Genomic DNA, 57671 nt, shown 5'->3' on the forward strand with positions numbered 1-57671 from the left:
GGAACAACGACGCTTCACACCTTGCTCGCTGCAGATCCCAGATTTGTGCTGCCAGCTTGCAAAGAAGTTCATTACTTCGATCTGCGCCACCACGAATCGATCGATTGGTACGCCGCCCATTTCGCGCATGCAAGGGACGACGAGATGTGCGGGGAAATCTCCCCTTACTACCTGTTTCACCCTGATGTCCCAAGCCGCATTCACGCGCTGCTTCCAACGGTCAAATTGATCGTCTTACTGAGAGATCCCGTGGAGCGTGCGCTGTCTCAGGTGTTTCACGCTAAGAGACGCGGCTTCGAATCCCTTGATGTTGCCGATGCTCTCGATGCTGAACAGGCCAGGCTCGCCACGGGGGACCCTTACAGCCTTCAAAAACACAGTTATGTCAGCAGAAGTCGTTACATCGAACAGCTCGACCGCTACCTCGCGTTATTCCCAAAAAAGCAGCTGCTTGTGCTTCGCAGCGAAGATTTGTTTGATCAACCCAACGTCGTTTGGGAGCAACTGTTGGACTTCCTGGGCCTTGCTGTGATGCAACTACCCTCAGCACTACCCAGAGCCAATGCCGGCGTGGGAGAAGCGTCAACCATTAATCCGGCCATCCGGGCTCGCCTGAGGGAAGAATTGGAGCCGACGGCGAGGGCCGTCAAGCAGCGTTATGGATTTGGGTGGTCATGGATGGACTGACGCTCTAGATCAGTCACTGTCTGAGACAGGTCCTTGCGATCGCTAATAACGCCAACCCGAGGCATCCAGGGACCATCTGCTCAAGCCGTTCCTGGCGCCGACGCTGAAGAATCGGCTGCAACCAACTGCCGCTCGAAGCATCCATCAGCATCTCCAGCAGAGCCGACAGTTGGGCAGGAGTCTCAGTGTCAAAGCGCATGACGGCACCGGCGCCAGCCTCACGCAATCCTCTGGAATCCCCGGACAACACTGTGGCGCGACACTGCAGGGCCTCCAAGACGGGAAGTCCGTACCCCTCAATCCGACTCGGCATCACCACGGCCAGAGCCCCCCGATACAACAGGCGAAGCTGTGCATCACTGCAACCGATGGCCTGCCAGCGTCCCTTCAGATGGGGGAAACGTTGTTCCAACTCCTCCCCATGCCGCTGGGCATCCAACCCCGTGATCACAAGCTGTAGGGGAAGCAAGGCTGCAGATCGCAAGGCTCGCGCCACCAGCTCAGGGTTTTTGTAGGAGCCAACCCTGCTGGTCCCAGGGAGCAGCACATACGGTTTGTTCACAGGCAGCACCAACGCATCCTCAGCAACACCGAGGTCCGATCCCGGATGACACCAAGGCACCGGAGCGGGAATCCAGCGACGCAATCCCTCAAGATCCCGGGCGGTGTCGGCCGATACGGCGAGGCATCGCATCGCCCTCAGCAACCAGGAACGGCGCAGCTGCTGTTGCGCTGGATCCATACGGGAGCGCTCGGGCATGCAGTCATGCACCAAGGCCAACTCCGGCCAAGCCGCTTGGTCGTTGATGTCCCCGCAAAGCGAGGTCCATGACGACAGAAACATATCCGCCCGCCACGAACTCGCAAAGCAGGCATTCTCACCGCCAAGACGCATCACAGCGCCATGGTCGAGCGGATCAACCGACAGGCCTGGGAGGCTGAAATGACCATCCGCCGCCGCAATTTCGTCGCCTCGCCGGATGAGGGCCACAGGGGCCGCAGGGGTGATCAGACCCGGAAGCTGCCAAACCCGAAGGATCTGTTCCCAGACCCGGGTCACCCCCCCAAACGGACGTGTCCACCAGAGGCCATCCACCAACAGCCGCGGCCCGGGTACTCCCTCCAAGCGGAGTCGCACTTCCTCGATCAGCGGCCCACGCTTGGGAAGAGAGGCAAGCTCGTGGCGCACCACCTGAGGCCCCTCTGCCCTCCAGCGCGCCAGGAGTTGACCGACCAGTTTGAGGTCTGCGGAGCTGGCCAGATCGGCGGAGCAAACCCGGGGCTTAACCACCGGAATGCCACTGCCACTGGCCGCGCTGGCCGAGCACCGGCAGCAATGCAGCCGGTAAATCAGCAAAAACCTGCTTGAAGCGGTCAATGCCAACACCAGACGCCAGACAGGCCTCATATCGCTCCAGGCAATTGGCCGCCAGGGCCTGCTCCCGACCTTCCAAGCGCAGCGGCACCCCACCGGCCCGGTCGAGCTCAGGATCAATCCGGTCCGCCAGCACGTCGGAATCCAGGGGAACCACACTTAAGCCGTGCTGCTTCAAAAATGCCGCTAAGCAACCCTGCAGAACATCTCCAGCGGCCTTGAGATCGCGGAAACTCAGCACGAGGTCGTCTGGCTGGAGGGACGCCGCCAAGTGATGGTTGTACAAAAACCAGAGCATCAACCCCTGCTCCAGGGGCATGCCGTTGCGGCGAAACAGCGACACCGCCACCGCCTGGGGTTCACGCAGCACCGCCAGCATCGGCACACGCCGCAGCAGCAGGTGCTCCATCGCGCCCGCCGTGATGCAGAGGCGCGGGTTCTTCTCCACCCAGTCGCGCTTCAAGGCCAATGAAGCAAAGCGGTCCCGCGCGTCAAAGAGCTCCTGAAAAAAAGGCGCCGACGACCAATCAGGTGGCAGTAAAGGCGGGCGATCCCAACGACAACCCGCCAGCTCCAACAAGCGGTTGTTGAGCTGATTCAGCGGTTTGGATTCCTGAAAACCACGGGGATTGTCGAGGGCAGGCGGGAGCTCCTCGCCGGCGGGGGCATCACGATCCAGCAGCCCTCGCACCAAAGAAGCCAAAAGGGATGTGCCGGAGCGATGGCAACCGGTGACGAACATGGCGTTGAGCCAGACCCAAGCAGTCTTGCTCAGCTGGGATGCGACTCAGCAAACAGCCCTCCGGCCAGAAGAGCTTCTAAACAACGCCCCTGGGCCGCTGGGGAACAGTGGCGGCGCACGGTTCGCAGGGCGCGGCGGGCAAGGCGGCGGCGCGCTCTCGCATCACTGATCAGCCAATCCAAGGAAGCAATCCAATCCTGCTGGGATGAGGCCAAGCAGCCGTTGCGGCGGTGACGGACCAATGATGCGAACGGAACCGTCGCCGACACGATGCTGGGGACGCCTACGGCGGCTGCCTCAAAAAATTTCAAGGCACTTTTGGCCTGGCAGAAACGACTGTTGATCTGCAGGGGAGCGACATTGATCGTGAAACGACGAAGCTCAGACGGCAACTGCGGATAGGGCACCACAGGCCGCTCCTCAAGACGCCCCGCCCAGGATTGCAATGCTGGGTAGGACCCCAGATCCAGGGCACCCACCACACACAGGCGCGTTTGGGGATGGCGCTCCAACACCACGGCCAGGGCCGGTGCGATCTCGGCGAAATCCGCCGCATGGGTGGGTGTACCGGAGGCGTAACCAATCCGAATCAGCGCCTTGTCGTCGTCGCCCTCGGACTGACGCGCCGCACGCGCCGTTTCCCAACTCAGCTGACCAAACCCATTGGGCCAGACCCATGCCCGCTGCCCTCGGGCACGCACCGCGTCGGCGAGGGGTTCGGTGCTCACAATCGCCCCATCGGCCTGCAGCAGCGCCCGATCTTGATCCACAAAGCGCTGATGCCAGTGGCGTTGGCCTGCTTCGGAAAGGCTCTGCCAGTAAGGCCACTCGCCCCGCTCCAGCAACTCCGCATCAAAGGTGAGATCGTCCAGATCCAGCAACAACGGCACACCACGCCGTTGGGTGCCCAGGCGCCACTCCTGGAAGTCGGCATCGTGAGTGGGCCGAAAAACCACCACAGCCCTGATCCGTGGCAATGCTTCAATCGCGGCGTTCGCCCCAGGCGGTGGTAGCACATGCACCGCAAACCCTTGCTCCCGCAAGCGTTCCACGTGATTGGTGACCCGATAAATATGCCCAACGGATCCGGGCTGGGCCGAGATGAACAAAACCGTAGGAGCGGGCATGGCCTTCACGCTCAACCCCCCGGCAGAAAACGCCGGGCCTGGGGGCTCAGACGGCCGAGGTAGAGGGGATCGAAGTGGGGCTCGGCGTAGTCCATGCCGCGGATGGCGCGGTATTCCGCCTGAAAGGTTTGCCAAGGATGGTCCTGCAACGGCACATTCGTCGCTACACCGCCATGGAACTGATGGAAGCTGCCTTCTCCGAGCAGCAGCACGGGCCGCAACTCTGGAGCGGCCAAGGCGAGGCGAAAGAAATCCAGATTCACCAAGCCGCCGCCTCGACTCACAAAGCGGGGGTCAAAGCCCCCCAAACGATGAAACACACGTTTCGGCAACGCAAAGCAATTGCTCTCCGCAATCGAGGAGAACCAACCCTGCCGGCAGGAGAGGGCCAGACAGGAGTGATCAAACAGGCGATAACCGTTTGTTTGCCAATCAAATGAAGCAAGCAGGCGATCCTCCAAGGCCTGGTTGTACCCCTTGGTCATCGCGGTGTTCTGGGGCTCCTCACCGAGGTGCCAGCCCAGGGTGGTGACGAAGGCCTGAGGTTCGAGCCGAAAAGCCCGCTGCATCCAGCCCAGCAAACCAGGCGAAACCATGCGCGCTCCATCCACCATCACAGCCACCCAACGCCCCCGCGCCATCGCCACCCCCTGATTCACGGCAGGGACTGGTGAGACGCCATCAGGTTCGCGCCGCAACACGCGCAGCCGTCCCGCAAATGAACGCTTCAACGCTGAGGCGTCGAGAGCAATGGTGGAGCCGTTGTCGACAAGGATCACCTCCAGCTGATCGATGTCGCACTCTTTCTGATAGTTCGCGCCCAGGGTGTGGAGCGTCCGCTGGATCTCGCGCTGCATGTTGTAAGCGATCACCACGACCGACAACTGCGGGGTTGATCTCCAGCGCCCGATCACCGATGCCGCTCTGCCATTGCACTTGCGCCGACCCTAGGCGTCTCCTAAAGCCTTGCCCCGGTGGCGAATCAATAACGGCACCGTCAGCGTGGCGGGATGGCTGATGCCATGCTCCCAAAGGCCTTCTTCGCCCCAGCAATCTCCGTGATCGGCGCAGACCAGCACGGTGGCTTGGGCGAAGCGGTCGAGCCATGGCGCAAGCTGCCCATCCACCCACTCCAGGCAACGGCGCTGACGGCGTCTGCTGGCACGGCGCGAGCAGGCCTCTCCCCCAAAGGGCACACAGGGGGAGGGCTGCCGCGGCCAATCAGCCCCTTCATGCCAGTAAGGAACATGGGTCTCGCCCACATTGAGGAACAGAAACAGGGGCTGACCGGCCTTGCGATGCTGCGCCAGGGTGGCCTCGATCCATGCCAATTGACGCTGCAGACTCCAGACGTTTCCTGAATACCAGAAATGCTCAAACGGTTCGCCCAGCAAGCGGCCCGTGGGCGTGGCGGGGTTGAACCAGGCAACAGCACCACTACCAACTGTGAGGTAGCCGCGCTGTCGAAATCCTTCGACAATGCTGGATCCTTGCAACGTGAAACCATCACACCCTCCGGAAAAACCGCCTTGGGCCAGCCGGAACAACTTGCCTCGCTTGGGGTTGAGCCAAGGCTGATCGCTCTCGGCCACACCCGGGGTGAAGCCAACCCAGATCGCAGCATGCGAGGCGTACGTGAAGTAGCTAGGGGCCTGGGCCTTGTGAAGGGGCGCGAGGCGATCGAAGGCGGGGGTATCGGCGCGACGAAAGCTGTCGTAGCGACAAGAATCCAGCGTGATCAGGAGGACGTCATCTGGGCTCTGCATCTCTCCAATCAGCCAATCAGCCATGCAAGGACATGATCACTCACCGTTTCTGTTGAACGAAGCTGCACGTTGGAACGATCAAGGTCTGAAGTCACTTGAACAAGGAAACCTTCTGCAGGCGCGCAACCAGATAAGAGCCGCTCATTTGCTCGCCCCCCAAGACGGCAGGGTGCTTGTGAACTTGGGCTTCTCCTTTCATGCAAGGAATCAACTTCAGGCGGCCGAACGATGTTGTCGTCTGGCTTTAAACAGTGGCGATTCCGGCACTATTCGATCGGCAACCAAAAACCTCGCCTTTCTTCGTCTTGAGCAGAAAGACCTCTGTGACGGATGGTTTTGGTACCAACAGCAGCTCCAAGATCAGAACCTAATTCAGCATCAATGGCGTGGTCTGGACGACTCCGACAGCCATCTCCTTCTGATCTGGAATGACATGGGTCAGGGTGATGCGATTCAGTTCTGCCGCTATGTGCCCCAACTCATCGCAACCGGCTATCGGATACGCCTCGCGGTCCAGCCAGAACTCATCACACTCATGAGGCATTGGCTGCACGTCGTCGCTCCAGAGCACCTGGAAGTCGTGAATTCTGATGCGGACGCTTGGAATGGGATCGAACGCTTCATCACAGTTCTGAACCTGTGTCGGCTTCTGGACCCCACACTCGACCAAGCGGTGAATTGCAGCCACCCGTATCTCAGGCTTCAACAGGATCGGCTCAACAATCCGCTCCCACCACTGCCTCCAGGGCGACGCATTGGGATGTGTTGGGCCAGTAACCCTGGCGATCCAAGCCTGTATCAGCGCAAGAGCATCCCCCTGGCCTCTTTGCTGGATGGACTAACGCGCTTAGAACACGATCAGCTGATCAGCCTGCAACGAGGAGAGCACACCAGCCGCCACCAACACCGATCCGCCTTCGCCGCAGAACTCCCCGACTCTGCGGATTGGTGCACCACGGCTCAATGGATCTTGGGCTGCGATGTGGTGATCAGTGTGGACACTGCTGTCGCCCATTTGGCGGGGGCGCTCGGTGTCCCTGTGATCGTGTTGCTGCCATGGGTGAAGGACTGGCGGTGGCATTACGGACGCCAGGGGCAACGCTGGTATCCGCGTTGCACCACCATCCAAAAAACCGCCTTGAACGACTGGAGCAGCGTCTTCAAGGAGCTGAACGCAATTCTTGAAAGGGAGAACGCCATACGCTGAGCACCTATCGCGGAGCTGCAGCGTGCGTGTGCTGCTCACCATGCCCCATGTGTTCGCACCCCGGGACGGATCGCTCTACTCGTCTCAGACGGCTGAAAAACGCCCCCGCAAACTGGCAGCTCTGCGTGAGGCCACCATTGGCAATTTGCTGCGGCTTGGCCAACGCCACTGGATTCACGCCTCCCTCGGGCTGAAGCAATCTGTGGTGACTCGAGCCCAAGAGTGCAGCCTCGGCTTGGATCTCACCATTCACGTCATAACCCCTGCCGGCCAAACCCTGGTCAACGATCTTGGCGAACTACCTGAACAGATCAAACGGATCGATCCAGAGGTGGCAGATCCGATGCAAGTTCCCATGGCCGCATCCAAACGGCTTCTCGAACAATCCGCCGATTACGACATGGTTGCTTACAGCGAAGACGACCTGGCCATTGAGGATCCCGAGCTATTTCACAAGATCAACCACCTTGTTGAACTCAGTGGTGGTGACTATGTGTTTTTACCGCACCGGTGTGAACAGATTCCCGGCAAGGGTGATGTGATTCTTTCGGGTGATCCGGATGGCGGTCGGCCGGATCTGTTCTGGGATACCGGGGAACGGGCCGAAGTGAATTGGCCCCTGGGGGTCAGAAGTTTTTATCGAGCCACCAACCCGCACTCAGGTTTTTATGCCCTAACGCAACACCAGGCACAACGTGCTCTTGCCTACTGGCAGGAACGGCAGTGGACACCGGACTTTGTGCTGAGTGGTCCGCTGGAACAAGCGGGATCAGGACTGCTTCTTCCACTCTTCAAACTGATGAAACCGATTCCTGAGCACTACCGATTTTTAATGGTCCGCCATCAAGACGAACTCTGGAAACGCCACCGATTTGAACAAGCAAGGGCTCCCATTTATGAGACCCGCTCAACATCTGCATGATCACCATCTTGGTGACCATCAATGCGATTTAGACAGTATGGTGCTTAACCAATCAATTACTGATTGCGCTGAGACGCCCTGCATGCAGGGATGGCCTTCAACAAGGCAATCGTCATTACCAAATCGGTGCTCAGCACAGACGCTGCAGTGGTGGTTCGACACGGTGCGTTCGACATTGGAGCATCGGGGCTGCCACAGCCTGATCGGACTGGCCCCCACGCCATCCACGTCGTTACCAACCACCGCCAACGTGGGTGTTCCCACCGCAGCGGCGATGTGGAGGGGCCCAGCATCCACACTGATCACGGCCCGCGCTTGACGACACGCTCCGGCGAGTTCGATCAGGGTTGTTTTCCCCCTTAAATCAATTAAATCTGTCGAACGCAACAACGACTCTTCGCCCCCCCGGCGTTATAGATATCGCGTTGAGCCGCCGGTGGGCTGCCCAACAAACCGATGCTGCAGCCCATCGCGGATGCAGACACGATCACCTCACGCCAGGCCTCAAACGACCAAACCTTGGCGGACCTGGCCGTGGTGCAATGAATCAAGAGATCCGGTACGGAAAAAGCAGGTGCACGGGCGGGAAGCGTGATTGCCGTTGGATCCACATGTTCCTGTACGAAGGTGAGATGGCAAAACAATTCAGCGATGTAATTGCTGCTGAACAACCCGGAATAGCGTTTCAAAAACTCCGGGCTATCCCAATCGGAATCCTCTAAGAACCGCTGCTGGGGCCTCTCGCCCCAGGGCAAGCGCCGTCGCAAATCAGCCGTGAGTGAGCCACCGGCGACGTAACGGGGCTCCAAACGGGGAACCAAAGCGGTGGTGACGGGATTGAAGCCATCAAAGTTGACGGCCAAGGCGACATCACCGTGCTGCTGACGGCGCTCAGCAATCTCCTGCAACAACTCCAATCCTGCAAGGGTCCCCGGACGATCCCAACTGCACCGCCAGTCAATGCTGGAGAGCGCCTGCTCAAAGTCGGCAGTCAGCTCACTGCCGACAAAACCAATCACCGCATCCGGGAAGCGATGACGCAATCCTTGCAAGGCTGGTGTGGTGACAACAAAATTTCCGATCTTGCATGACCCCAACACCACCACATGGGGTTTGGCTCCAAGAGGCTCTCCCGCGTAGCGGATCAGCTCGGGCATCAGGACAGCATGGAAGGAAGCGCAACACCCATGATTAATCGCCGCGCAACAGCCTTCACTCAGCTCACCATGCTGCCAAGCTGGGCTGCAAGACTCTTCATCTAACCCATGGATGCGCCTTCGGTGCGGTTGGGTTGTTGATCAATCTGTAGAGCCTTGAAGATTCTTCTGGTGAACCATGGCACCGCAAGCGACTGGGGCGGTGGCGACGGCGTTCAAATCCGGGAGACCGGCAAACGGTTGCAACAAAGGGGCCATGAGGTGGACATGGTCAACAGCGATGCACCGCAAACGGTGGGTTATGACCTTGTGCATCTCTTCAACTGCCGCACCTTGGCCTCACTGGAGAGCCAGATGCAGGCTTGCGAAGCCAGCCGTGTTCCCGTTGTTTTATCGCCAATCTGGATCGATCTGCGACGGGCCCTCTGGGGAAGCCGAGGCACGTTTGGCGCGATTCATCAAGCCGTTCACTCAGGAGCGACATCTGACACAAGCCAGTTGCTGGCGTTGAGAGAACGGCGACTGGCCGTTCAACTCCAGGAAGGCTTCATCCAAGCCAGTGGAGAACTCGAACACAAAGATGACAGTTACCAAAACATTTCCAGCCTGCTCAATCGAACCGATGGCCTTCTGCCAAACAGCTGGCTCGAATTACAAGCGGTGCGCAGCGACCTTCACTGGACGGGTGATTGTTTCGAAATCGCCCACTACGGCGTGGATCCGAAGTTGTTTCTTGATGCCAACCCAGAACCTTTCCGCCAACACAGTGGGATTCAAGGCCCCTTTGTGATGCAGGCAGGGCGGATTGAGCCAGCGAAGAATCAGGCGATGCTTTGCTGGGCTTTGAAAGACACGTCTCTGCCGATTGTGCTGATCGGCAGCACGAAAAACTGGCCCGGCTGCGCTGAACTGTGCCGAACAATTGGAGGTGACAAGGTGCACGTCATCGATCATCTGCCACAAGAGCTGCTTGCATCCGCCTACGCCGCCGCTGCCGTGCATGTGTTGCCCACCTGGATGGAAACTTGCGGCCTCGTGACCTTAGAAGCAGCGCTCAGCGGAACTCCAGTGGTGGGAAGCACCTTCGGCCATGAGCTGGAATACCTTCAAAATGATGCGTGGTATTGCGACCCCGCCAATCCTGAGAGCGTGCACAAAGCCGTGATTGATGCCTGGCAGGCGGGACGGATGAGTAGCAAAGCCCTGAATTTGAAACGTCGCGTTTTGAGTGATTACAACTGGGAAAACACTGTGGATGCAACCGTACGGCTCTACGAAAGAGTTCTCGCTCAGCGGAAGCGCTGAACTCCTTCAAACTGTTTCGTAAACAAGTCTGTGACGACGGTGATCGCAGGCCTGGAGCGCAATTTAATCAATGCAGTGACAGACATCCCGCTTTGAAGATTGAGTTGTTCATCACCAGACTCCACAGTTTGTTCATCAAGGGTGACGGTTGCGGGGAAACGAAACGTATTTTGCTCTCGATCGGGTTTCAACACATCGGATCCCAAAGCCGACAAGGTGCCGCTGATGTATCCGTATTCCCCAGAGGGGAATGAATTCACCGACACATTCACAGGCATGCCAACTTTGATGAATCCAATGTCTGAATCACTGATGCTCACACGCGCCTCGAGGCGACGGGCCGGAACCAATTTAAGAACTTCTTGATCTGCATTCACAACAGACATGGGACTGACCTTGGCATCAAATACCCGTCCATTAATTGGAGCGCGCACGGTGCGATAAGCCAAATCTTCCTTGAGAGCAACGAGCTGAGCTTTGAGTTGAATGGTTTGCTTATTAATGGCATCCAATTGTGTTGCTGCTTCACCCAATTTGCGCGTTTGTTCTTCTTCCAACGTCGCAACATCCGCTTTTATCTCCTGGACGCGGTTGAGCTCAAGCAGGTATTGATTACGGGCCATGGCACCGGATTCATAGAGCGGCTTGAGGTCGTCGGCAATCAGTTGATTTAATTTCATCGTTTCACGACGACTGGCCAAGCGCGTGGCGAGCTGCTCTAAAGAGGAGCGCAATTGCTCAACTTGCTGACGCGCTGTGATCAGTTGCGCTTTGAGCGCTTGATCTTTCACGTCAGGCAGGGGCGGCAGCGGTTGAAAACGTGCAGGATCGCCATCACTGGAGAGAATCGACTGAATCGAACCGGCCTGCAATTCCAACAATCGGAGTGTGTCGGTAATGGCTTGCCTGCGACTGGCCAAACCTTTGGCCTCAACGGAGAACAACGGATCGCCCTGGTTGACATCCTTGCCATCAAAAACAAACACTTCGCTGACGACACCAGCGCTGGGGGACTCCACGGCGCGAACACTGCCAGCCGGGCGCAACCGCCCAGCGGCGGTGACGGTTTGATCGAGCTTGGCGGTGAAGGCCCAGATCAGCGTGCAACCAAAGAGAGCCGAAAACGTCCAAATCAAGGCCGACGACCAATGACGACCTTGACGGACATAGGCCGAGCTGCCTTCCCAAACTTTGAGATTGGCGGGTTGCTCGGACGCTTGGGGCTTGGTGGTCTTCGGTTCAGCCATCGACATCGGCCTCTTGTTGGGAATGAAGGGCGTAATAACGACCTTGTTGATCAATCAGTTGTTGATGGGTGCCCTGCTCAACCAGGGAACCGGAATCCATCATCAGGATCAAATCAGCCGACTGAATCGTGCTGAGGCGGTGGGTGATAAAAAAGACAGTGGAACCCTCAAAGGCCTTTTTCAGATTGAGACACACCTGACGTTCCGTGAGGTAATCAAGGGCGCTCGTTGCTTCATCGAGAATGAGCAAGCTGGGACGCTGCAAGACAGCGCGGGCAATCGCGATGCGCTGGCGTTGGCCTCCTGAGAGGGAACTGCCCCGTTCACCCACCCTTGATGCGTACCCGTTCTGGAGTTCCATAATGAATTCATGGGCGCAAGCCACCCGCGCTGCGGCCTCAATCTCTTCACTGGTGGCATCAGGCGCAACAAGAGAAATGTTGTCGCGCACTGTGCCATCAAAAAGAAGACTGTCTTGCGGAACAATGCCAATCTGGCGCCGCACGGATGGCAACTGAAGCTTGGCGATGTCGTAGCCGTCGATCAAAATTCGACCCTTTTTCGGCTCATATAAGCGAGGGAGCAGTTTCATGATCGTGCTTTTGCCAGAACCACTACGGCCCACAATTCCGATAAAGGCCCCCGCTGGAACCTTGAAGCTCACATTGCAAACCACCAACGGTGCCGATTCATTAAAGGCAAAATCGACATTTTGAAACGCCACCTCGCCGGCCACCTGGGGCAGGGGCAGTTGATCCAAATCCTCTTCACCCCCTTCAGCAGTGGCATCGACAACGTCACTCAAACGTTCAATCGACAGGGCCACCCCCTGGAAGGTTTGCCAGCTGGTGGCCAGGTTGATCAAGGGGCCCACGACATATCCACTGATGATGCGAAAGGCAATCAGCTGACCGATGGTGAGGTCGCCTTCAATGACCAGATAGGCACCGATCCACAAAGTAAGCAACCCACTCAATTGACTCAGGAACGTGCCAGCGGTTCCCGTCGACACCCCAATTAACAGAGTGCGGAATTGTTCACTCATGTAATTGGAATAGCGCTGCTGCCACCTCCAGCGCACCGCATTCTCCGCATTTTGCGCCTTAATGGTTTGAACACCATTGAGTGATTCAACCAGAAGTGATTGGGTGGACGCGTTCTTCTCGGCAGCCTTCCGCAATTGTCCACGAATCGCTGGAGATGCCACAAAAATAAGGCCAAGATACAAAGGAATCACCGCAAGGCTGACAACCGTAAGAACCCCGCTGTAAATGACCATCACGGCGATGTAAATCACCGAAAAAAGAGTGTCGAGAACGAGTGTCAAAACGCTGCCAGTGAGGAAACCTCGGATGTTGCCAAGCTCAGCAAATCGAGTCTGCAATTCGCCCACCGGTCGACGATCAAAATAACGCAATGGCAAGCGGAAGAGATGCTGAATCACCTCGGCACCCAAAGCAATATCAATGCGATTGGTTGTATCCGCAAACAAATATGTACGGACTGCCGTCAACACGCCCTGGAACAAACTGACGCCCAGCAGAACCATACCAAGGGTGAAGAGGGTATCGAGATTTTGCTGGCCAATCACCTTGTCGAAAATCTGCTGCATCACCAAGGGCTGTGCCAAGTTCAGCAACTGCAACACCAACGAGGCGACGAACACCTCAACCAAACTGCGGCGATATTTCTTGATCTGCGGGAAAAACCAAGAAAGGCCAAGTTTGCGGCGTTGTGTATCACGACCAGGCTGAAGAATTAACACCTGAGCTCCACCTTGGTCGCCACAGAGCTCTGGGAGAGGTAATTGCAGCGGACCATATTCCGGGGCCACCATGCGAACCACACCTTCACTGATGTCATGAATCACCACCGGCTGATTCAGATGAATGACAAAACAGGGGAAGGCGCAGCGTCCCAACTGAGACTCCGGCAACCCGGTCAAGGTCCCGGTGAAGCCCATCATCGTGGCAAGGTTGCCCAGTTGCTCCAGCGATGCTGGGCGTTCCTTCAGCATGTTGTTGGCCGCGCGCTCGAGCACGTCTCGCCGGAATGGGGCGTTGTACCACTGCGCCAGCATTTCCAAGCAAGCCATGGCTTGGCCGACGGGGCCTGTTCCCGTGATCACAGGGATTTTTTTACCCCGATGGACTAAATCAGGGCTGGACTGGGTGGCGTCGTCCTGAAGCCGTTGGCCCGCCGGTGGGGGAAGCATCAAATCGGCATAGCGATCCTCATCCCACAGCTCACTCGCCGCCGGCAACAAAGCTTCATCCGGCGCCGTTTCCGAATGCGACATCGCCGTTTCAAAGGGCTCGGCTTGGATGCGCAGCAAACGCAAGGGTTCACCAGCAGGGATGCTTGCCAAGCGCTCCGTTTGCACCAATGAGCCAATGTCGACTGAAGCACCACTCAACGGCTGAGAGTTCCACAGCCAGACGGCGCCGTCGTTGGGAAGCTTGCGAATTTGAGAGGCCGCCACGGTGGACATCGATGGCAACAACCGGCGCAACACCTCCCGTTCCTGGGGCTCAGCATGGGGACGGGAGCGCAAGGCTGGCGTTAAGGCATCGATCAATTCCGAGGGGGAACTGCTCTGATCAAGCCAACGCCGAAAGGGTTCGGAGTCGCGCTCTAGCGCATAAAAATCATTACGCGTGAAGCCAATCAACTTCAATGGCGTGGCTGCCGTGACCCATTCGCAAGGACTGCGCCTCAGCAGGCCAACCCAACCAATGAGATCACCGGGTTGGGCGAGGGCGAGGGTCACGGGCCGTCGCAGCCCAGGATCCTTGTGAAGCAAACGGCCGCGGCCGTCAATCACGCAAAAGCAATATTCCGGCATGCGATCCGCTACCAGCAGATCCTGACCCACCGTGCAATGGAACGGACGGGCACGGCCGGATAACCATGTCAACTGATCAGGTTCCAGGCCCTGAAATGCAGGAATCCGGGCGAGAAGGGTTTGAAACGTGGAGGTGTCGCTCGCCGTCATCCGTCCACGTGGAAATGCAATGGCTCAAGATCTTCGCCCATTAAGCGACGATTCACACGATCGGTGAGGAAGGCGTCAAGCTGTTCCTGGAGCAGTACCGAACGGGTTCCCTGATCAAAGCGTGCGGGCGTGAGTTGCTCGAGGCGAAGCAACAGATGCCATTCACCCAGCTGGGTCGGCGCCGAAATGTCGCCGGGCGCCATAGCACGAAGGAACTGGGCCAGTTCAGGCGGTTGCAGTGAACCGACGGGCAAGGGGCCCATCACACCCTTTCGGGCCGCCTCAGACCCCTGGCTGTATTGGGACGCGGCCTCTGCAAAGGAGGTCTCCCCCTCCTCCAAACGAATCCAAAGCTCCCGGGTGAGGGCGGCATCACGGGTGCGCACAATTGAGTACACGATCTGGTCCATCGCCCCCTGCTTGGCTAAAAAACGATCCTCCAAACCAGGACCAAAGCGCTGACGGGCAAATTGCTGAAGCGCCCCGGGCCGATGCAAGTGCAGCCAAAGGTCGTCCTCCGTCCACTGAACCGCTTGCAGCGCAGACTCCAAGGCACGGTCTTGCAACCAATGCTGCCGTGCAGCCTCCAAAGACTTCCGATCTTGAGGGACCAAGTGGGCGATCTCCTCCTCCAGTTGCATCCGCACCAAGTGGCGAACATGGTCGGGATGACGAATCAATAAGGACTCCAGCTCTTGTGAGTGAATCGTCCAAGCCGAACAAGTAATGGTCGTCATCAAGACCTCTGCATCGAATCGAGATCGAGGAGCACCAATTCAGCCAATGCTTGCCTCACTTGTTGCGCAACTCCTGGCCAATCATTCACTTGAGACTGCCGGAACAATCGCATGGAGGGATACCACGGGCAATCATCGCGATCCCGCAACCAGCGAAAATCAGCATTGGCAGGCAGCAACAGCCAGGTGGGCCGGTTCAAGGCCCCGGCGAGGTGAGCCACAGCCGTATCCACTGTGATCACCAGATCTAACTGGCGAAGAATGTGGGTGGTCTCGTTGAAATCAGTGAGCCGATCTTTCCAATCGGTGATGCGGTCGTGACATTCCCAAGGTTGCAATTGGGCTGCATCATCCCCAAATTGCAAGCTATGGAGATTGATCAAATCCAGATCCAACAATTGCGTGAGCGTTGGCATCAACACTCCTAATGGAATGCTTTTGGCCCGGTACATCGCTTTGTTATCTGGATTCGATGCCCAGACGAGACCCACCGCGAGACCACCTGGAGGAGAGTCCAACTGCAAGTGCGCCGGTATTGGTTGATTGCAGAATAAATAGGGAACACTGCAGGGAATGGTGTGCATCTCCGTGCCCAACACCATCGGCAAACTCATCAACGACACATGGGGGCGCTGATCCGACGCCGGCTCTGTGGTGCGCTCGCGAACGATCCGATCGGCAAAAGGTGTCCAATGTTGAAATAGAGTGATCAATTGTGGGCGGCAGTGAAATTCAAAGGGGACACCCATCACATTCAACAAATATAAATAGCGACCAAATTGAACGGAATCACCCATCCCTTGTTCTGCCCAAACAACGAGAGGAGCATCGCCCAATGCCGGCAATTGCTCCACAGTCTTCACCTGCAATCCCGTGGTGGGGATATGTGCTTTTTCAAAAGCCTTGGTTTGATAGCGCGACTCATAGAAATGCCATCCCTCCTTAAAACGACCCAACAGGAGGTAGGCCAAACTAAGGTTCCAAAGTGAATTTGCAGAACTACTTTCTAATTCCGCACCACGCTCCAAATATTTCAACGCTTCATCGGGCTCCAATTTGCTAATCAGCACATTGCCAATGTTGATGTGCGTTGCTCCGTGGTTTGAATCAAGGGCTATCGCCTCATGGAAACATGCCAGTGCCTGCTGAAATCGCTCAAGCCCCATCAAGGCCAAGCCCAAATTGCACCAGGAATCAGCATGCTTTGGGTTTAAAATGATCGATTGCCGTAATAAGGGAATCGCCTCTGTAAAGCGATTGGCAAACGACAACATGCGGCCTAGGTTATGCCAAGCCAGTTGTTGGCCAGAATCCAACTGCAGACTGCGCTGGTACATCCCTTCCGCAGCCTGAATGTTGTCTTGATCAACAAGAATGTTGGCTAAGCAGTAGTGAGCATCGCCCCGATGCGGAGCCAGGCGGATCGCCTCTCGGTAGGCCTGCATGGCGATGGAATCGCCGGCGCGGTCTGGCAACTGACGCGCCACGACACCGCGCAACATCTGAAAATCAGCATTATCTCGGCAAACAGCTTCCGCTTGATCCAAAGCGAGCATCGCTTCACCGATTCGATCGAGCTGCCAAAGGCAAAAGGCCATGGGCATCCCCCACATCTCGTCGCCGCTGACCGTGCGTTGCTGATGAGCGATTTCCAGCAGGTGGGTGTGGTTTGCACCTTGAGCTGCAGCCTTGGCCAACAAATCATGGGGAGACCCTTGATGCGTTTGGATGACAGTCACCACAGGAGCGAGAGAGGAATCAATGTGAGGGCTGACGAACAGATGAATCTGGCCTTAAGAGCCCATGCCAGCGGCGATCTCGAATCGGCCGTTGCGGGTTATCGGCAAGTTTTACAGATCAGCAACGACATCCAGGCGGCGGTGAATCTTGGTGCAGCGTTGCGGAGCCTGAACCGACTGCCCGAAGCAGTGGATCACTATCGCTTCTGGCAACAACACGGAACAAACAATGTTCAGTTTGTTCTGAATGGTGCTAACGCCTTGCTTGCCATACAGGAATGGGAGGAGGCCATTGCTTGGGTTGACCCTCTCGTTCGAGGACAACCCAATCTGGTTGCGGTGAAAATTAAATGCAAAGCGTTAATTAATCGAGGCAACGCCGATGCAGCGGCCGTCTTACTTCAGCAGGTTCTAGAGCTTGATCCCAAGGATCATGACGCTGCCTATGACCTAACCCTGGCCGACCTGAAACGGGGTGCATGGCAAAAGGCTCTGGACCGCATTGACCACTTTCTTGAACACACTCCCAACCATCAGGAGTTCCAAGTTCTGAGTGTCCGAACACGGCGCCAACTTGGCGATCTCAACGGGGCGCGAGAGCGTCTCAGCAGGTTGAAGGCCATACAAACCAACGCAGTAGTGATTTATCGCCTCGAAGCGGAGCAATGCTCCGCCGAGGGGCAAACTGCTGTAGCAAGCCAACTCTGGGAATCCCTCTGCCAGCACGACCCAAGCGACGCTCAACACTGGCTGGGATGGGCAGCCTCGGTGTTTGGCCAGAAACAACCCACGCGCGCCAGCAGGATCCTGAAGCAGGGGATGCTCTGGCACCCACAGAACAAAGGCATCGAACGGGCCTTGTTGCAGGCCTTGATCAATCGCGGCTACTGGAGTGAGGCAACCCAACGGCAATGGAAGAGAACGCATGAGGGCCTGAAACACTGGGCCCAAGACCAATTGTTCAGCTTTCAATTTCTGGGCAGTGGATTTGGTTTAGCCGACGATGAAGCGTTGAAATCCGCGGCCAAGACCTGGGAAAAGCAACAGACAGATCTGATCCAAACGCCTCTTTGGCCGGATCGCATCGCCCAACCTCTGACGGGCCGTCGTTTACGGCTTGGCTATTTATCTGCAGATTGGCGCCAACATCCTGTGGCCCAATTCATACTGCCAGTTTTGCAGCAACATCAACGTAAACACGTGGAGGTGTTTGGGCTAAATGCAACCCCTCATGCCGATGCAATCACATCGCAGATTGAACGCAGCTGCGAGCACTGGCTGAACCTGCCGCGGCATCATCGCCATGGCGCCGCGAGGATGATTGCCGATCTGCAGCTGGATGTTCTCGTTGAATTGGGAGGATTCACAGAAGGCAGCGCCTTGGATCTGCTTCTTTATCGTCCGGCACCGATCCAACTGAGCTATTTGGGCTATTTCAGCTCGACCCATTTGAATGCTGTGGATGGATGGATCGGCGACAAAACATTGTTCAACTCGGAGAGAAACGATCAAAATAAGCACATCATTTTAAAAGGAGGATCCTTCTCGATTGATCTTGCGCAACTACCACACCTCAAAGAAATTGCAAATGGAGCAAAACGTCGATATCGTTTTGGATGCTTTAACCACAGCCGCAAATTAACGCATCAAACCCTGCAGCTTTTTGCCCGTTGCCTCGCACGATCCCCGGCGGCTGAATTGTGGCTGAAAAGCCCAACATTCCGAGATCCGCTCGAACGAGCCGCAATCCAACGCCGCGCTCAAAAAGCAGGAATTAATAGCGACCAGTTGGTGCTCATGGATTGGATGCACAGCCGGGAGGACCACCTTCACGCTTATCAACAGATTGACGTTGCCCTAGACCCAGCGCCCTATGGCGGTGCGACCACCAGTGTTGAAGCGTTGGCGATGGGCACGCCGGTGGTGACACTCAAGGGTGCGGGCATGGTGGGGTGCCTTACAAGCAGCCTGCTCGAGCATGGCGATTGCTCAGCATGGATTGCGGAAAATGCTGACGAGTATGTGAGAATTGCAGTGGGTTTATCGAAGCAAGGTGTGCGCACCAAGGGCATGCGCACGCAACTGCGCAACCTGATCAAATCTTCACCACTCGGCAATCCGAGGCGATTGGCAAGCGACTTGGAAGATGCCTATGTGACCCAATGGCAACGGATCAAGCCGCTTTGAGCACCATCGCCTCAAACGCCTCTTCTAAGGCCGCCATCAACCCGGCGGCATCACCCAAGGGAGACTGCTTCAGCCGTTGCCGCCACTGGGGTCGCTTCACACGCAACTGCTCAAGCCGATCGACCTGCTGAAGCGCCAAGGACACATAGGCGCTTTCATCATTGGCGACCCAATCGGCCAAGCCAGCACCATGAAGCACAGCCGTGCTCATGCGGCTGGCGTAGCCCCTGCCCGCTAAGGTAATAACAGGCACTCCCATCCAAAGCGCCTCACAGGTGGTGGTACAGCCGCCGTTTGGGGTGCAATCCAAGGCAACATCGATTTGACAGTACTGCTGCAGATGCTCCTCAGTCGTGCCGGTCAGCGGTAACCAGATGATCCGATCAGCGGGCAAACCAGCGCGATGCATCCTCCGCAACAGCAAAGCATGAGTAGCTGGGTCACCAGCAGCATGCGCCTTTAGAACAATTTGGGAAGTAGGAGCTTGACTCAGGATTTGCCCCCAAAGCCGCAAGGTTTGATCTGAAAACTTACGGCTGTTGTTAAACGTGCCAAACCGAATTGGACCAGATGGTGCTGAAGATATGAAGGCGCGCGCTTCAGGTAGATGTTGGCTGGGTTGCCAAGCGATGAAACAGCGGGGTAGACGGCACAGTTGCTCGCTATGCCACTCCTGGATTGGATCGGGGAACAGCTGCGCATCCCCCACCCAATAGCCAATTTCCGAGACGCCGCTGGTGGCGTGATATCCGAGGTAATTCACTTGAACTGGAGCCAAACGGGCGATCAGCTCCGGCATCACATGCCCTGACGTCCAACCGTTGAGATCAACGATAAGATCGGCCTTAATCTTCCGGATCGCAGCAACGCGGTTGGGGCCGCTGAATGATGAAACATCCACAACGCGAACGTTGTTGATGTCTTTTAAGTAGTTTTGAAAGTGATCATTGAACCGATTGCGGTGACTGATGATGACGTGATTGTGGCGCATACGGCCCGCAGAAGCCTCAAAAAAGCTCAAAATAAAACGCCCCACCGGGTGATGGCCAAAGTCACTGGTGAGCCAACCAATCGTGAGTGGTCGGCTGGAGTTTGAAGGAGCAGGTAATGGTGTTGACGCCGATACCAGGACTTGCTGGTGCGTGCTGGCACGCAAACTCGACACGAACTCCTTGAGCTGCTGCTCAACCTGCTGCGATCCGAGGCTCGAAAGCTGCATCGCTAAATTGGACTGAAGGTTAAGCTGCGATGGATCCAAAGGTTGATCAGCACGGCAACGCAGCGATGGATGGATATGTTCGATCCAAGGGGTTAATCCCATTCCCTCAATACTCGAGAGATGATTGTCTTTGTGATTATCAATATGTTGAACGGTACCCCAACAACGTTGCAACAATGAACTGCGACGGGCCAATCCAGGTTGACGCTTGAGAAGGTTGGCTGACGTGGCAAAACCAAGAATCAATGGATGCTCACCATGGTGCTTCAAAGCAGCATGCAAGGTGGGCATCACCCGATTGCTCATTTCTCCCTGCATGGCAATGTTAAGGGCTAAGATATGTGGGTCTAACCAATGTGGAAACCGTTCTAAAACAGGTATGAGATGAACAAATGCTTGCTCGAGTTGACCGCACAACCTTGAATTGCGGGCTTGAATCAAAGCGACCTCTGGACTATCAATTGGCCTTAGGACTTCATTTAAGTGAGTGAATCGATTGAGATCCTGCGTATCCATGGCTACATGAGCACTGGCCAGGGCTAGTAACAATCCCCAAGCATTGTTGGGATCAATGGATTCGTTGAAGGGATCCAAATAAACAGCATCACGTGCACCAAGCTGAGCAGCAAGGGAACGCACAACCAAGGAGCCAGAATTCAGTTCCTTTAAACGCTCCCAGGCACGCATTGCTACCGTGCTCCGCTTGCACTGCAGTTGCACATAAACAAGGCCAGCCAACAATGCTGGATCCTCAGGCTGCCTGGACAAAGAGGTGAGCAGCTGCTGCTCTGCAACTTGGTATCCGCCTCGCCTTAAAACGGTCGGCCACGAGGAGGACGGTTGACCCTCTAGTTGATCGGGCCACTTCAGGCAGGGTTGTAAAGACAAAAAAAGGGGGCCCTATGGCCCCCTCAATGTACCTAACTCTGTGGATCAATATCAGCCAAGGCTAGTGATCTTAGAATCGTCAAATGTAATTACATTAAAGCCCAAGCCTGCAGCATCATTGGGCGCAATACCAGTATTACTGATGTTGTCGATAAACAACTTGTTGGAGCCCCAAGTAAACGTAGCATCACCTGCACCGGTTGTTCCACTAGTTGCCATGGTCATCACAGAGGTACTAGTGCTTGCAGCACCACCCAATGCAATGGTCATAAACTGATTTCCGACACTCGTTACCTGAGATTGGAAAGCAATTGTGTCTGAACCATGGCCAGAACCCCAGAAGTAGGTTGATCCACCAACTGCAGTAGCACCAGCATTTGTAGCATCATTCGCATGTGCGAAGTAGATCGAATCAGATCCAGACCCTCCTGTAATGCTGGCATTTGTAGTAACCCCGCCAAAGTTGAGTGTATCTGAATCATTACCACCTGCGATGGTGGACGAGGTCACATGAGAAGTGAAGTTAATTACATCACCACCAGACCCACCAATAATTGATGCCGCATTAGCAGAGCCAAGCATCAAGGAGTCTGAATCAGTACCAGCAGCAATACTTGATGCTGAAACTAGACCGCTGAAGAAAATCGTATCTTCACCAGTTCCTCCCAAAATAGTTGAGCTATCTTCGACTGCTCCAGCTGAAGCTATCGACAAGGAATCTTTTCCAATTCCCAGAGATACATATCCGGTAGTTATACCAGCATTAAGATTGAAACTATCATTTCCACTAGCACCGTACATACTTGATGCATTCAAGCCGGCCGCAGAAATACTGTCTGCGGAACTATCCGAAGCTGAATCAGAGCCTCCATAAATTTTAGAATTAGCTGACGTAACCGACAGGACAAGAGTATCAGCTCCGGTTCCACCAATGATTGAGGAAGATGTTGCAGCTTGTAAGGAGATAGTGTCGTTTCCGTCGCTGCCCCTGAGGGTAGTTGTTGCAATTGCTGCAAGGAAAATAGTATCATTTCCGCTATTTCCGAGGACTGTTGAAGATTCAACAGCACCAGCAATAGTTAAAGAGTCGGCACCATCTTGCAGAGAGATAGAAGATGATGTAGCACCGCCGATTTCGAGAGAGTCTGCTCCTGTACCCGCCTCGATGGTTACCGTCAGAGCATCACCACCAACATTTAGGGAATCGATGCCATCTTCAAGATAGATCTTGGAATTTGCAATAGAAGTCGTACTACCTAGGTTCAGTGAATCATTACCAGAACCTGCATACATCGTGAGAGAAGTTGCTGCTCCGGTACCATCTTCTCCAAAACTGTCATCACCCTCTCCTGAAGACAAATAAGATTTAGTAGAAGCATTAGTGCTAACAAGAATAGTATCGTTGCCTTTAGCACCGTAAATGGAGGAATCGCTGACCACACCAACAGTAATTTTATCAGCACCACCCCGTCCGTAAATAGTTGTTGAGGAAATACCATTTCCCGCAAAAAACGTGTCGTTTCCGTCAGTCGAAGCCCCTTCGGTACCATCAAGATAAAGTAAAGCACTGTTTAATTGTGTTGATGCCATTGAATCGGCACCAGCACCCATCTTTATCTGGGAACCAGGAAGACCAGTCGATCCTGAATGTGTATAGGCGAGGACATCGTTACCTTTACCTCCAAAAACAGAGGAGCGAACAAGACGACCTGAAATAGCCAAAGAATCAGCGGATTCACCCGTTTTGATGAGAGAATCAACGATTTCATTAGTAGCAGTGATAGCAAGAGTATCTTTACCAGCAGCGCCAAGAATTGTGCTTGTAAGAATTTTATCCGTTACTGCCAAAGTAATAGAGTCATTTCCAGTCTGGCTGCCACTTGAATTGCCACCATAAATTGAAGAATTAATCAGCTCAGCCTGCGAAGCCAAAGTAATAGTGTCATGGCCGCTTCCACCCTGAACAAGAACAGAAACAACTGTGCCAACAGCAATTGAATCGTTGCCAGAACCTCCAGAAACAGTTGACTTCTCAATGGTATTTAGACCAAGAGTGTCACTACCGGCATTTCCTCCAACATAACCATTTAAGAGTGTACCGGAAAGAGTTAAAGAATCTGAACCATCTGTCGAGTCACCAGCACCATTACCTCCGTAGACAGAAGCACCTGTGACTGTTCCAATATAAAGAGTGTCAGTTCCCTGGCCTCCTTTAACAGTGCTAGATGCGACATCTCCTCCCAAGGAGACTGAATCGTTGCCGCTACCACTTCCAATAATGGCTCCTTTAGAAGCACTACCAGAGATCGCGATTGTGTCGTTTCCTTGATTGGCGTTAATTAAGGAATTAGTAATCGATCCACCAATGATGATGGAATCGGCACCGTCTATAGGACTCCCTTGAGCTCCTCCATAGACAGTGGTGGTGCGTAAAGCACCATTGAATGAAATCGTGTCAGAGCCAGGACCAGCAGCAACGTAACTTCGCGTTGGGGCAACCGAGAAGGTGATGGAATCGTTGCCGATACCTCCTGAAACAGTGGAAAAACTGAAGGCTCCGTTGACAGAAACAACGTCATTGCCAAAGCCTCCTAAAACAGACCCCCCCCTCAAAGGCGGTCCGAATTACAAGAGAGTCATTGCCCTCAGAGAGCTGCACAACGTCGCCGGAACCAACTCCTGTAACAGTGTCATTACCGGCAAGAGCTTGAATCGAATCTTCAGCGGATGTTCCCTGGAGGGAGTCGGCTGTATCCGTTCCAATAATTGGGTTGAGTGCCATTAGATCGAGATGGAACCGAGATGGTGGGTGTTTGGTCTCCTCACAACCGCACCCACCAAGGGGGCGGCGTGTGCAGATATAAGAAACTGCCATTAGAACCTATCGCGCAGAACCCCTTCTGGCAACAACGATCTGCCAGCTCAATCAGCGTCCTCAGATAGAAGCCTCATCCATGCATCACAGCCAAGGCGACAGTCGTAAGACTCTGAGGCATGAGAAGCGGCTTTAGAGAGCCGGCAAGCCAAGCCTCCATCATTCAAGATTCGTTCAACCGCATCGACAAGACCCATACAGTCAAAAAAATCAACCATCAGTGCATCCACTTGATGGGTAAGAATTTCTCGAGTCGGAGGTGTATCACTTGCGACAATGGCGCACCCCATGGCCATGGCTTCCAGCATGCTCCAACTCAACACAAATGGAACTGTGAAATACAGATGAACATCACTTCGAGCTAAAACAGCCCGGTACTCCTTTGTTTGCAGGATGCCAAGCCAATGGGTGCGCTTTGGATCGAGAGCGAGATCGCTCCGAGCCCAAGTTCCCCAGCTGCGACCGTCCTCTCGACCAGCACCGTAGGCAATCAAATCTGCTCCCACGATCAAGGCGTGCAGGTTTGGTCGTTTCCGCTGCAGTACCTCGATGGCACGCATCACTTGCGGGAAACCGCGGTATTGATCAAAACCACGCGTCACATAAGTAAGGATCTCAACTTCTGGCCCCTTAGGGAAATTGAGAGTGCTGTCGTCGGGATTGCGAGATGCAATTCGAATCGACTGAATATCGATCCCTTCATGAACGACGCGCATTCGAGCACGAAGGCCGGCAGGAAATTGGGATTGTTGCCAGAGCGTAGGCACAACAGCAACATCACAACATGCTAATTCGAGTAAGAGCGATGCGTTCCATGTTCTTAGCCGAAGCGCTGCATCTGGATCAGGTGTGGAATCGTTTAAAAAATCGACGTCTGATCCTGTCGCGTTGTAGTACCACTCAAACAATCCGAGGCGTCGAGCCTTTGGGAATGCGTCCGATAAATAAAAACCATTACCAAAACCAACATGGGTAATCACGACATCGGGAATCCAGTTTTCTTGCAATAGTTGCTGAGAGGCTCGATACGCAGCCTGTCCTTCAAGAACGGCCTTTTCAAAACGTCGTAAATACGGGTGAAGAGCCGCATGATTTTCGGAACGATGCGGCTGATATGACAACAAACGCCACCCTTGTGGGGATTCGGCATGCCATTCAACGCTTTTACTCAGAAAGACAACATCATGCCCTGCACCCACAAAAGCCGGAATAATATACCGAAATTGGCCTGGATAATTATTGTGCGATATAAGAATTCTCAAGAAGGTGCAGCATCACGCAAGGCTTGTTGAAAAACTTGCTGATATCCAGGCAACAACCAACCCGGCAATTTGGAGGAGGGATCATCGACTCTCATCGCGCCTGGCAAGTAATACAGCATTGCAACAAGGAAAGCGTTGACCGCGCCAGGGGTTCCAAATCCGCCCCCAGAGTTGGGCTGTAAGCGTGTTGTCGCCATCGCTTTCTTCGTGACATCTCGCTGAGCGAGGGGTTCATTCTGAACACCAGAACGAACCATTGCCCAATAGCGGTCTCCAAGATCGCCGCTCCAAAAAGTTTCGAGTTTGTGCTCAGGGCATTGTTCAATCGCTTCAGCGAACCGATATCGAAGTTCAAGCAACTCATGCAAAATTTCTTGATCTTCTGGATCGATGTAATAGAGATTGGACAATCCCAACATCCGATTCAATTGAATCCGATTGTTAACTAACTCTTCAATCGATGCCGGAAACTGACCAAAATCTGGAGTTGGCAAGGTTGATGGCAAAGCCTCAGCCCCACCCTCCTGTTGTTGTGTGGGTACCGCTATGCTCGCTGGAGGCGATATCGGATTTGCTGTGGCTGGATGTGTTTCGTAGAGTTCTTGGTACACCTCAGCCAGCCATCCGGGCAGCTGCTGATCGGCGGATTGGATTCGAAACAATTCTCGAGGCGAATACAAGAACAACGCCAACAACAATTGAGGCGTTCTCGGATCCGAAAACGAAACCTGCAACACCTCACCAATGGCATTGCGAAGGGCAATTTGTTCAGAAGTAAACGATGTTGCCGTTGTCAGTTGTTGGACGAGATTTGTTGTGAGTTGACCGCAAGGGCCATTCCAAAGTGATTGAAGAAGATCACTGGGAGCCGCCAACCAAAACTGTGCCAACCGGTCCCTAACACCCAGGGCTGTGATGTCAGAACTAGTCCAGGGCTCAGCTGGCAGTTGCACGCTCACAAGGAAAAAGGTCTTTGCAACATTGTATCCGGGGATTGGCCCTTCTTAAGAACGGAACTCCTTTTGGGCCAGCCACAACGTTATACCGGCGATCACTATGCCCATCAGCAAGGGCGCTAGAAGAACGATCACAATCCAGAGTTGGCCGATGTGGACCAGCCAAGCCAGCGACAAGCCATAGGGAACACAGCAACCCACGGGAAACAACCAGCGCTGCCAACGACTGCGAATCATTTGGTGGCGAATCCTGGCTAAGAGGGGAGGATGCATCAACTATGTTTTGCGAGAAGGGATTGATGGAGTCTGTCCAGACTGTCCTGAGGCGCCTCACGCTTCAGCAAATTCCAGAGCTCTGCCCGACCCTTTGTGACCAAATTGGAGACAGGTTGAAAAAGACGGTCATCACCCGCTCCGAACGAACCGGCTGGATAACCCCGAAAACAACGAACCGGATCATGAATCAAGGCCGGCGGCACTGGAGCAACACCCAGCGCAGGCGCTTCGGAGGCCCGCCTTTGGTTCAATTCATCGAACAACAGCTTGTGTTGTGCCATCACCACATCCCCAGCGAACGTTGAAGCAGCATGGCGCTGAGCGGCCTTCCCCATAGCATTGGCCAGATTCGGGCACCCCAGCAAAGTCAACACACTCTGTTCGGCTTCCCCTGCATCCAAATGAACCAACTGCGCCAAGGCCCCCGATATAGCGACATAGGACTGCAATCCGCAGGCCTGCATCCAACCCAGTGGGAAGGAAAGGTCTGCTGCTGTTGCACTCCAACGCGTGGGCACAAGAAATCCATGCAGGCCATGGCTGACAAGATCGCGGTAACCGTCCCAGTTGGACGCAACCACGGGCAGTCCCGCCCCCATCGCCTCCGCAACGGCCAAACCAAAGGTTTCTTGTGTGTTGTCGACGAATGAAACGGCCAGATCCGCTGCAGCGAGAGCCAAGTGCTTGGTTGATTCAGGAACCGGTTGGTCACCACCCAGCCTTAAAAACCGCAGAGATCGGCACTGTTGGCGTAACTCCTGAAAATGGTGGGCCTGCTCGGGTGAATCATCGGGGCCACACTCAATCAACACCACGATTTGATTGAGCTGCTGAGCCACACGGTCGATCACGCGATAGGTGAACCATGGGTCTTGTTTTGTGTACAGCGAGAGGCGACCCAACCAGAGGACAACAGCCGTATTCGCATCGAGCCCCAAGGCTTGTCTTGCCTTTTCTTTGGGTGGGAGTTCAAGCAGGGGCTTCAAATTGAGGGGCAGGGGAATCACAGGCAACTGGGGCCTGTATTGCCGCAAGTTCAGACGACTACCGCCGGTGCGATGGACTAGCAATGCTTCGCGGTCATCCAAGACGGCTTCAACCACTGCCCGTCCTGCGGTGCTACTACAGACCACGGCATCCCATGGCATCACCGGCTCGGAAACCAACTCTTGCAGCAGGGCCTGGCTGCCTTGGGAACTAATTGTGTGAATTTGTCCTACCAGGGAAAACGCGCTGCTGCCAACAACGCGGCGCCACTGAGCCCAGCGGCCAAGCGATGGATCCGGAATAAACAAAACGCCGCAACCCTGCTGAACCACCTGCTGCGGCGTCGACATCGACATCAAAGAGATGCTTTTCGTCCAGCCCAAAGCACTGAATTGCATATTGAGCGCTTGCAAAACATCTGGCCCCACAGAAGCCACAAGCAAACTGAGCTGGTCTTCCTCCGTTGCCTGAACCCACTCGCGAAGCCAAGACTGGGCTGCCCAACGACGACCATTGAGTTGATTGCCCTCCAGCCAGAGATCAGAACTGATCAACAATCCGGTGCGATTCATCGCTGGAGGCCCTCCAACAAGTCGGCAAGTTTGGGAACAACACGGCGTTGATCCCATTGGAATGCCTTGCGGCGGGCAGCCGCAGAAAACTGTTTTCGTAACGCAGCATCGGAAAGGAGCTTCAAAACACGGCGCGCAAGAGTGCGTGAGTCGTTCATGGGCACCAAAACACCATCAATCCCATCGTCAATCGCCTCTTGCACCGGCATGCCACGACTGCCAACAATGCAACATCCGCATGCCATCGCTTCCAACAAACTCCAACCCATCACGAAGGGGTAACTCAAATACACGTGCACCCAGCTCGCTTGCAGCAACGCCAACAAATGTGGATGGGGAATCCGGCCAAGAAAATGAAGCCGACTCAAATCGAGCTCGTCTTTCAGTTCAGCCAAAATCTGCTCTTTTAAGGTCAATTGTCCCTCAATTGGTCCGCCGTATCCCGCATTGTTATCGCCAACAATCAACACACGAACGTTGGGATGAGACGCGAACACCATTGGCAAGGCACGCATGAACATGTCAAAACCACGTAAACGCTCGAGGTTGCGATTCACAAAAGTAATGGTGGGGCTCATTCGATCAATTGGTATGTCTTGCACCCTGTAGCTCACGTTGGGATTGGGACAAGCCAGCTCCACATCAATGCCTTCATGGATGAGATGCAAGCGGTGATCTTGAAACGCCCGGGGGAGACTGGCGGCTTGGTGACGAGTGGGCATTACCCAAGCATCACCCCGTGCGATCGCGGCCAAGGTCAAGGCATTGCGACCGACGAGATTCAAGCGCCCCGCCAAACCTGGTGCTGGTTTCTCAGGATCAACACCGTGGCCCGCATGCTCTGGGGCGACCCAGAGCTCGGGCCAGGTGAGAAGGGGGATGTGGGGCCACACCTCCCGGAGAGCAAGGGTTTCCCCCCATCCCGTATGTGCTCCGATCCGATCCGGTTGCCACCCTTGGCGCTCTAATTGCTCACATAGACCTGCCACCGCGACAGCCCGTTTGAGGCCTTCCTGCCAAAGCTCAGAACCATAAGCATGCTCCCCAGATGGAGCAGGTGGCGGCTCGTAACGAAGCACCTCAAATGGCCAAGGCAAGTGCCTTGAATGGGAGCAAATCGCCTTTAACTCGTGACCACGCTCGATCAGAAAGGGTACTAACTGCCGGAATTGCCCCGGAAAATTCTGGTGGATCAACAGAATTTTCATTCCGCAGCACCAACATCCTCAGCCTGTTCAAGCAATTCATTCTCAGTAGGTGCTGACGAAGGGGCTACTGACGGTAATGTCAATTTGCAATGAAACCATTCACCCCAATGCTGGATTTCCAACCAGCTCGCATGCGACATCGCTGGTTTATAGAGGCAAAAAGTACGAGCGATTCCTACCGTAGCCGCACTTTCTAACGGTGTAATCCAACGATCATCGCCATTTTGCCACCAGGGGCAGGCCATCCAAATTTTCCATTGAGCCGGCGTGAGGAAAAAACAACCCGCGTGAGGATTTTCAGGACTCACGAAAAGAACATCACCCCCAATCGTTTGCCAGCGCAACTCAGGCGGAGGATTTGGGATAACACGTCGCCACTCGTCTTCAACCAAGGGTCCATCGATGTAAAACCGGTCTGCGTTTGGATCAGGGCGACTCACCAATTCAACTCGCTGGGGCAGTAACACATGATCCACTCCAAACTCACACTGAAAGTCATAGATTTTGTGAAAGAACAACGAATCGTGGATAACAAGATCATCTTCCATATAACCCAACAGATCGTATCCAGAATCCACCTGAGCCGCTAAAAAACGATGCGCCTCAAAACCCAAGTGCTTAGGAGTGACAGGATGTGTAATTACAAATTTAAACATACCATGATAGGACTCATCCAAATAATCAAGAACGTGGTGCTGGCCATCGGTTATCAAACAAAGATCAACCGAATGCCGTAGTTGCTCATTACAGCCATCCGCACGTCGGCCTGCAATATGAAGCTGCAATTGTTGATGAGCCAAGCGTCGCACCGCGAGGATGAGACGTTGAAGTGCCTCAACTCTGGGCTCCGGCTCAGGCCGCAACGATTGATGATCACCCCCACCCTCAGGATTCCAGTAATGAACGATGGCCAGAAGGATGCGCATAGCAGGCCCCGGAATCTGCTCAGGATCCCATGCTCGCCTTAAGAGATGCGAATCCTTGTTCTGAGCGACGCCTTATCCCCGTGGCACAGTGTCTGGATCCGGATTGGGCAATACCTGCAGGCCATGCCATGGCATGCAGACGTTTGTAGTGATTGCAAGTTGGATAGGGCCGGAGAGCTGCACGGCATTTGCCCACGACGGGGTGTCTTACCTGCTTGCCAGTTGATCATTCTGTACCGCTGGTCCCCGTTGGAGCTAAAGCGCTCCGTGAGGGCTCTCACTGAAGCCATTCATAGTGGAATTCCTCTGATTGCTGATCTGGATGACAATCTTTGGCAAGCTAATCAAGCGATCTGGTCACGCAGAAGGCTCACATTGCTGGGAAGTTTTTTGCGGCATGCACAAGTTATCACGTGCAGCACTGAAAACCTTCGACAAATGCTTTCAACAATGTTCCCTTCTCAAAGAGTACGGTTGATTAAAAACTATGCCCCTGAACAGAGGCGTAGCAACGCTGCTAGCGTTAACAGTGAAAAGATCAGAATCGGTTGGACGGGCGCTCCATGGACACGACCCAAAGATTTAGAGCAGCTGAGACCGTTAGCTCACTGGATAGCAACAAAACCAACACTCCAGTTGGTTCATGTTGGCCATCGCGTTGGAAGGCTGAGCTTCGCACATGCCTTGGAGTTGGAAGACAATCAGGTGGAATATTACCCACTACAGTCATATATTAGTTATCTCAACCATCTGAACTTTGAGATCGGGCTGGCACCCCTTAGGGCAGGAGGATTCAACAGCTACAAAAGCGAACTCAAACTCCTGGAGTACGCCAGCCAAGGCATTGCTTGGATCGCCTCCGATGTGGATCCGTATCGCGATCTTTGCGACGAGTGGAAATGGACAGGACGACTCGCAGCAAATCCAAATGACTGGATCAAGCATCTGAAGCAACTCTTGGACGAGAAGATGTTTTGCAAAGAGGCACAAACACTGCAAGAGATCTGCATGCAACACAGGCCATTTCGTGATGGAGTCAAGCAATGGCAACGCTTAATTGAAGCCATGCGGCCATGAGTTTGCAAAGAATTCAAGCAAAACTCAAGACAGCTTTTCTTCAGCGACCACACGATCCAATTCTTTATCAACAGCTCGCCTTTACGCTGCACCATCTGGGCAAACCAAACCAGGCCAGCCGTGCATTCGAACTCTTGATTCAGAACAACCCAGAGGCTGGAGAATCTGTTCTGAGCTATCGCGTGTTGGACCTGCTGTTGTCCAACCAATGGGAGCGAGCCTGGAACCTAATGAATCAATCAGATCTACTGGCGCGGCGTCTTGGAGCGACCCTTTACAACAAACTGACAACAACATTTGGAGCACCCCTCTGGAAGTGTCAGCAATTACCGCAACACAGGATCTTAGTGGTGGGTGAACAAGGACAAGGAGACTTAATCCAGGCGGTTCGGCTTATTGAAGTTCTACAGCAACGACAATTGGTAGTGGTTTTCTGCCAAGCCCACCTCGCACGACTACTACTTGAATGCAGCACAATCAAGAATGTTTGCTCATCGATTGCCAGCATCCCTCAAGCAACAACCTGGATTCCAGCGATGAATTTATTGCCCATGCTCTGGAAGCCTGGACAGGACATACCCGGACGACAAGAGTATTTAATGCCTTCTCTACGACGTGTTGAGCATTGGCGATACTATTTAAAACAAGATAGAAAAATTTACTTGATTGGTCTGCATTGGCAAGGAAATCCAGAGCAAGAAAAAACGAATTATGCGTCTGGGCGATCAATACCGTTTGAAACATTCCTAATGTTAAGAGGTCTACCAAACCTGGAATTCGTCTCGCTGCAGAAGTTTGACGGCAAGGAACAACTGCGTATGGATGAAGGCCTGCCGTTTGTATCAGGGCAAAATGCTGTTAGCGCCAGCACCGACTGGCGTGATACAGCAGCGGTCTTGGCGCATTGCGATCTTGTAATCAGCGGCGACAGCGCAATAGCCCACCTTGCTGGGGCGATGGGAGTTCCAACATGGCTTTTGCTGAAGCATATTCCCGATTGGCGCTGGGGGCTATGTGGAACAGGAACTCCCTGGTACCCCTGCATAACAATCATCCGACAAACTTGCGCAGGAGATTGGGAAGGCGTGATGACCAATGTCAGAGCACGGTTGGAAGCATTGCGTTGGCGGAAAACAATCGATTAACTCAATCAAGTGACGCTTGCATCAATGATGCCAACTTCAATGACGAAGCGCCAACATCAAAACAACGACAAGCAACGCGCCGTGCACGTTTGCGCAGTTGTTCATGACGCGCTGGATTGCTGATGACATCTTGCAAAACTTCAGCTAAGTGGGCTCCATCTCCAGCTCGAAATCGACGTCCATTAACATCGTCATAGACAGTTTCCGCAGCACCACCACTTCCACTGCTAATCACCAACAACCCAGCCGCCATTGCTTCAACCTGCACGATCCCAAATCCCTCAGGATGAATCGAAGGAAACACCAAGATTTGATGGCGTGCATAAAACTCAGCGAGAGTATCGCGGTCAAGACGGCCTAAGAATTGAACATGATTAGCGATATCAGCATCGGCGACATATCTTTGAAAGGGATTTAAACCGTCCACGCCAAACTCGGCTCCGGCGAACTCCGCATTAAAAGCGATACCCAAACTTTTCAAGCGGATCAAGGCATCCAACAACACTTGAGGCCCTTTCGACCCAATCATTAAGCCGGCATAGGCAATTTTGAGTGGAACCGACAAAGGAGTTGACAGAAGAGATGCAAACCTCCATGTTTGTGCCCCGGTATAGATTACAGGAACATTGGAGCCACTGGAAATAGCGAGCTGTAGCGCACTTGCTGTGTGCTGGCTCCCACCCAAGGGGTGATAAAGAGGACTACTCAAAGGAAGTTGATCAATTTCAACATTGGCATTTGCAAAGCCAAAATGATGCCAGACATGAATACCAGCTGCAACCAACTGATGCAAAAGTGTAGGATTTAGCAAGTCAATATTGCCAACCAACGCAGCCTGTGGCTGAAATGTTCGCATGAACTGCTCGAGTAAGCGATAATTTTGAACATTCCGAGTATGAATGTCGCCAGCATTATTCAAAAGCTGCAGACCATTTTCATAAGATCCCAACAAAAGTAGGTTTCTGCAGACTCCTATTTCATCGCCTATATCTCCATCCAAATAGGGAGCATTACTTGTTAATACTTGAATCTGGTGACCAAGGGCCCTCAATTCATTAGCAAAATCAAATAGAGATCGACCGTACCCACCCAGTTCCTGCGGAGGATAGAGATTATTAAGCACCAACAGACGCATAAAGCAACTGGGCCACTAACTCAATTCTTGCACAAAACCGCAAAAAACTTATACAAATCCAGACAAATGATTGCAAAAAGGAAGTTCAAGCTTTACAGGCGCATGTCAAAGAATCGAAGATGATACACGAAACAAAAAATAACTCAGAGAGTATCCCCCAAAGATCAAAGGAAAGTAAGATGGAATCAAATCTAGAAAATAAACATCAAATTGACTTAAAAAATTTAAAATATGCCCAAGTAACAGCAAAGATAAGGCTGATAGAAGAAGCGGATGAAGAGATTCGAACTCTCGACCCTCTCCTTGGCAAGGAGATGCTCTACCACTGAGCTACATCCGCAAGTTCAGGATTGAACCCTCAACACGTCTATGATGGACCATCCCCTACCCTTAAGTCAAGCAGCAATCCCTAATGAAGGACTATGATCACCTTTTTGAAAATTAAATTCCCTACTAACGGTTCAGACTAATGCAATCAGATATTAAATGCGTGAATTTTTTATCCAAATCATAACTAATCGAGTAGGCGATATTGGGGAGCACTATTACTCTTGCCAGTCATATCAATCAAAACAAGAAAGCTACCTCAAGATTTTTTGACTAAATATGGTTAAGTCACGAATAAATAAAAAGCTTATGTCAATAATGATTAAACTTCGATCAGGGAAACATCCAGATCTTAGTAAAGCCAACAGACCCGACAATTGCAACAAGAAAAACAAAAAATAAGATTATGTTTTGCCAACACAACACGGAGATATTGAATTAAATAACAATACATACCATACCTAGTGGTTATTAAATTTGCAGAACAAGCCAGCTTAAGACACAAAATCATGGCACATCTAAAATGAAAGCAAAATACAGCCTAAAAATGAATGCATAGCAATCAACATGTAATATGACGAGAAAGATGGTAAGATTGGATTCAATTAAATCACAAAGATATTATCGAAACATTTAAAAAGTATAGAGCGGCAATATCCAGCTCATTATCAAGCAAGCCAAAAAAACAATTCCATACACGAATTTTTTTAAGTCAAAAATCAAAAGTATTTGAAGCAAAATTATTATTGGCTGTAGGCAAACTCGCATGATTAAACCATTGAAGGAACAACAATCAACAATCTCATTGAAGAGAAAATATTAACACGTTAAATCGCATAGAACAGTGATAGTTAGAATACTAAGCATCAAAGCCATCAAATAATGCAGAATAATATAAGACTGCTTGAAATGAATTTAAGCAGCCAAATCTGTCAACATGTATAGAGGCAGGTTTTGAAGACCGAATATTCAAAATTGTACGAAAACTATATCTAGGTAAAGCCATCTCATCGGAACTAGTCATAGAAAAAGACTGAGTATAAATATGCTTGAGCTTGTCAATAAGTCCATGATGACGAACATATAAGCGCAAGAATTTAATAAAATCAATAGCATAATAAGGTGCGACACTGGCTTCACAGCAAATATAGGCTTCAGTAAGATTAATAATCCATGGCAGTGAAATATTCCAAGATTTACTTTGTACATGAGGCGAAAAAATTTTATGAGCAAAAGCCTGGATTGCAGCATTCCACAATTGATGAGAATCAGAATCGAAGAGATATTTTTTCGAATATGTTCGGAAAGATGAAATTTGATTTTCATCCTTAAATTTTTTATTTTCGTCAGAGAGCTCACCAGGGGACATAGTCACCAAGCCATTGCTTTTAGCGCCGATACCACTAATAGAAATAGGGGAATTTGTAAGAAAATAGCTACCTGACAATAAGTATAATGACTGTATAGCTGAAAAAATGTCAGGTGCAATGCAGTCAGGGTGGGGGAAAAATTTATACTCACCAAAGAAGGATTTATTTTTACCCTTTATAAAATCAATTAGGTGTAAAGGAAAAAAGCTATTGTAGATATTAGGTAAATCATTATAGCTTACACATTCAGTCTGGGAATAGTGTAGTTTACTTGCAAAGGACGTCTCGATGGGGGCCTGCCACGGTAAACCAGAGAGTTGCCCATGCTGTGGCGTATCATTCCAAAAGTATGCTCCCCTATACCAGGTTAAGATTGAGTTTGGGTGGTTCCTAAAATGACTGTCTACATGATTCCTATAACAAAACATCAAAGCATCATCGTCACCTAAAGTTGTAACATAATTTCCTGTTGCATGTGACAAACCAAACTCAAAATTTTCATACATAGGTACAACACGTTCCGTATAAACAATTCGAAGCTGTTGAAGATCAACTCTATGACCTAAAAAGGCCTTGACAATTTTAAAATCCATATGGTCTCCATTCACAGAAACAATAATTTCGACGTCCTTTCCGAATTGAAGGATTGAATCAACAGCTGAAGCAAGATATTGGTATCGTTGACGAGTTGGAATGACAACTGAATATAGAAACATTTAAGGAGTCAAATAAATTACAATACTATAACAAATGGAACTCATAAGGTTTGATTAATACTTCAGGAGAGTATCCTAAAACAATACTAGCAAAATTTCTCAGCCAAATAACATTAATTTTAGTAATGAGAGCTATTAGAAATTCATTTTATTAAAAATAAGAGCCAATATTTACTGGTAGCTCGAATGTCCAGCATAGCAGTGTTGATATAATTAAACTTGTTGAATAAACTTTGAGAGATAGAAGGTGATAACAATTTAAGATAATTAAAATGATAAAATTCTCGGAGAGTGGGCACTCGAAAATTTTGATGAGAAAGAGTGAGATTTATAACATTAAATCAAGAAGATGCAATGACGCGAGAAAATTAATGAATAAATCTAGATAATTTTGTTGATGCAGGGAGAATTAAATTCACCTTTAAAAGAGAAATTAAACCGGCAGGTCATCACGAAAGCTGGTGAATTTAAATTAATAAATGTTCCAATTGAAATGCCATCGAATCTTTAAATAACGAAGACACCATTAGTTAACCATATTCAAATTAGTTTCTTTGAAAATCAAGCAGGGAAATGGTGCCAAACAATTTAAAACGAATTCTAATCAGATTAAATGTAAAGTAGTATTTGCACAATTAGAGGTCAATCAAAACAAATCGCGAAACGTAATGGAAAAATTAAAAATGCGCATTAATAGCACTTTCGCGAATAATATGTTTAAATAGGAATTTCGTTATGTTAATTATTAATCCTGAAGAAATTAAAGACGATTTACTGGAGAGCCAAGACATCAATATAATCGATTTTGATAAGAGTAGTAATTATAGAGACAAGAAAAGATTTTATGTGTCAAAATTAGAAAAGATTTTTACTGAGTTAAAGTTTAAAAAGTCTGTAAAAATGAAATTCATGGGGAAATACGAATCCAACAGTAAACTAATTAAAGTATATGGAAAATCTATTGTTTACTGCTACACATGGGAGAATGGAGAGTCAAAATTTTTCTTTGTACGCGATAATGTTTTTATAACTGAGGATATATTTTGGTTACGATACTACCCATTTCTTCAAATTACAAATAAAAGAAGTCCTATAGATGGGAAATATTACATGGATGCCAAAATAAATGAAGCACTTTTCAAAGAAATTGAATTAAAAGAAATTAAAAAATCTAACGCTTATGTCATACCATCTCACAACAATCACTTTGGACATTTTATTGGAGATGAATTCCCAAGCTTATGGTTGGAAGGTAAAATATCAAGTTTCTGGAAACAAAAATGTACATATCCATTTAAATGGAAGAGGGGTATAGAAGAAATCCTAAATACTTTGTGCGATAATTTTAATATTTCGCCATTTGATACTGCCCTAGAGAAAAATTTAAACATTAGAAGTATTTTGCCGAATCATTTATCAATATATCTTACAAACCCCGCCATGAAGACATATTTGCTAGAAATGGCGATGGCTCAAATAAGAAAAAAATACAAACAAAAGACTTTTAAGGGAAAACAAAGATTACTAATGGTTAGGCGAGGAAAATATAAAACAAGAATAAACAATATAAAGGAATTAATGCATGTGGTTTGTTCAAAATATTATTTTAACATAATAGATCCAATTGAACATAGTTTCGACAAACTGATAGAGATGTTTTGCAATGCTGAACTAATCATTGCCGAATCAGGTACATCAACATTACAAGCTCTATGCTTATCTCAAGAGCAGTGCAAAGTAATATCGTTAATACCTAAACGTCTGGTTCAAGATACAGATGAAGAAATGATTGAATCTGGATTACCTTATCATTTAATTATGCCTCACAAAATTAGTTTTGTATTAGGGGAAACAATAGAAAAACACTCAATACAGTCATCAGACTTAGTGAATTACAATTTACAGCAAATAGAAGACTGTATTAATAATACCTTAAACAAAAATACGTAACATTTATTTAAATAAAATGATAAAAAATAAATACATAACTAGAGTATATTCTATTGATCTTCAGAATGAATATTCATCAATAAAATAAAGTTAAGTCAAGAAAACTCAATATAGACACTTGAAATGTATAATGACGATAATTTTGGGAGACTATAGTTTTGAGAGACTATAGTTTTGAGAGAGAATCATAGCCAACAATTGATAAGAAATTTACTTTGATATCATTCTAATGTGTTTATCTACCTCAATAAATATATTACACTTTTTTCCTCCACGTCGATATTGATAGTAGTAAACTAATTATCAACAATTGATAGCAATCATTATAAGCCTTCCTCGGTAAATTCAAAAAAGTTTCAACTTTTCTAGAAAAAGAAAGTCCTAAAGCGATTTATAAAACTGAATATCAAACGTATTTTATCTCAGAACAAATATTAAGACTCAGACTTACTAATTATGTAATCTTTAAAATAATATTGCGCTACAAAAATCCAACGAGTTATAATTCTTGGATAAAAAGGACGATATTGCAAAAAATGTGCATAGGTATAATATACTCATGAGGTTGTCCACAGATTATTCGTTTTTATTCTGAACGATATAATTTTCGTGAGTACGATCAAGTGAAACAACTGTTTCGGAATGAGGGTAACTTGGTACAGTGCAATACAAATCCATTTCTTCATCACCTTAAGAGAGGTCTATCGGAGATGGAGATGCCCAAAGAGATATTAATAACATTGATAAATACATTTCCCAGAAAACAGTGAATAATATGCAGCATAATTAATTATATCTATTTTCTTGACTTTCTTCATTTTCATATAAAATTTTTATTCAAGTAATCCTCAGAGACTAGAATCAATCCCGCCAGAAAGGAACTTACTGAAAAGTAAATGTCTTGTATAAAGAATATTGATCTTAAACAACGAAAAACGCACAACAAGATCAATGAATCTGTATGTTTTGCAATTTTGAATTTAGAGATTTAATTTGCTTTTTGTGTTTGATCAAGTTACTGGGCCTGCCTAAATCTCACCGTTCATATTTCATAAAATAGGCAAATCAAGCCAAAAGACTTTTTATCGGGAGGGAATTTTACTAAATATTTTTAATTTTTTTAAATATACATAAAATATATTATTGATGGGATCAAAAGTGTTAATAACTTCAATGCCGACATCGTCTACTACACAAGAATAAAAAGTTTAAGGATAATAAGCTTACCATGAAAAAATAATTAAAAATTACATTGTCACAATGATGTCAAATCACTGACATAAAAGGCAAATCGTGCTTATTTAATTCTCCAAGATACTTAAAATGGATGAAAGTTTTTGTAAAAATATTTATCTCATTTAAAATTTTATTGATATAATATGCAAAGCAATTAAACCATAAATTTTTCAAGAAGTATGGTGAGAGTTTGATTAAGCTTTTATGATAAAGTGATTTTTTAATTTTAATTGTTTCCAATATCAAATCAATACTGTAATACGACATTTTTTTAAGAATAAATCATTCACCCAAGGCTGAAGAAAATATTCTAATAAAGCTAAAAACGATTTGCGCAATTCATTTATTAAATATTTATCAATATATATAGTTTAGCTTAACGATAACTAACGACAAATGAAGAGGTTGTTTTTAAGGATATATGGATTATATATGAAGTATATTTAATATATTTCATATAATGATGAACAAGAAACAAAAATATTAACTCAGAAGTTGACTTAGGAAATGATGTAATCGGCAAAAAATTTAAAAAAAAGCACTAGGATAAACATGAATTATGGCTTTCAAATATTTTGAGTAACTATTGCAGCTAATATATATATAATAATTGCAAAAATTTCAAGTTTCAACGGAGTCTGAATTACGATCGATACTTATGTTTATTTGTATACCTGGCTGTACATTCTAAATTAAGATAACGATAAGGATGTCATCAAACTTCCCATTTCTAGCGCTTCAAGACCGTAATTCCAACCCAAATTGCTCTTGATTCCTGCCCGTTCAAGGGCCTGTTGCATTGTATCTGTTGTCAATACACCAAAAATCACTGGGATCGAAGTATCGCGGGCTACAGACGCTATGCCCTTACTGGCTTCGGCGACCACAACATCAAAATGAGGGGTATCACCACGGATCACAGCGCCGAGTGCGATCAACACCTGATACTTCCGACTTCGAGCCATCTGTTGGGCAACAATCGGAAGCTCGAAACAACCAGGCACCCATGCCACATCAAGGTGGTCGCTAGCCGCAGAGGTATCTATTCCATGACGATTCAAACAATCTAAACAACCGCTCAAAAGCTTGGCTGTAACCAAGTCATTGAAGCGAGAAACAACAACACCTATCCGTAGGGATGATGAGTCCGTAAACCGGCCTTCAAAAGTGGCCATCGAGAATATGGCAGAAGATTCATAACCATAGTGGCAACTACGCTGCACCCATGGGTTAAGGGATTCAGGCCACAAAGAAGCTCACGCCCCAATTGAGCAGCACCAAAGCCACCCAAGCCCCACTCCCTAACAGGATGATGCGATTGGAACGGCCGCTGTCCTCGCTAGAGGCATACAGAACCGGAACCGCAACAATCAACGCAAAGGACATCACCACCAAGGCCAGCACAGTGAGGGTGTTTATGATCTGCATAAGAAGTGTCGCGACACGGAACAGTTTTTAAATTCTCCCACGCAACGGCGTAAAGCCATAGATCATTCAGGCAAAAGCGTTACAGCTTGTGGTGTGTCCGCCTTCCCTAGCAGCCTGAAGAGTTGGCTATCCGCACCTAATACATCCAGGTGAAACCCACTCACGACGGATATTCCGCAATGCCTTCGGCTGGTTGACCTATTACTATTAAGCCTAACAACCGCTCTCCAGCAATCGTAGAGCGGAGCCTCACCGGCAAGTAAGGGTTCTTGAGGGTATTGGCCGAACCGCGAAATTCTTAACATTTCAAATATACGCTCAAAAGCCTCGATGCATTCGGGCTGCAAGAACTACCCCCGACCAGTCGCTGCGACGCCTGCTGCGCCCCATGGGCGACCTGGAGCGCTTGGCGGGGCGGGCTGGTGCAGGTCACGCTGGGGCCCGGGATCTGGTGGCGATCGCTGATGGCCTCGAGCGGCTGCCCCAGCTCGCCGAACGCTTGGCCGCCATGGTCAACGATGCACCCGATGGAATTGCCCAGCTGCTGATGCCCGATCCCGCCCTGGCGGATCTGGCCCGCAGCATTCGCCATGCCCTGCTGGACACACCACCGCTCTCCCTCTCAGAGGGTGGCCTCATCCACGACGGCGTCGATGCCCTGCTGGATGGCCTACGCAATCAACTCGACGATCAAGACGTCTGGTTGGCGCAACAAGAACACAACGAACGGCAACTGAGCGGCATCAGCACCCTCAAGCTCCAGCACCACCGCAGCTTTGGCTACTTCCTGGCGGTGAGCAAAGCCAAGGCCGCTGCCGTGCCAGACCACTGGATCCGCCGCCAGACCCTCACCAATGAAGAGCGCTTCATCACCCCTGATTTAAAGGAACGGGAAGGGCGGATCTTCCAGCTGCGGGCGCGGGCCTGCCAAAGGGAATACGAGCTGTTCTGCAGCTTGCGCGAGCAGGTGGGCGCGATGGCGGCTCCGATCCGTGAGGCCGCACGCGGCGTTGCTGCCCTAGATGCCCTGGCGGGCCTGGCGGAGGTGGCCGCCAGCGAGGGCTACTGCCAACCGACGATCAGCGCAAGCCGTGAACTGCAACTCACAGCCGCCCGTCATCCCGTGGTGGAACAGCTGTTGGTGGACACCCACTTCACCGCAAATGATGTGCAGCTTGGCGCCGGCACCGATCTGGTGGTGCTCACCGGCCCCAACGCCAGTGGCAAAAGTTGTTATTTACGGCAGATCGGCTTGATCCAGCTATTGGCTCAAATCGGTAGTTGGGTTCCAGCCAGCTCAGCCTGCATCGGCATTGCTGATCGAATTTTCACGCGGGTGGGGGCTGTGGATGATCTGGCTGCAGGCCAATCCACCTTCATGGTGGAGATGGCTGAAACCGCCAACATCCTCCACCACGCCTCCGAACGCTCCCTGGTTTTGCTCGATGAAATCGGACGCGGCACAGCCACCTTTGATGGGCTTTCAATTGCCTGGGCCGTGAGCGAACATCTCGCCGGCGAGCTACAAAGCCGCACCGTGTTCGCCACCCACTACCACGAGCTCAACAACCTGGCGGAGGAGCAAGCCAATGTGGCCAACTTCCAGGTGATGGTGGAAGAAACCGGAGACGACCTTGTGTTCCTGCATCAGGTGCAGTCTGGTGGTGCCAGCCGCAGCTACGGCATCGAAGCAGCACGGCTCGCCGGCGTTCCCATCGGTGTCGTGCAGCGGGCCCGGCAAATTCTTGATCAGTTGGCCGACTGATGAACAACCCAAGCAAAGCAAGGAATCAGCCGATCACAAGAAAGGATTACTGGCAACTCTTTTGCAACGACGAAACACTTGCAAAACAATTCCTCCATTCAGCCATTCAGCATGAAACCAACCCCATTGAATTAGCCAGTCTTTGCCAGTTCCTCACCTTTTACGGAGAGTTCAACGCGTCCTTCCAAACGCTGACGCGGTGCGAACCCAAGACGTTGCGCTGTGAACAAGGCCGTGGTGCTCTCCTCAGAATTAAGCAATACAGACACCATCACAACCCCTGGCTGAGCCTCTGCCTACCCGAATGGAAGCCATGGTTTGAACAGGTTGATGCCATTGTTCGCTCCAGCGATTGTCAACTGAAACTCTCTTTGGGAGGAGGCTTAGGAGACATGCTCGAAACGATGGCGCTGGCCTACGCGCATCGAGGCCTCTTCAAAGATCGGCTCACCATTCTTGTTCCCAAGCAAGCGACGCAAGCCATTGCTCCCTTGCTTACTGCCCATCAAGCACAACACAAGCTGAAATGGATCAGTAAATCAAACAAACCCCAAGACAACAGCAATGATGCTTTTCCGATCGTCCAAACCGTCTTTCGCGCCTGCCTGGCCAGGCACAATCCAAATGCAACCCCCAAACCAGTTGCAAAACTCAATCAACAGACAACAACATCACCACGCATTCTCCTCTGCTGCTGGCGCTCAAAAGTGGATCCAGAAGAAAAGTTATGGGCGCATCTAAGAAGCCTTGGCTTAAAAACAATTTTGAAATTATATCAACGATTAACACCGGTCGTCTCCAAATTAAACTTACAAATTATCGATCTCACGCGCTATGAAGCGAGTGAGATCCAAGCTCTCAATCAAACGGTTGCCTTCCAATTGACCCTTCCAGGCGCTGCAATCAAAAGCTTTCTCGACACCAGTCGATTTTTCGGGCCCAATACAATGGTCGCAAGCATCGACACGTCACTTGTTCACCTCGCCTGCTGGTACCACCAAGCTCCCATTGTGCTAGCCCACAAATACAAAGACGGACGTTGGCTTCAGCACTTCTGGAATGATGTTCTAATCCTTGAGCAACAACAATTGCACAATTGGGATCATCCCATTGATCGGCTCATCGAGCGAATTGAGAACCATCTATGGCATTAAGCCCAGGGGAAACCCGGATTAGTCGATCATCAATAAGACATACCGGCAAAATCGACTGAAAAAAAGCAATATTTACGCTGCAGCAAGAAGCCATTTTCCCTACTCTTCCCCCGATATACTGAAAGTCTGAATCAATTAGACATTTACTCTACTGCTTTCAACGATCTAACAAGCCACTTCAACGGAAGACTCAGCAAAAAACCAACGACAACAATGGACAAGGTCCACAACTATCATCAATGATCAAAAGTTCCATGATGAAAATCTGCCGACCAGGATCCAACAAGGCTTCAACTTTCGCTAGGGGTACCACAAAATCAATCTACTCAAACAACAATGCCTGAGATTTCACATTTGCCTATACATCAAAAAACTCAGAAAAACTGGGCGCAGTCACTCGGGTTTACAGAACAAGCAACAAACTCTTGCCGAATTGTTGAAGGCTCCAATCATGAATTACAATTGCAACAGAAGGAATTAGAAACATGCATTTTTTTATTCAAAAATCAACCGTCGAAAAGGCTGGTGAAGAAGCACTTAGCAACTTATCACTCTTATTTCAACATCATTTTAAAGAGCACAAACCACGTGTGAGTTCGGTTGAAGATCTGCAAAGCTGGTTACGCCAATGGATATCCGCACAACTCACAGACCGCAGTGATCTTCAAGTCATCAAAGAGCTCCGACTGATCGGCCATATGTTGCGAATGGCATGTCATCCAATTGATCTTAATTTAGCATTAACGCAAGTCCTGTTAGGACTTCAGTCAAGCGCCGTAACAGCCGATTGCAGCGGAGAGGAGAACTGTTTACGAACCACACTGGATTATTTAAATAAATCTTGCAAACAACTTGTGCTATTTGATGTTGGAGCAAATCAAGGTCAATGGTCAACCATGGCAGCGCAGCACCACAGCCAAATAGATTTACATCTTTTTGAACCCAACTACAAACTCGAATCAAAACTCAAAAATAATGCGACTCAATTCATGAACAATGCCGACTCTAGGTCCAATTGTGTGATCAACATGATGGGGATAAGCAGCCGCAAACAAGCTGAATTATTTGTGAGCAACCAGTCCAGTGAAATGGCAACAACAAATCGCGACAGCGGCCTCCTCTATGGAGACCACGAGCACTTTGAAATCAAGACGTCAAGGGGGGATGACTACTGCCAAAGCAATCATATTTCAAAGATTGATTATTTAAAACTAGATACTGAAGGAACGGAGTTTGAAAGCCTAGAAAGCTTTGGCACTATCTTGAAGGAAGACAAAATTTCTTTCATTCAGTTTGAATACGGAAAACCAAATTATTACACAAGATCAGGCCTGCATCAGTACTTTAGTTGCCTAGACGAGCACTATACTCTCCACAAGATCTTGCCCGAAGGAATCACAAATGCCTTGGAATACAGCAGCAACATCGAAGACTTTCAATGGGCAAACTATTTAGCGGTTCACAGAAGGCAAAATGAGTACTTCAAGTGTTTCAAGGAAAGATGACGCATTTTAGATTTTCAACACTCAATACAATTGGAGATTTCAATGTTTGACGACAAAAACTGCTTACGCAATTACCCAGCCATCTTCTGGCGTAACTGCTTGATCCGATCCCGCAAGTTCGCAGCATCTTCGAAATCGAGCTTCTTGGCAGCGTCCTTCATCTTGCTCTCCAGCTGATCGATCAGCTCCGGCAATGCCTCCAGCGCCATGCCTGCATCGGAGTCCTCCTCCAGCGCTTTCGCCGCCTTGCCCGCCACCTGCACCAGATCCGCATCGGGGCCATCAGTTTTCAATTTGCGGCTCAGTTCCAGGAAGCTCAAGATCGAATTGCTCGCCTTCTTGCCCGCCGCCGTCGGCACAATGCCGTGCTCCTCGTTGTAGGTCTGCTGGATCTTTCGGCGCCTGTCCGTCTCGAAAATGGCCTTGGCCATCGAATCCGTCATGTTGTCGGCATACAGCAGCGCCACCCCTTCAACGTGACGAGCAGCCCGGCCAATGGTCTGAATCAATGAGCGTTCCGCCCGCAGAAAACCTTCCTTATCCGCATCCAAAATCGCCACCAAACTCACCTCCGGCAGGTCCAGGCCCTCACGCAACAAATTCACCCCCACCAACACGTCGTATTCACCGAGACGCAGGTCCTGGATGATTTCGATCCGTTCGATCGAATGGATCTCCGAGTGCAGGTAGCGCACCCGCACCTCGTTCTCCGCCAAATAATCCGTTAAATCCTCCGCCATCCGCTTGGTGAGCGTCGTCACCAGAACCCGTTGCTGCTTCGCGGCGCGATCGCGGATCTCACCCAGCAGATCATCCACTTGGCCTGTGGTCGGCCGCACCTCCACCACCGGATCCAGCACCCCCGTCGGCCGGATCACCTGCTCGGCCACCTTGCCGCTGCTCACCTCAATCTCCCAGTTCCCTGGCGTCGCACTCACAAACACCGTCTGGCGAGCCTTCTCCCAGAACTCCGATCCCTTCAGCGGCCGGTTGTCCGCCGCACTCGGCAGCCGGAAACCATGCTCGATCAGCACCTTTTTGCGGGCCTGGTCGCCGTTGTACATCGCCTGCAGCTGTGAGCAGGTGACGTGGCTTTCATCCACGATCAACAGCCAGTCATCCGGGAAATAATCGATCAAGCACTCCGGTGGTGTTCCCTCCTGGCGGCCCGCCAGATGACGCGCGTAGTTCTCCACCCCGTTGCAGTAGCCCACCTGGCCCAGCATCTCCAGGTCGTACTTGGTGCGTTGCTCCAGCCGCTGCGCCTCCAGTAATTTCCCCTCACTGTTCAGGCAATCCAAGCGCTGATTCAGTTCAGTGCGGATCGCCTTGATCGCTGTATCCAGACGATCCTTAGGCGTCACAAAGTGTTTAGCCGGATAAATATTCACTGCCTCCATGCTCTGCAAAATTTCGCCGGTAGTGGGATCCACATAACGAATCGCTTCCACCTCATCACCAAACAGCTCAATCCGCACCAAACGATCCTCGTAGGCTGGTCCAATTTCCAGCACATCCCCTTTCATTCGAAACCGACCGCGAGCAATTTCCGTGTCGTTACGGCTGTACTGATTGTTCACCAGTTCCCGCAATTGACCGCGAATATTGAGCGTTTCACCCACTTCAAATTTTACCGCAGCCTTCAGATATTCACTGGGAATTCCCAGGCCATAAATACAGCTGATTGACGCCACCACAATCACATCACGCCGCTCAAACAACGACCGCGTCGCCGAGTGGCGCAACATATCGATCTCTTCATTGATCGACGCCGTTTTGGCGATATAGGTATCGCTCACCGGCACATAAGCTTCGGGTTGGTAATAGTCGTAGTAAGAGATGAAATATTCAACTGCGTTCTCCGGGAAGAACTCCCTTAACTCATTGCACAACTGTGCTGCCAAGGTTTTGTTGTGCGCCAACACCAACGCCGGACGACCCGTTTTGGCGATCACGTTCGCCATCGTGAACGTCTTGCCGGTTCCAGTCGCACCCAACAAGGTCTGGTAGCGCTCACCGCCATCCACGCCTTCCACCAGTTGTTGAATCGCCGTCGGCTGATCGCCCTTCGGGGTGTAAGGAGCTGTCAGGTCGTAGGCCGGCATAACGCGCTGACAAGCAAGCGGCCGTCAAGCTTATGGCGATCGAACCAAAATCGCTGTCAATGTGGCACGGGAGTCGCCTGCAGCAACTGCAGCACATAACCGGCCCGGTTCTGATGGCCATAGGCCTCCGCTTCCTGCACCACAGGATCGGGATGGGACGTTGGCCATCCCAAGGGGGGCACACCTTTTAAATCACCGTGGAGGTGTTGGAGCACATGAATGAATTCATGGCTGATCAGCTTGCAGCGCACAGCATCAGCCATCGACCGCTGTTTGATGGTGATCGTGCCCAGCTCGCCCGGTATTGCGCGGTAACTGGCATCTTTTCCTGGCACCTCCGGCTCACCGGAGACCACCGTAATGCCAAGACGCCGGCCCTGCTCGAGCAAACGATTCCCCAGGCTTGGATCTTGATCGCAGCTGGGCTGGGTTCCCGGAGGCGGCTGCCGATAATCCGGGCGAGCCACCTGGCTTTGCTTTGTCGATGAAATGGACGTTTGAGACTGCTGCGGTGCTTCTGGCGCCCTGGTCACCGCCATGCGCCAGCTGCCGATCAACAGCACACTCAGGGGGAACGCAAACGGCAATAGGTAACGGCGAAGCGACACCGACTCAGCTCACAGCAGCCCGGGTGAAGTCCACATCCGCCAACCCCAGCGCGTTAATCAATAACGAACTGATCACTCCATAGGCCACCGCACCAAACAAGGCGCTGGAGATGCCGTTCTTCAGGGTGAAGCCATTGATCAATTGGGCTGCCAATGCAAACAGAATCGCTGTAATCAGCCAGTTGAACAGCCAACTCACCGGCGCAATCAGGCCGCCGAGGCTGGCCATCGCCCAGGGCAGAGCAAACAAAAACTTCAACGGAAGGATCAGCAGCGTGCCGAGCAGCCCAATCACAACCGCAGACCAGAGCGCCGTGCCGAAATTGGCCATCTCGACCCCCAAGGGCAGACCCGTCACCATCAACAGCACCAAAGCCCGCACGGGCCACTGCAACAACCAACCGATCGGTCCCATGGCGCTTGCCCAGAGGTCTCAGCTTAGAAACGTCGCCTTTGTTGGACTCGAAACCATCTCGAGAGAATCTGCTACATGACTCAGACCGTCACCTGCCACCAAACAATTCCGAAACTTGTGAGGGCTGCATCGCTGAGTGAGGTCACGCAACGCAAACCCTTTCGACATCTCTTGAATCAATCCGCCGAGCGGTTCAAACGCGTGCCTTGACAGCAGTGTTCAACGCAGCACGCAAACCCCGCACAACAGCAACCATGGCCAGCTCATCATCCAAACGATTGACCGCTGATCCAACACCAACACCAGCAGCACCCGCCGCAATCGCCATCGGCAAGGTGACCGATGAGAGACCTGATGCACAGAAGACTGGCACATCAACGACACGACTGATGCTGTGGGCTGCAGCCAGGGTGGGGGCTGCTTTCTCAATCAAACCGAGACTGCCGGCACTGAACGGCTTGGCACTGGTGCCACCCTCGGTTTGGATCAGATCAGCACCTGCCGCCACAAGATCGATCGCCAGCTGTTCCTGCTGATCCATCGGCAGGACGTGGGGCACAGTCACGCTCAACACCACCTCCGATAACAGCTCACGGGTGCGGCGGGTCAGGGCCAGCACCTCGCCGGCATCGAACACCCGACCCTGGGGATAGAAAGCGTCGTAATTGCCAATCTCCACCATCGCCGCACCTGCTTGCACAGCAGCGGGGAACTGCTCGGGCTCCACAGAAGACACACACACCGGCACACCGTCTGATTCCTGAATCGCCAAGCGAACCAAGGCCGGATCGCAAGCCACATCAATCAAATCGGCGTTGCCATGGCCTGCAGCACGGGCGACGCGAGCAACACAAGTCGCATCGAAATTCATCAGCCCGGCGATCACCTTCAAAGCCCGGCGCTGCTCAAGGCTGGCTCGGAGGGCGGCGGGCAGCTGCTGGAGACGGGACATCAGACCACTTCCGACTTCAATCCATAGTCTCCCACCGAGACTTGATACGCGCAGGGATGACACCCAAACCCCAAACAGGTGGGCATGGGTCATCCTCTGGAAACAGGCCGCGGGGACACGCGATCACCATGGAACCGTCCGACTCGTCCCCTTCCAAACGATGGAGCTCTTGGCACGACCGCCTGCATCGGCAGCTGCTGAGCCAACCAACCCTTCTCCCAGACGATGCACGGCTCTTGTTGGCGGTGTCGGGTGGTCAGGATTCCATGGCGTTGCTGGCTCTGCTTCGGGATCTGAAGCGCCTCCACAACTGGGAGCTGCTGGTGTGGCACGGCGATCATGGCTGGCATGACAACTCCGCTGTGATCGCAACGGAGCTGAAGCAGTGGTGCGAAATCCAACAGCAGCCGATCACACTCAGCCGAGCAGGCTGCGGCAGCGCAACGAAGGGCAGCCCAACCAGTGAAGCCACAGCACGAGAGTGGAGATATGGAGAACTGCAGCACCTGGCTTTCGAACAGAAATGGGATGTGGTGACAGGTCACACCGCAAGTGATCGAAGCGAAACCCTGCTTCTGAATCTGGCCAGAGGCTGTGATCTGGCCGGGCTCAGCAGCCTCAGGTCAATGCGCCCCCTGGATCAACACCAACCGGATGGTCCTCAACTGCGGCGTCCTCTGCTGGGCTTCAGTCGCCAAGAAACGCTGGCGATTTGCCAAGAACTCGCCCTACCGATCTGGCTGGATCCGAGCAATGCAGACAAGGCCTTCGACCGCAACCGCATCCGTTTGGAGGTGCTGCCCGTGCTCGAGGAGCTGCACCCCGGCTGCAGCCAACGAATCGCCAATTTTGCCGAACGGGTGTCCAGCACGTGGGACACCCAGCAGGAACTCACCGAACTGGTGTTGGCTTCGCTCCTGAACAGAGAGGGAGACATGAATCGAAGAGAACTGAACCAACTCAGCCCAGCCAGCCGTCGACAACTGCTGAACTGCTGGCTCCATCAACAATCCGTAAGTCGCCTGAATTCTGCATTGCTCCAACACATCATCGAACAGACAGGACTGCAAGCGGCTCCAGGCAGCATTGATCTGGCCGGCAACCTGAAACTGATTTGGAACAAGGAATGGATCGTGATTGAAACAAAATAACAATCGCTTCCTTGAAAGCAATGATTCAAAAGACAGGGCACAGGACCAATACCTAGAGGACAACATTAAGAACCAAATAATCAGCAATCACACGCCAAAATCAAACACGCAGACATATCATTAATTCATTCAAGTCATCCCAGCCGACTCAAGCAGTTGGCAAAGACGCTGGCAATTAACATGCATATTCATCGCATTGCGCTCAAAGAAAGGAAGATCCTGTAGAGACGCCCACTCGACAAATTGCTGGTCTGGGGGCGTTGCCTGAAACACACCGTACTGAAGTTGAAGCTGAGAACTGATAATCCAATAATCGAAAGAAATGTGCCCACTAAACATCTCGATCACCTTGGTGCCTGGGTTCGCAAAGATGAGATTTGCCAATCCAGCCCCATGGGGAGCAACGATGCATTGAGCCGAGCCAAACAAATGAATTACCTCAGGCTGGGCTAAATCTTCAAGAAAAACCCTCCTGTAACCAAAGTGATGAAGCATATGCACTAGCTCCTCCTCGTTCACAACCTTCCTACGAGCAGATTTGTCTCGACTGACATAAATCTTGGCGGGAGTCGCATCTGAAGATTTTGGATTGAAGTCAGCCGTACTTTTTAAAAAGTCTGCAACCTGTTGATAAACAATTGGATGCGTCACGGAATGCTGCCGAGGCGCCGAAGTGGTTACAAAAGAGGAAGTCTTGAAGTAATCACCAGCCAATTGACGCGTGACCACTTTCTCCATCGAAATTCCTAATTTCGACAGGCAGTACTGATGAAAGCCTGACTGCGCAGTGGCCAGAAGAATATGATCAAAGCGTTCAAAATCTTCGCCAGAATTTTTCGCCACAAGCAAGCGGGGCAAAGTATCAAGCAACCAGTGGATATAAACGGAAGAACCTTCAACCACACCAAGAAAAGAATGACCCAAGTCCACCGGGGACGCGCCACCAAACGATTGATGCAAGGCATACCCTGCTTGATCTGAAATCAAGGGAATGATGCCTGCTTCAGACCATGAGAGCTTCGAAAAATTCCGCACATAATGCCAGGCTGATCCTCCAGTAGTGAGCTCAATTTCAGGGGCAGGCCTAGCAACAGATTGAAACAACTCCAACGCTGCAGGCTGAGCATCAGCAAACGAATAACGATTCAACTGAACCATCGCTCGTTCGCACAAACTTCGCACCTTGGTGGCTTCAGGGGCAAAGTTGGGCGATGGATTCAAAACCTCAGTAATACGATCTGGAAACATCGAAAACACTTTGAGTCGTTCCGCTTCCTTTGGTTGAAGCAGACCTTTCTCCAACCCCGTATCTGCAATCAATGTCATATTGAAGTCGGGTGCAGAATCACAAAGCGTCGTCTTACAAAATTTGAGATAGTCCTGCAAAGAATCCTCCAGCACAGGACGAGCAAACTCCTCAACCTGATCGACATACCCCGACAACAGAGCCTGAATCGCCTGCTGCTTCAGGAGCGATTCTCGAACGAACAGAACATTAAATTGAACTGCTGCCTGAAAATCGCGGGCGACAGGAATCAAACCCTTATCTCGCAGCACTTGAATCACATCAACAGCAAGGGCCTGGTCCTTCCATACCGATCCAGACTCCAACTCGCAGAGCAGCAAATCCGTTTCGGCAAGCACTTGTTCTGCACCGGCGAGAACCTGGGCGATCGCCCCTTCCACATCAATCCAGAGGCAACAATGACGGCCTTTCGATGATTCAAGAAGTTGGTTGAGCGACGACGTTGGTACCTTGACTTCCTTCAGGACTGCTTTGTCAGTCGACAATGGATTCAAAGAGGCCATCCGAACCAAGGTTGGCAATTGCTGGTCGCCAATTTTTTCAGGAACAAACAATGAAATCTCACCCGAACGATCAGAAGCTGCAAGATTCAGATACTCAAGCGTTTTATAACGCGACAATTTGACAGAGTAATACTCAAAGACGACTGGATTCGCTTCCAATGCAATGATTTTTGCCGATGGATAACGCTCTGCCATCTCACGGGAAAAACTCGCTTCATGAGCGCCAACTTCTACAAAAACAGACGGTAGGACGACATCCACCAGATCAGAAAACAAACGCTCCAAACTTTCTGTCAGCCCTGTTCTTTCACTACGACTCAGGCCTTGAATATGTGGACTGGCATCAGCTGATAAATAAGTTGTAATTCGGGAAAAAGAGTCTGACATCTTCTAACTTTTCAACGACCGCATCACTTTATGCCTTGACTAGCTCGACGCAGCAAAGCATTAACAGTGGCGGCAACCAGCGCAGCGCCACCACGGGTGCCATCAAGACGAATCTGATCAAGCCCGCTATTAGCAAGGCGACGCTTAGCGGCCTCGACACCAATGAATCCGACCGGCATTCCAATCACCAAGCTGGGGGCGGCTGCCCCTGTTTCGAGAAGGTCAACCATGACCTCCAGAGCAGTTGGTGCGCTTCCGATCAATAACAACGGGGCCGGTGCTTGCGACGTCAAGGCATCCCAGGCACAGCGCATCCCCTCCGCTGAACGGGTTAAGCCAGGGGGAGGATCAGCAGGGGCCCATTGCAGCAAGCAATGCACCGATGTCCCCAATGTGCGCTGTGCCATTGGAGTGACCGCTGCCTTCGCCATTGTGGTGTCGGTCAAAATCGAAGCACCTTGACGCAATGCTTGAAGGCCGAGCTCACAGGCTTGCGGGCTGAACTGCAACAAATCAGCCAATGCAAAATCACCACTGGTGTGAATGAGACGCACCAGAACATCCTGCTGCAATTCATCAAGCTGCGTTGGGCCGAGCCTCTGACGAATCAATCGCACACTATCTAAAAAAATAGGATGATCGATGTGCATTAAGAAAGCGCTTTAGGATGTAAAATCACACAATTGATGTTGGGATTCCCTTGAGAGAGACATCATGCGTCATTGTTTCTAACTGTCAGGGGCGACCGCTTGGGAGCATGCTGACCACATTGTATGAGATTGAGTGCCAAGAAATCATTATCGTTCATCTCGCAAAAGACAGTGAAGCCGAAACGTTCGATGCATGCCTTGAGAGGGCTGATGTTGTTATCAGTCAGCACATACAAGACCAATACCCTTGCGCCTTTGTTCGCACATCTGCCCTACGGCAACGCGTTGGCAAACGACTGATCACCATCCCCAACATTTTTTATCGCGGCTACACACCAGACCTTCGCTATCTAAGACTGCGAGCCCGGGGAACGCTCAAAGGCCCATTGGGTGATTACCACAGTTCAATTTTACTGAACGCTTGGAAAGAGGGTGAGAATCAGGAAAGTGCTCTAGAGAGATACAACAATATCGACCTTTGGGCTAAGCAATACAACACGATTGCAGAGCAGTCATTGGCCGAGCTCCAAAAGCGGGAGTTGGAGCTTGATATTCAGATCAGTGACTGCATATCAGCCATGCAAAGTCGTCAACAACTGTTTTATAGCTTTAACCATCCAAGCAAAGCCATGATCAAAATACTGGCCGATCGCATCGCAGAACACCTCAATTTGAGCTCAAAGCCAGAGGGAAAGGCCAGCGTGCAGGCCATGCGCGAACCACTGGATCGCATTCAAATTCCGCTTCATTCGTTCACCCGAGAGAACCTGAAACTCGAATTTCCTGGACCAGACTGCTTTCAGGGGGAATCCATGCAACCAGGCAAGCGACGTCCTGTGCCTTATCAATTACCAGAACTGACCAACCATTTTTTCGAGCATTACAACAGTCAACGCGACGACATTCTTGAACATGGCCTCTGGTGATCAAAGTGCAAGAATGTATCGAAAATCAACCATTGGTATTGGAATCTTTTGAAGAATCAGGCTTTGCCAATCCTTACCTGGCCTGGAATCATGACCGCAGCCTCGAGGTATGAATGGCACGAAACGATGATGAGTAGCTCTGACAATCTCCGTCCTGGAGGCTTCAACAACTGCAGCAGCTCTTGACCGCTGACCGCTGAAGAGGCCACAAGCCACGCCGATGCCTTTGATCAGAACACTGAGCTGGCTTCCCCCTTCGCCAACCAAGAGTGTCTCGTCTGATCAGGCACGCAATCAACAAAAAGCTCTCAACGGTCAGGGATCTACAGCCCCATTCAAAAGGACAGTGTTTTTGCATCGCTGTCATCATCGGGCGATGCCAATCCACCTGCTCTGGGGAGACGACACAGCAGCTCGAGACCGCGCCATCGAGGCCTTGATCCAACGCGTGCTGGATCCCGCCTGGAGCAGCATCAATCTCAGCCGGCTCGATGGGGCCGAAACCGGCCAGGCCTCCCAGGCCCTCGACGAAGCCCGCACGCCACCCTTCGGAGCCGGTGATCGGCTTGTGCTGCTGCAACGCAGCCCATTCTGTAACGCCTGCCCAGCGGAGCTTGCCGATCGCTTCGAGTCCGCTCTGGAGTTGATCGCTGAAAGCACACATCTGGTGCTGGTGAACAGCTCCAAGCCGGATGGGCGACTCCGCACCACCAAAGCCCTCCAGAAACGGATCAAAAAGGGCCTGGATCAGGAACAACGCTTCCAGCTGCCGGCGATCTGGGATGGGGCAGGACAGAGACAACTGGTTCAGCGCACCGCCGACGCGGTGGGTCTCAACCTGGAGGAGGAGGCCATCGATGCGCTGGTGGACGCCATCGGCAACGACAGTGCACGCCTGGAATCGGAACTGCGCAAGCTGTCGCTGCGGGCGGGCGATCAAGGCCAGGTGGGGGTGGCGCTGGTGCATCAACTGGTGGGTGGCCTTGCCACCAACGCCCTGCAGGTCGGCGATGCCTTGCTGGAGGGGAAGCCCGGCGACGCGATTTCCCGATGGGATGCCCTGATCGATGCGGGCGAGCCGGCCTTGCGGATTGTGGCGACGCTGACCGGGCAGATCCGCGGCTGGCTTTGGGTGAGCCTGCTGGAGGACCAGGGCGAACGGGATGTGGCGGTGATCGCGAAAGCCGCCGGCATCGGTAACCCCAAACGCATCTACGTGATGCGCAAACAACTAAGGGGCCGCCCGCCGAAACGATTCCTCTCCTTGCTGGGTCGGATGCTGGAGGTGGAGGCGCGCCTGAAGCGCGGCAGCCAGCCCAAGGATGCCTTTCGCGATGGCCTGCTCGGTTGAACCGGCACAGACCAGGTGAGAAAATCCAGCGTTGCTGAAGCACAGCGCATGGCCCTGTTGGTGCAGAAGTTCGGCGGCACCTCCGTCGGGAGCGTCGAACGCATCCAGGCTGTCGCTCAACGGATCGCCGGCTGCCGGGAAGAGGGCCACGATGTGGTGGTGGTGGTCTCGGCCATGGGGCACACCACCGATGAACTCACCTCCCTGGCCGCAGCGATCTGCGAAGAACCACCGCAACGGGAGATGGACATGTTGCTGGCATCGGGAGAGCAGGTGTCGATCGCTCTGCTGGCGATGGCCCTCCATGCCATGGGGGTCAGCGCAGTGTCGATGACCGGCCCACAGGTGGGAATCATGACCGAGTCGACCCACGGCCGCGCCCGCATCCTCGACATCCGCACCGATCGCGTGCGTTCCCGCCTCAACGATGGCCATGTGGTGGTGGTGGCAGGCTTCCAGGGCACCAGCAGCGGCAGTGGCGGCATCGCCGAGATCACCACCCTGGGCCGTGGCGGGTCCGACACCTCTGCCGTCGCCCTGGCCGCAGCACTCGGTGCGGATGCCTGTGAGATCTATACCGATGTTCCCGGCGTGCTCACCACAGATCCACGCAAGGTGGTGGATGCCCAGTTAATGACGACGGTGAGCTGCGACGAAATGCTCGAGCTGGCGAGCCTCGGAGCCTCGGTGCTGCATCCTCGTGCCGTGGAAATCGCCCGCAACTACGGGGTACCGCTCCTGGTGCGCTCCAGCTGGAGCGATGAACCCGGCACCCTGCTCACCAGCCGCAAAACACGCAATATCGGCCGTGACGGCCTGGAACTGGGCAGCCCCGTTGATGGTGTGGAGCAATTGGAACAGCAGGCGGTGCTGGGGCTCTCGCACATCCCTGACCAACCCGGCATCGCCGCCCGCCTGTTTGAAGCGCTTTCAAAAGCTGAAATCAACGTCGATCTGATCATTCAGTCGACTCACGAAGGCAGCAGCAACGACATCACCTTCACGGTGCATGAAGATGAGCTGGAGCGGGCTCGTACCGTCTGCGATGCCGTCTTGGGGGATCTGGGTGGTGCATTGAGCGCTGAAGGTGGCATGACCAAGCTCAGCATTCGCGGCGCCGGCATCATGGGGCGCCCTGGCATCGCCGCCAATCTGTTCAACTGCCTCTCGCAACAGGGCATCAACCTGCGCTTGATCGCCACCAGCGAAGTGAAGGTGAGCTGCGTGATCGCCTCCGCCATGGGCCACAAAGCGCTGCGGGCGGTGCAGGAGGCCTTTGATGTGAGCGACAGCCAGGTGCAGCTCAATCCACCTCTAGAAGGAGAAAACGAGCCGGAAGTGCGGGGCGTCGCCCTGGACCGCGATCAGGCCCAGCTGAGCGTCTGCCATGTGCCGGATCGACCCGGAACTGCCGCGGCCCTCTGTTCCGCCTTGGCGGATGCAGGCATCAGCCTCGACGCCATCGTGCAATCGGAACGGCAGCACGGCGACGGCTCCCGCGACATCAGCTTCATTCTGCCCAAAGAGGATCGCGCCCGCGCTGATGTGGCCCTCGCACCGCTTCTGGCCCAGTGGCCCGGGGCTGCCCTGGAGGAGGGAGCAGCGATCGCCCGGGTGAGCGCTGTTGGAGCCGGAATGCCCGCCACCGCCGGAACCGCCGGGCGGATGTTCCGGGCCCTGGCCGATGCCGACATCAACATCGCCTTGATCGCCACCAGTGAAATCCGCACCAGCTGTCTGGTGCCTGAAAACGATGGCATTGCTGCGCTGCAAGCGGTTCACGCCGGTTTCCAGCTTGGTGGTGGGGAGCGGCATCAAGCCAAAGGCAGCGCCTCACCTCTGGACAACGGCTGAAGCGCGATACAACTGGAGCAGCGCATCGTGCTGAATGTGGACGGCGACTTTCAGCAGCGCTACCAGCAGGCGGAGCAGGCCTATGCCGCAGGGCAGTACACCGATGCCCACGCCATTGCCTTCCAGCTCCTGGCTGAACTGACTGATGCACCGGGAGATGCCGCAACCCAAGCAGCGGTGGATGGATGGCGGGCCTTCGTTGCTCTGCTGCTGGGCAACATCGAGCTCTACGGGCTGAGCCAACCGCAAGCAGCCACAGAGCACTACCAACTGGTGTTGAGCAGCAACCCCCA

Annotated in this window: 46 protein-coding genes, 1 tRNA gene and 1 pseudogene (2 of these 48 running past the window's edge); 16 read left to right on the top strand and 32 right to left on the bottom strand. The window is 51.8% G+C overall.

Translation table 11 applies throughout. From position 1 onward, the window contains the following. Window positions 1-687: the 3' portion of a sulfotransferase family protein gene (locus SIB64_RS01175; protein WP_413441520.1), read on the top strand. The gene continues 48 nt to the left of window position 1, outside the view; only the last 687 of its 735 coding nucleotides appear in the window; the start codon falls outside the window, past its left edge; the stop codon is at window positions 685-687. Between the two features lie 13 nt (window positions 688-700). Here the strand turns inward: SIB64_RS01175 and SIB64_RS01180 are convergent, their stop codons facing one another. From SIB64_RS01180 to SIB64_RS01200, 5 genes are read right to left on the bottom strand one after another with little or no spacing between them, the layout of a single operon-like run. Continuing rightward, on the bottom strand, window positions 701-2044 hold the full coding sequence (locus SIB64_RS01180) for a glycosyltransferase (protein WP_413441521.1): 1344 nt from the start codon (window positions 2042-2044) through the stop codon (window positions 701-703). Next, window positions 1971-2804 carry a hypothetical protein gene (locus tag SIB64_RS01185; RefSeq protein ID WP_413441522.1) on the bottom strand — a complete coding sequence of 278 codons (834 nt, stop codon included), beginning with the start codon at window positions 2802-2804 and terminating at the stop codon, window positions 1971-1973. Before SIB64_RS01185 ends, SIB64_RS01180 begins: the two co-directional genes overlap by 74 nt. 29 nt (window positions 2805-2833) lie before the next feature. Continuing rightward, a complete protein-coding gene (locus SIB64_RS01190; RefSeq protein ID WP_413441523.1) occupies window positions 2834-3931 on the bottom strand; it encodes a glycosyltransferase in 1098 nt (365 codons plus the stop codon). Window positions 3932-3942: 11 nt separating this feature from the next. After that, a complete protein-coding gene (locus SIB64_RS01195) occupies window positions 3943-4845 on the bottom strand; it encodes a glycosyltransferase family 2 protein (RefSeq protein WP_413441524.1) in 903 nt (300 codons plus the stop codon). A gap of 33 nt (window positions 4846-4878) precedes the next feature. Next, window positions 4879-5721, bottom strand: a complete 843-nt coding sequence (locus SIB64_RS01200; protein ID WP_413441525.1) for a sulfatase-like hydrolase/transferase — start codon at window positions 5719-5721, stop codon at window positions 4879-4881. Here SIB64_RS01200 and SIB64_RS01205 point away from each other — a divergent pair. Then, on the top strand, window positions 5720-6904 hold the full coding sequence (locus tag SIB64_RS01205) for a hypothetical protein (RefSeq protein ID WP_413441526.1): 1185 nt from the start codon (window positions 5720-5722) through the stop codon (window positions 6902-6904). The two genes, SIB64_RS01200 and SIB64_RS01205, sit on opposite strands and share 2 nt — an antisense overlap. Before the next feature lie 22 nt (window positions 6905-6926). Continuing rightward, entirely contained in the window at window positions 6927-7826 is a 900-nt protein-coding gene (locus SIB64_RS01210) for a hypothetical protein (RefSeq protein WP_413441527.1), read from the top strand. An 18-nt stretch (window positions 7827-7844) separates the two neighbouring features. Here SIB64_RS01210 and SIB64_RS01215 read toward each other — a convergent pair whose 3' ends face one another. Continuing rightward, window positions 7845-8216 carry a glycosyltransferase family 9 protein gene (locus SIB64_RS01215; RefSeq protein ID WP_413441528.1) on the bottom strand — a complete coding sequence of 124 codons (372 nt, stop codon included), beginning with the start codon at window positions 8214-8216 and terminating at the stop codon, window positions 7845-7847. Continuing rightward, complete coding sequence (locus SIB64_RS01220) at window positions 8195-8983, bottom strand: glycosyltransferase family 9 protein (RefSeq protein ID WP_413441529.1); 789 nt, start codon at window positions 8981-8983, stop codon at window positions 8195-8197. Before SIB64_RS01220 ends, SIB64_RS01215 begins: the two co-directional genes overlap by 22 nt. 156 nt (window positions 8984-9139) lie before the next feature. Between SIB64_RS01220 and SIB64_RS01225 the strand changes: the two genes are divergently transcribed. Then, a complete protein-coding gene (locus SIB64_RS01225) occupies window positions 9140-10288 on the top strand; it encodes a glycosyltransferase family 4 protein (protein ID WP_413441530.1) in 1149 nt (382 codons plus the stop codon). Here SIB64_RS01225 and SIB64_RS01230 read toward each other — a convergent pair. From SIB64_RS01230 to SIB64_RS01245, 4 genes are read right to left on the bottom strand one after another with little or no spacing between them, the layout of a single operon-like run. After that, a complete protein-coding gene (locus SIB64_RS01230; RefSeq protein ID WP_413441531.1) occupies window positions 10273-11535 on the bottom strand; it encodes an HlyD family secretion protein in 1263 nt (420 codons plus the stop codon). The two genes, SIB64_RS01225 and SIB64_RS01230, sit on opposite strands and share 16 nt — an antisense overlap. Further along, the gene (locus tag SIB64_RS01235) at window positions 11528-14530 is read right to left on the bottom strand and encodes a peptidase domain-containing ABC transporter (protein WP_413441532.1); all 3003 of its coding nucleotides are present in this window, start codon (window positions 14528-14530) and stop codon (window positions 11528-11530) included. The genes SIB64_RS01230 and SIB64_RS01235 overlap by 8 nt, the downstream gene beginning before the upstream one ends. Next, the gene (locus tag SIB64_RS01240; protein WP_413441533.1) at window positions 14527-15267 is read right to left on the bottom strand and encodes a peptidylprolyl isomerase; all 741 of its coding nucleotides are present in this window, start codon (window positions 15265-15267) and stop codon (window positions 14527-14529) included. Before SIB64_RS01240 ends, SIB64_RS01235 begins: the two co-directional genes overlap by 4 nt. Continuing rightward, the gene (locus SIB64_RS01245) at window positions 15267-17009 is read right to left on the bottom strand and encodes a tetratricopeptide repeat protein (protein ID WP_413441534.1); all 1743 of its coding nucleotides are present in this window, start codon (window positions 17007-17009) and stop codon (window positions 15267-15269) included. Before SIB64_RS01245 ends, SIB64_RS01240 begins: the two co-directional genes overlap by 1 nt. On the opposite strand from SIB64_RS01245, the gene SIB64_RS01250 reads away from it, so the two are divergent. After that, window positions 16971-19193 carry a tetratricopeptide repeat protein gene (locus SIB64_RS01250; RefSeq protein ID WP_413441535.1) on the top strand — a complete coding sequence of 741 codons (2223 nt, stop codon included), beginning with the start codon at window positions 16971-16973 and terminating at the stop codon, window positions 19191-19193. The two genes, SIB64_RS01245 and SIB64_RS01250, sit on opposite strands and share 39 nt — an antisense overlap. On the opposite strand, the gene SIB64_RS01255 is transcribed toward SIB64_RS01250, so the two are convergent. From SIB64_RS01255 to SIB64_RS01295, 9 genes are read right to left on the bottom strand one after another with little or no spacing between them, the layout of a single operon-like run. Next, window positions 19180-21300: a hypothetical protein gene (locus SIB64_RS01255; RefSeq protein ID WP_413441536.1), complete on the bottom strand. Its 2121-nt coding sequence runs from the start codon at window positions 21298-21300 to the stop codon at window positions 19180-19182. The two genes, SIB64_RS01250 and SIB64_RS01255, sit on opposite strands and share 14 nt — an antisense overlap. Window positions 21301-21351: 51 nt before the next feature. Further along, window positions 21352-23913 (bottom strand): beta strand repeat-containing protein, encoded by a 2562-nt coding sequence (locus SIB64_RS01260; RefSeq protein ID WP_413441537.1) that lies wholly within the window; start codon window positions 23911-23913, stop codon window positions 21352-21354. Further along, window positions 23876-24175: a hypothetical protein gene (locus SIB64_RS01265; protein ID WP_413441538.1), complete on the bottom strand. Its 300-nt coding sequence runs from the start codon at window positions 24173-24175 to the stop codon at window positions 23876-23878. Before SIB64_RS01265 ends, SIB64_RS01260 begins: the two co-directional genes overlap by 38 nt. A gap of 47 nt (window positions 24176-24222) precedes the next feature. Then, entirely contained in the window at window positions 24223-25374 is a 1152-nt protein-coding gene (locus SIB64_RS01270) for a glycosyltransferase (protein WP_413441539.1), read from the bottom strand. 59 nt (window positions 25375-25433) lie between these two features. Further along, window positions 25434-26390 carry a hypothetical protein gene (locus tag SIB64_RS01275; RefSeq protein WP_413441540.1) on the bottom strand — a complete coding sequence of 319 codons (957 nt, stop codon included), beginning with the start codon at window positions 26388-26390 and terminating at the stop codon, window positions 25434-25436. Between the two features lie 51 nt (window positions 26391-26441). After that, window positions 26442-26666 (bottom strand): hypothetical protein, encoded by a 225-nt coding sequence (locus SIB64_RS01280; RefSeq protein ID WP_413441541.1) that lies wholly within the window; start codon window positions 26664-26666, stop codon window positions 26442-26444. Beyond that, the gene (locus tag SIB64_RS01285) at window positions 26666-28228 is read right to left on the bottom strand and encodes a glycosyltransferase (protein WP_413441542.1); all 1563 of its coding nucleotides are present in this window, start codon (window positions 28226-28228) and stop codon (window positions 26666-26668) included. The genes SIB64_RS01280 and SIB64_RS01285 overlap by 1 nt, the downstream gene beginning before the upstream one ends. Continuing rightward, window positions 28225-29436, bottom strand: coding sequence for a glycosyltransferase (locus tag SIB64_RS01290; RefSeq protein WP_413441543.1), 1212 nt, complete (start codon window positions 29434-29436; stop codon window positions 28225-28227). The genes SIB64_RS01285 and SIB64_RS01290 overlap by 4 nt, the downstream gene beginning before the upstream one ends. Further along, entirely contained in the window at window positions 29433-30362 is a 930-nt protein-coding gene (locus tag SIB64_RS01295; RefSeq protein ID WP_413441544.1) for a hypothetical protein, read from the bottom strand. Before SIB64_RS01295 ends, SIB64_RS01290 begins: the two co-directional genes overlap by 4 nt. 267 nt (window positions 30363-30629) lie before the next feature. On the opposite strand from SIB64_RS01295, the gene SIB64_RS01300 reads away from it, so the two are divergent. Continuing rightward, on the top strand, window positions 30630-31439 hold the full coding sequence (locus SIB64_RS01300; protein WP_413441545.1) for a hypothetical protein: 810 nt from the start codon (window positions 30630-30632) through the stop codon (window positions 31437-31439). After that, window positions 31436-32584, top strand: coding sequence for a glycosyltransferase family 9 protein (locus SIB64_RS01305; protein WP_413441546.1), 1149 nt, complete (start codon window positions 31436-31438; stop codon window positions 32582-32584). Before SIB64_RS01300 ends, SIB64_RS01305 begins: the two co-directional genes overlap by 4 nt. A gap of 1 nt (window position 32585) precedes the next feature. Here SIB64_RS01305 and SIB64_RS01310 read toward each other — a convergent pair whose 3' ends face one another. The 3 genes from SIB64_RS01310 to SIB64_RS01320 form a co-directional block, all read right to left on the bottom strand. Continuing rightward, entirely contained in the window at window positions 32586-33719 is a 1134-nt protein-coding gene (locus SIB64_RS01310) for a glycosyltransferase family 4 protein (RefSeq protein WP_413441547.1), read from the bottom strand. Window positions 33720-33987: 268 nt separating this feature from the next. Continuing rightward, a tRNA-Gly gene (locus SIB64_RS01315) sits at window positions 33988-34059 on the bottom strand. An 846-nt stretch (window positions 34060-34905) separates the two neighbouring features. Next, the gene (locus SIB64_RS01320; protein ID WP_413441548.1) at window positions 34906-36132 is read right to left on the bottom strand and encodes a glycosyltransferase; all 1227 of its coding nucleotides are present in this window, start codon (window positions 36130-36132) and stop codon (window positions 34906-34908) included. A gap of 735 nt (window positions 36133-36867) precedes the next feature. Here SIB64_RS01320 and SIB64_RS01325 point away from each other — a divergent pair. Further along, entirely contained in the window at window positions 36868-38082 is a 1215-nt protein-coding gene (locus tag SIB64_RS01325) for a glycosyltransferase 61 family protein (RefSeq protein WP_413441549.1), read from the top strand. A 1928-nt stretch (window positions 38083-40010) separates the two neighbouring features. Here SIB64_RS01325 and ribH read toward each other — a convergent pair. Together ribH and psbZ are read right to left on the bottom strand one after the other, a co-directional pair. Further along, a complete protein-coding gene (gene ribH, locus SIB64_RS01330) occupies window positions 40011-40493 on the bottom strand; it encodes a 6,7-dimethyl-8-ribityllumazine synthase (protein WP_413441550.1) in 483 nt (160 codons plus the stop codon). Window positions 40494-40557: 64 nt separating this feature from the next. After that, window positions 40558-40746, bottom strand: coding sequence for a photosystem II reaction center protein PsbZ (psbZ, locus tag SIB64_RS01335; protein ID WP_413441551.1), 189 nt, complete (start codon window positions 40744-40746; stop codon window positions 40558-40560). Between the two features lie 361 nt (window positions 40747-41107). On the opposite strand from psbZ, the pseudogene mutS reads away from it, so the two are divergent. After that, window positions 41108-42511 (top strand): annotated as a pseudogene (mutS, locus tag SIB64_RS01340) (DNA mismatch repair protein MutS); the annotation flags it as partial. Window positions 42512-42642: 131 nt separating this feature from the next. Here mutS and SIB64_RS01345 read toward each other — a convergent pair. Further along, window positions 42643-42783, bottom strand: coding sequence for a hypothetical protein (locus tag SIB64_RS01345; RefSeq protein WP_413441552.1), 141 nt, complete (start codon window positions 42781-42783; stop codon window positions 42643-42645). A gap of 120 nt (window positions 42784-42903) precedes the next feature. Between SIB64_RS01345 and SIB64_RS01350 the strand changes: the two genes are divergently transcribed. Further along, entirely contained in the window at window positions 42904-43665 is a 762-nt protein-coding gene (locus SIB64_RS01350; protein ID WP_413441553.1) for a hypothetical protein, read from the top strand. Between the two features lie 485 nt (window positions 43666-44150). Further along, entirely contained in the window at window positions 44151-45170 is a 1020-nt protein-coding gene (locus SIB64_RS01355) for an FkbM family methyltransferase (protein WP_413441554.1), read from the top strand. Window positions 45171-45241: 71 nt separating this feature from the next. Here SIB64_RS01355 and uvrB read toward each other — a convergent pair whose 3' ends face one another. The 4 genes from uvrB to SIB64_RS01375 all read right to left on the bottom strand — a co-directional run bounded on the left by uvrB (window position 45242) and on the right by SIB64_RS01375 (window position 49250). Beyond that, window positions 45242-47275 (bottom strand): excinuclease ABC subunit UvrB, encoded by a 2034-nt coding sequence (gene uvrB / locus SIB64_RS01360; protein ID WP_413441555.1) that lies wholly within the window; start codon window positions 47273-47275, stop codon window positions 45242-45244. Window positions 47276-47331: 56 nt separating this feature from the next. Then, window positions 47332-47883, bottom strand: coding sequence for a hypothetical protein (locus tag SIB64_RS01365; RefSeq protein ID WP_413441556.1), 552 nt, complete (start codon window positions 47881-47883; stop codon window positions 47332-47334). A gap of 4 nt (window positions 47884-47887) precedes the next feature. Then, window positions 47888-48298, bottom strand: a complete 411-nt coding sequence (locus SIB64_RS01370) for a phage holin family protein (protein ID WP_413441557.1) — start codon at window positions 48296-48298, stop codon at window positions 47888-47890. 193 nt (window positions 48299-48491) lie between these two features. Beyond that, the gene (locus tag SIB64_RS01375; RefSeq protein ID WP_413441558.1) at window positions 48492-49250 is read right to left on the bottom strand and encodes a DUF561 domain-containing protein; all 759 of its coding nucleotides are present in this window, start codon (window positions 49248-49250) and stop codon (window positions 48492-48494) included. Window positions 49251-49306: 56 nt separating this feature from the next. On the opposite strand from SIB64_RS01375, the gene tilS reads away from it, so the two are divergent. Further along, window positions 49307-50401 carry a tRNA lysidine(34) synthetase TilS gene (gene tilS, locus SIB64_RS01380; RefSeq protein WP_413441559.1) on the top strand — a complete coding sequence of 365 codons (1095 nt, stop codon included), beginning with the start codon at window positions 49307-49309 and terminating at the stop codon, window positions 50399-50401. Between the two features lie 129 nt (window positions 50402-50530). Here the strand turns inward: tilS and SIB64_RS01385 are convergent, their stop codons facing one another. Beyond that, window positions 50531-52597, bottom strand: coding sequence for an FkbM family methyltransferase (locus tag SIB64_RS01385; RefSeq protein ID WP_413441560.1), 2067 nt, complete (start codon window positions 52595-52597; stop codon window positions 50531-50533). A gap of 23 nt (window positions 52598-52620) precedes the next feature. Continuing rightward, on the bottom strand, window positions 52621-53247 hold the full coding sequence (locus SIB64_RS01390) for a precorrin-8X methylmutase (RefSeq protein ID WP_413441561.1): 627 nt from the start codon (window positions 53245-53247) through the stop codon (window positions 52621-52623). Window positions 53248-53297: 50 nt separating this feature from the next. Here SIB64_RS01390 and SIB64_RS01395 point away from each other — a divergent pair, with 50 nt between their 5' ends. The 4 genes from SIB64_RS01395 to SIB64_RS01410 all read left to right on the top strand — a co-directional run. Then, window positions 53298-54173, top strand: coding sequence for a WcbI family polysaccharide biosynthesis putative acetyltransferase (locus tag SIB64_RS01395; protein ID WP_413441562.1), 876 nt, complete (start codon window positions 53298-53300; stop codon window positions 54171-54173). Between the two features lie 376 nt (window positions 54174-54549). Next, window positions 54550-55524: a DNA polymerase III subunit delta gene (gene holA, locus SIB64_RS01400; RefSeq protein WP_413441563.1), complete on the top strand. Its 975-nt coding sequence runs from the start codon at window positions 54550-54552 to the stop codon at window positions 55522-55524. 48 nt (window positions 55525-55572) lie between these two features. After that, window positions 55573-57378 (top strand): aspartate kinase, encoded by a 1806-nt coding sequence (locus SIB64_RS01405; RefSeq protein ID WP_413442815.1) that lies wholly within the window; start codon window positions 55573-55575, stop codon window positions 57376-57378. A 27-nt stretch (window positions 57379-57405) separates the two neighbouring features. After that, on the top strand, window positions 57406-57671 hold the start of the coding sequence (locus SIB64_RS01410; protein WP_413441564.1) for a hypothetical protein. The gene runs 805 nt beyond the window's last position; only the first 266 of its 1071 coding nucleotides appear in the window; it begins with the start codon at window positions 57406-57408; its stop codon lies off the right edge, out of view.

The sequence above is a fragment of the Synechococcus sp. MIT S1220 genome (assembly GCF_047303025.1).
In the GTDB taxonomy this organism is placed as follows: domain Bacteria; phylum Cyanobacteriota; class Cyanobacteriia; order PCC-6307; family Cyanobiaceae; genus Parasynechococcus.

Coding starts and splice junctions, on each gene's coding strand:
- SIB64_RS01185 (WP_413441522.1), bottom strand. CDS start 2,804: ATGTTCGTCACCGGTTGCCATCGCTCCGGCACATCCCTTTTGGCTTCT.
- SIB64_RS01190 (WP_413441523.1), bottom strand. CDS start 3,931: ATGCCCGCTCCTACGGTTTTGTTCATCTCGGCCCAGCCCGGATCCGTT.
- SIB64_RS01205 (WP_413441526.1), top strand. CDS start 5,720: ATGCAAGGACATGATCACTCACCGTTTCTGTTGAACGAAGCTGCACGT.
- SIB64_RS01200 (WP_413441525.1), bottom strand. CDS start 5,721: ATGGCTGATTGGCTGATTGGAGAGATGCAGAGCCCAGATGACGTCCTC.
- SIB64_RS01220 (WP_413441529.1), bottom strand. CDS start 8,983: ATGCCCGAGCTGATCCGCTACGCGGGAGAGCCTCTTGGAGCCAAACCC.
- SIB64_RS01230 (WP_413441531.1), bottom strand. CDS start 11,535: ATGGCTGAACCGAAGACCACCAAGCCCCAAGCGTCCGAGCAACCCGCC.
- SIB64_RS01235 (WP_413441532.1), bottom strand. CDS start 14,530: ATGACGGCGAGCGACACCTCCACGTTTCAAACCCTTCTCGCCCGGATT.
- SIB64_RS01240 (WP_413441533.1), bottom strand. CDS start 15,267: ATGACGACCATTACTTGTTCGGCTTGGACGATTCACTCACAAGAGCTG.
- SIB64_RS01250 (WP_413441535.1), top strand. CDS start 16,971: ATGGGGAGACCCTTGATGCGTTTGGATGACAGTCACCACAGGAGCGAG.
- SIB64_RS01265 (WP_413441538.1), bottom strand. CDS start 24,175: ATGGCAGTTTCTTATATCTGCACACGCCGCCCCCTTGGTGGGTGCGGT.
- SIB64_RS01280 (WP_413441541.1), bottom strand. CDS start 26,666: ATGCATCCTCCCCTCTTAGCCAGGATTCGCCACCAAATGATTCGCAGT.
- SIB64_RS01285 (WP_413441542.1), bottom strand. CDS start 28,228: ATGAATCGCACCGGATTGTTGATCAGTTCTGATCTCTGGCTGGAGGGC.
- SIB64_RS01290 (WP_413441543.1), bottom strand. CDS start 29,436: ATGAAAATTCTGTTGATCCACCAGAATTTTCCGGGGCAATTCCGGCAG.
- SIB64_RS01295 (WP_413441544.1), bottom strand. CDS start 30,362: ATGCGCATCCTTCTGGCCATCGTTCATTACTGGAATCCTGAGGGTGGG.
- SIB64_RS01305 (WP_413441546.1), top strand. CDS start 31,436: ATGAGTTTGCAAAGAATTCAAGCAAAACTCAAGACAGCTTTTCTTCAG.
- SIB64_RS01310 (WP_413441547.1), bottom strand. CDS start 33,719: ATGCGTCTGTTGGTGCTTAATAATCTCTATCCTCCGCAGGAACTGGGT.
- SIB64_RS01320 (WP_413441548.1), bottom strand. CDS start 36,132: ATGTTTCTATATTCAGTTGTCATTCCAACTCGTCAACGATACCAATAT.
- SIB64_RS01325 (WP_413441549.1), top strand. CDS start 36,868: ATGTTAATTATTAATCCTGAAGAAATTAAAGACGATTTACTGGAGAGC.
- ribH (WP_413441550.1), bottom strand. CDS start 40,493: ATGGCCACTTTTGAAGGCCGGTTTACGGACTCATCATCCCTACGGATA.
- psbZ (WP_413441551.1), bottom strand. CDS start 40,746: ATGCAGATCATAAACACCCTCACTGTGCTGGCCTTGGTGGTGATGTCC.
- SIB64_RS01345 (WP_413441552.1), bottom strand. CDS start 42,783: ATGGTGTCTGTATTGCTTAATTCTGAGGAGAGCACCACGGCCTTGTTC.
- SIB64_RS01350 (WP_413441553.1), top strand. CDS start 42,904: ATGCTCGAAACGATGGCGCTGGCCTACGCGCATCGAGGCCTCTTCAAA.
- SIB64_RS01355 (WP_413441554.1), top strand. CDS start 44,151: ATGCATTTTTTTATTCAAAAATCAACCGTCGAAAAGGCTGGTGAAGAA.
- uvrB (WP_413441555.1), bottom strand. CDS start 47,275: ATGCCGGCCTACGACCTGACAGCTCCTTACACCCCGAAGGGCGATCAG.
- SIB64_RS01370 (WP_413441557.1), bottom strand. CDS start 48,298: ATGGGACCGATCGGTTGGTTGTTGCAGTGGCCCGTGCGGGCTTTGGTG.
- SIB64_RS01375 (WP_413441558.1), bottom strand. CDS start 49,250: ATGTCCCGTCTCCAGCAGCTGCCCGCCGCCCTCCGAGCCAGCCTTGAG.
- tilS (WP_413441559.1), top strand. CDS start 49,307: ATGACACCCAAACCCCAAACAGGTGGGCATGGGTCATCCTCTGGAAAC.
- SIB64_RS01385 (WP_413441560.1), bottom strand. CDS start 52,597: ATGTCAGACTCTTTTTCCCGAATTACAACTTATTTATCAGCTGATGCC.
- SIB64_RS01390 (WP_413441561.1), bottom strand. CDS start 53,247: ATGCACATCGATCATCCTATTTTTTTAGATAGTGTGCGATTGATTCGT.
- holA (WP_413441563.1), top strand. CDS start 54,550: ATGCCAATCCACCTGCTCTGGGGAGACGACACAGCAGCTCGAGACCGC.
- SIB64_RS01405 (WP_413442815.1), top strand. CDS start 55,573: ATGGCCCTGTTGGTGCAGAAGTTCGGCGGCACCTCCGTCGGGAGCGTC.